At 68.2% G+C, this 44,813-nt stretch carries 41 protein-coding genes and 1 pseudogene; 27 read left to right on the top strand and 15 right to left on the bottom strand.

The window, feature by feature from the left end; all coding sequences use genetic code 11:
* Nucleotides 1-254 precede the first annotated feature (254 nt).
* Genes H5395_RS13315 through H5395_RS13305 form a run of 3 tightly spaced genes read right to left on the bottom strand, consistent with a single transcriptional unit; the run spans nt 255 to nt 6,139 of the window.
* Nucleotides 255-1,793 carry a phosphatidylserine/phosphatidylglycerophosphate/cardiolipin synthase family protein gene (locus tag H5395_RS13315; RefSeq protein WP_182793065.1) on the bottom strand — a complete coding sequence of 513 codons (1,539 nt, stop codon included), beginning with the start codon at nt 1,791-1,793 and terminating at the stop codon, nt 255-257.
* A gap of 48 nt (nt 1,794-1,841) precedes the next feature.
* On the bottom strand, nt 1,842-4,982 hold the full coding sequence (locus tag H5395_RS13310; RefSeq protein WP_220495034.1) for an efflux RND transporter permease subunit: 3,141 nt from the start codon (nt 4,980-4,982) through the stop codon (nt 1,842-1,844).
* A complete protein-coding gene (locus tag H5395_RS13305) occupies nt 4,982-6,139 on the bottom strand; it encodes an efflux RND transporter periplasmic adaptor subunit (RefSeq protein ID WP_182793064.1) in 1,158 nt (385 codons plus the stop codon). The genes H5395_RS13310 and H5395_RS13305 overlap by 1 nt, the downstream gene beginning before the upstream one ends.
* A gap of 244 nt (nt 6,140-6,383) precedes the next feature.
* Between H5395_RS13305 and H5395_RS13300 the strand changes: the two genes are divergently transcribed.
* Nucleotides 6,384-7,697 carry an AarF/ABC1/UbiB kinase family protein gene (locus H5395_RS13300; RefSeq protein ID WP_182793063.1) on the top strand — a complete coding sequence of 438 codons (1,314 nt, stop codon included), beginning with the start codon at nt 6,384-6,386 and terminating at the stop codon, nt 7,695-7,697.
* A 12-nt stretch (nt 7,698-7,709) separates the two neighbouring features.
* Here H5395_RS13300 and panC read toward each other — a convergent pair whose 3' ends face one another.
* Both panC and panB read right to left on the bottom strand, forming a co-directional pair.
* A complete protein-coding gene (gene panC, locus H5395_RS13295; RefSeq protein WP_182793062.1) occupies nt 7,710-8,564 on the bottom strand; it encodes a pantoate--beta-alanine ligase in 855 nt (284 codons plus the stop codon).
* A complete protein-coding gene (panB, locus tag H5395_RS13290; protein ID WP_182793061.1) occupies nt 8,561-9,385 on the bottom strand; it encodes a 3-methyl-2-oxobutanoate hydroxymethyltransferase in 825 nt (274 codons plus the stop codon). The genes panC and panB overlap by 4 nt, the downstream gene beginning before the upstream one ends.
* 326 nt (nt 9,386-9,711) lie before the next feature.
* On the opposite strand from panB, the gene H5395_RS13285 reads away from it, so the two are divergent.
* The 5 genes from H5395_RS13285 to H5395_RS13265 all read left to right on the top strand — a co-directional run bounded on the left by H5395_RS13285 (nt 9,712) and on the right by H5395_RS13265 (nt 16,247).
* Nucleotides 9,712-10,947 (top strand): glycine betaine/L-proline ABC transporter ATP-binding protein, encoded by a 1,236-nt coding sequence (locus H5395_RS13285; protein WP_182793060.1) that lies wholly within the window; start codon nt 9,712-9,714, stop codon nt 10,945-10,947.
* On the top strand, nt 10,931-11,866 hold the full coding sequence (locus H5395_RS13280) for a proline/glycine betaine ABC transporter permease (RefSeq protein ID WP_182793059.1): 936 nt from the start codon (nt 10,931-10,933) through the stop codon (nt 11,864-11,866). Before H5395_RS13285 ends, H5395_RS13280 begins: the two co-directional genes overlap by 17 nt.
* A 76-nt stretch (nt 11,867-11,942) precedes the next feature.
* Complete coding sequence (gene proX, locus H5395_RS13275; RefSeq protein ID WP_220495032.1) at nt 11,943-12,971, top strand: glycine betaine/L-proline ABC transporter substrate-binding protein ProX; 1,029 nt, start codon at nt 11,943-11,945, stop codon at nt 12,969-12,971.
* A gap of 173 nt (nt 12,972-13,144) precedes the next feature.
* Entirely contained in the window at nt 13,145-14,497 is a 1,353-nt protein-coding gene (locus tag H5395_RS13270) for a GntP family permease (RefSeq protein ID WP_182793058.1), read from the top strand.
* A 331-nt stretch (nt 14,498-14,828) separates the two neighbouring features.
* Nucleotides 14,829-16,247, top strand: a complete 1,419-nt coding sequence (locus tag H5395_RS13265; RefSeq protein WP_182793057.1) for a glycosyl hydrolase — start codon at nt 14,829-14,831, stop codon at nt 16,245-16,247.
* Between the two features lie 9 nt (nt 16,248-16,256).
* On the opposite strand, the gene H5395_RS13260 is transcribed toward H5395_RS13265, so the two are convergent.
* Together H5395_RS13260 and H5395_RS13255 are read right to left on the bottom strand one after the other, a co-directional pair.
* Nucleotides 16,257-17,414 carry a glycosyltransferase family 4 protein gene (locus tag H5395_RS13260; protein ID WP_182793056.1) on the bottom strand — a complete coding sequence of 386 codons (1,158 nt, stop codon included), beginning with the start codon at nt 17,412-17,414 and terminating at the stop codon, nt 16,257-16,259.
* Entirely contained in the window at nt 17,407-18,366 is a 960-nt protein-coding gene (locus tag H5395_RS13255; RefSeq protein ID WP_182793055.1) for a glycosyltransferase family 2 protein, read from the bottom strand. The genes H5395_RS13260 and H5395_RS13255 overlap by 8 nt, the downstream gene beginning before the upstream one ends.
* 221 nt (nt 18,367-18,587) lie before the next feature.
* On the opposite strand from H5395_RS13255, the gene H5395_RS13250 reads away from it, so the two are divergent.
* From H5395_RS13250 to H5395_RS19505, 5 genes are read left to right on the top strand one after another with little or no spacing between them, the layout of a single operon-like run.
* The gene (locus H5395_RS13250; protein ID WP_182793054.1) at nt 18,588-19,619 is read left to right on the top strand and encodes a glycosyltransferase family 2 protein; all 1,032 of its coding nucleotides are present in this window, start codon (nt 18,588-18,590) and stop codon (nt 19,617-19,619) included.
* Entirely contained in the window at nt 19,616-20,860 is a 1,245-nt protein-coding gene (locus tag H5395_RS13245) for a polysaccharide biosynthesis/export family protein (RefSeq protein WP_182793053.1), read from the top strand. Before H5395_RS13250 ends, H5395_RS13245 begins: the two co-directional genes overlap by 4 nt.
* Nucleotides 20,857-21,918, top strand: coding sequence for a hypothetical protein (locus tag H5395_RS13240; RefSeq protein WP_182793052.1), 1,062 nt, complete (start codon nt 20,857-20,859; stop codon nt 21,916-21,918). Before H5395_RS13245 ends, H5395_RS13240 begins: the two co-directional genes overlap by 4 nt.
* Nucleotides 21,915-22,715, top strand: a complete 801-nt coding sequence (locus tag H5395_RS13235) for a glycosyltransferase (RefSeq protein WP_182793051.1) — start codon at nt 21,915-21,917, stop codon at nt 22,713-22,715. The genes H5395_RS13240 and H5395_RS13235 overlap by 4 nt, the downstream gene beginning before the upstream one ends.
* Entirely contained in the window at nt 22,706-24,100 is a 1,395-nt protein-coding gene (locus tag H5395_RS19505; RefSeq protein WP_182793050.1) for an O-antigen ligase family protein, read from the top strand. Before H5395_RS13235 ends, H5395_RS19505 begins: the two co-directional genes overlap by 10 nt.
* Before the next feature lie 11 nt (nt 24,101-24,111).
* On the opposite strand, the gene H5395_RS13225 is transcribed toward H5395_RS19505, so the two are convergent.
* Nucleotides 24,112-25,161 (bottom strand): hypothetical protein, encoded by a 1,050-nt coding sequence (locus H5395_RS13225; RefSeq protein ID WP_182793049.1) that lies wholly within the window; start codon nt 25,159-25,161, stop codon nt 24,112-24,114.
* Nucleotides 25,162-25,167: 6 nt separating this feature from the next.
* Nucleotides 25,168-26,553: an oligosaccharide flippase family protein gene (locus H5395_RS13220; RefSeq protein ID WP_182793048.1), complete on the bottom strand. Its 1,386-nt coding sequence runs from the start codon at nt 26,551-26,553 to the stop codon at nt 25,168-25,170.
* Between the two features lie 310 nt (nt 26,554-26,863).
* Between H5395_RS13220 and H5395_RS13215 the strand changes: the two genes are divergently transcribed.
* Nucleotides 26,864-27,907 carry a cellulase family glycosylhydrolase gene (locus tag H5395_RS13215; RefSeq protein ID WP_182793047.1) on the top strand — a complete coding sequence of 348 codons (1,044 nt, stop codon included), beginning with the start codon at nt 26,864-26,866 and terminating at the stop codon, nt 27,905-27,907.
* A 137-nt stretch (nt 27,908-28,044) separates the two neighbouring features.
* On the opposite strand, the gene H5395_RS13210 is transcribed toward H5395_RS13215, so the two are convergent.
* Complete coding sequence (locus H5395_RS13210) at nt 28,045-29,094, bottom strand: replication initiation protein (RefSeq protein WP_182793046.1); 1,050 nt, start codon at nt 29,092-29,094, stop codon at nt 28,045-28,047.
* A gap of 592 nt (nt 29,095-29,686) precedes the next feature.
* Between H5395_RS13210 and H5395_RS13205 the strand changes: the two genes are divergently transcribed.
* The 4 genes from H5395_RS13205 (at nt 29,687) to H5395_RS13190 (ending at nt 32,625) form a co-directional block, all read left to right on the top strand.
* Nucleotides 29,687-30,886: an AAA family ATPase gene (locus tag H5395_RS13205; RefSeq protein ID WP_182793045.1), complete on the top strand. Its 1,200-nt coding sequence runs from the start codon at nt 29,687-29,689 to the stop codon at nt 30,884-30,886.
* Complete coding sequence (locus H5395_RS13200) at nt 30,883-31,827, top strand: ParB/RepB/Spo0J family partition protein (protein ID WP_370576455.1); 945 nt, start codon at nt 30,883-30,885, stop codon at nt 31,825-31,827. The genes H5395_RS13205 and H5395_RS13200 overlap by 4 nt, the downstream gene beginning before the upstream one ends.
* Before the next feature lie 148 nt (nt 31,828-31,975).
* On the top strand, nt 31,976-32,215 hold the full coding sequence (locus H5395_RS13195; RefSeq protein ID WP_182793044.1) for an AbrB/MazE/SpoVT family DNA-binding domain-containing protein: 240 nt from the start codon (nt 31,976-31,978) through the stop codon (nt 32,213-32,215).
* Nucleotides 32,212-32,625: a type II toxin-antitoxin system VapC family toxin gene (locus H5395_RS13190; RefSeq protein WP_182793043.1), complete on the top strand. Its 414-nt coding sequence runs from the start codon at nt 32,212-32,214 to the stop codon at nt 32,623-32,625. Before H5395_RS13195 ends, H5395_RS13190 begins: the two co-directional genes overlap by 4 nt.
* Nucleotides 32,626-32,703: 78 nt before the next feature.
* Here the strand turns inward: H5395_RS13190 and H5395_RS13185 are convergent, their stop codons facing one another.
* From H5395_RS13185 to H5395_RS13170, 4 genes are all read right to left on the bottom strand, one after another.
* Nucleotides 32,704-33,357, bottom strand: a complete 654-nt coding sequence (locus H5395_RS13185) for a sulfotransferase family 2 domain-containing protein (RefSeq protein ID WP_182793042.1) — start codon at nt 33,355-33,357, stop codon at nt 32,704-32,706.
* A gap of 76 nt (nt 33,358-33,433) precedes the next feature.
* Nucleotides 33,434-34,534: an FUSC family protein gene (locus H5395_RS13180; RefSeq protein WP_182793041.1), complete on the bottom strand. Its 1,101-nt coding sequence runs from the start codon at nt 34,532-34,534 to the stop codon at nt 33,434-33,436.
* Complete coding sequence (locus tag H5395_RS13175) at nt 34,531-35,001, bottom strand: MarR family winged helix-turn-helix transcriptional regulator (RefSeq protein ID WP_182793040.1); 471 nt, start codon at nt 34,999-35,001, stop codon at nt 34,531-34,533. The genes H5395_RS13180 and H5395_RS13175 overlap by 4 nt, the downstream gene beginning before the upstream one ends.
* Before the next feature lie 373 nt (nt 35,002-35,374).
* Entirely contained in the window at nt 35,375-35,827 is a 453-nt protein-coding gene (locus H5395_RS13170; RefSeq protein WP_255440658.1) for a MarR family winged helix-turn-helix transcriptional regulator, read from the bottom strand.
* A gap of 222 nt (nt 35,828-36,049) precedes the next feature.
* On the opposite strand from H5395_RS13170, the gene badI reads away from it, so the two are divergent.
* The 11 genes and pseudogenes from badI to H5395_RS13125 all read left to right on the top strand — a co-directional run bounded on the left by badI (nt 36,050) and on the right by H5395_RS13125 (nt 43,493).
* Nucleotides 36,050-36,841, top strand: coding sequence for a 2-ketocyclohexanecarboxyl-CoA hydrolase (gene badI, locus H5395_RS13165; protein ID WP_182793039.1), 792 nt, complete (start codon nt 36,050-36,052; stop codon nt 36,839-36,841).
* A 61-nt stretch (nt 36,842-36,902) separates the two neighbouring features.
* The gene (locus H5395_RS13160) at nt 36,903-37,184 is read left to right on the top strand and encodes an AMP-binding protein (protein ID WP_182793038.1); all 282 of its coding nucleotides are present in this window, start codon (nt 36,903-36,905) and stop codon (nt 37,182-37,184) included.
* Nucleotides 37,185-37,376: 192 nt separating this feature from the next.
* Complete coding sequence (locus H5395_RS18975; protein ID WP_255440657.1) at nt 37,377-37,895, top strand: hypothetical protein; 519 nt, start codon at nt 37,377-37,379, stop codon at nt 37,893-37,895.
* Nucleotides 37,847-37,957: pseudogene (locus H5395_RS19500) on the top strand (hypothetical protein); the annotation flags it as partial. The gene H5395_RS18975 and the pseudogene H5395_RS19500, both read left to right, overlap by 49 nt.
* Before the next feature lie 97 nt (nt 37,958-38,054).
* Nucleotides 38,055-38,465 (top strand): hypothetical protein, encoded by a 411-nt coding sequence (locus H5395_RS18970; protein WP_255440656.1) that lies wholly within the window; start codon nt 38,055-38,057, stop codon nt 38,463-38,465.
* Between the two features lie 37 nt (nt 38,466-38,502).
* Nucleotides 38,503-40,140, top strand: a complete 1,638-nt coding sequence (locus H5395_RS13150; protein ID WP_182793037.1) for a sulfatase-like hydrolase/transferase — start codon at nt 38,503-38,505, stop codon at nt 40,138-40,140.
* Nucleotides 40,141-40,250: 110 nt separating this feature from the next.
* Nucleotides 40,251-40,511, top strand: coding sequence for a hypothetical protein (locus H5395_RS13145; RefSeq protein WP_182793036.1), 261 nt, complete (start codon nt 40,251-40,253; stop codon nt 40,509-40,511).
* A 56-nt stretch (nt 40,512-40,567) separates the two neighbouring features.
* Nucleotides 40,568-41,104 (top strand): MgtC/SapB family protein, encoded by a 537-nt coding sequence (locus H5395_RS13140; RefSeq protein WP_182793035.1) that lies wholly within the window; start codon nt 40,568-40,570, stop codon nt 41,102-41,104.
* 19 nt (nt 41,105-41,123) lie between these two features.
* A complete protein-coding gene (locus tag H5395_RS13135; protein ID WP_182793034.1) occupies nt 41,124-42,056 on the top strand; it encodes a formylglycine-generating enzyme family protein in 933 nt (310 codons plus the stop codon).
* Between the two features lie 375 nt (nt 42,057-42,431).
* Entirely contained in the window at nt 42,432-42,953 is a 522-nt protein-coding gene (locus tag H5395_RS13130) for a hypothetical protein (RefSeq protein ID WP_182793033.1), read from the top strand.
* Nucleotides 42,954-43,106: 153 nt separating this feature from the next.
* Nucleotides 43,107-43,493, top strand: coding sequence for a hypothetical protein (locus H5395_RS13125; protein WP_182793032.1), 387 nt, complete (start codon nt 43,107-43,109; stop codon nt 43,491-43,493).
* A 93-nt stretch (nt 43,494-43,586) separates the two neighbouring features.
* Here the strand turns inward: H5395_RS13125 and H5395_RS13120 are convergent, their stop codons facing one another.
* Nucleotides 43,587-43,973: a hypothetical protein gene (locus tag H5395_RS13120; protein WP_182793031.1), complete on the bottom strand. Its 387-nt coding sequence runs from the start codon at nt 43,971-43,973 to the stop codon at nt 43,587-43,589.
* Nucleotides 43,974-44,813 lie beyond the last annotated feature (840 nt).

Here is a 44,813-nt window from a genome sequence, read left to right as displayed (position 1 = left end):
GCCGCTCAAGGCAGCCGGTCAGGGCTGCGATGGCGGAGGTCTCCGCCCTGCCCGGCTGCCGGCATCGTGGCGCCCGGTGACATTCCTGAATTGCCAGCAAGGGTGACATTTCTGGATGGTTGCAACATTTGTCGCCTTTGGGGGACGCGCTATCTTGGAGTGCGACTTTGATCCTCCCCACTCGGCTGGGCACCAACAGAACAGCGGCCGGAAGAACCGGCACCCCTCCCCCTCGGCTGCCTCGATCGGGAACCTCAAAGCAGCCACTCGATCGGCAGCAGCCCCACCAGCGCCAGCAGAAGCCGCGAGAACGGGGTCGCGCCGGGCTCTTTCTCATGGCGCATGGCATCTCCCCGGACCGTTTCTTCCCAGACCAGCGCGCCGTCCTGCAGGGACAGGCGGTAGCTGGCATCGAGGAAGGTGGTGGCGAAAGCCCCCGAAAGGCCGGCGGCCAGACGCGGGCTGTCGATCAGCACGCCCATTTCGGTGTTCAGCCCGAAGGACCGGGGGTCGAAGTTGAACGAGCCGATGAAGACCTCGCGCCCGTCCACGGCCATGATCTTGGAATGCAGGCTGGCGCGGGACGAGCCGCCGATGGGCGCGCGCTCTTCCTCCTCGGGGTCGGCGGCGAAGCCGGGCTTCAGCTCGTAAAGTTCGACGCCCGCCGCCAGCAGGTCGGGACGGTATTTCACATAGGCGCCATGGACCAGGATCACGTCGGTTGCATTCTGCGAATTGGTCAGGATGCGGACGCGGGTGCCGGACTGCGCCAGCCCGACCAGCGCCTCGGTGAAGCGGCGGCCCGGCACGAAATAGGCCGAGACCAGATCGACCGAGCGTCCCGGTCCCGCCAGCAGCGCCATCAGTTGCGGGAACAGCAGGTCGTCCACCCTCGCCTGCCCCAGCCCCTTGGCCGGGTCGTCGCTGACCAGCGCCACCCTTGTCCATTCAAGGACCTGCCCGCCCGTCCCGATCGCCGTCACCACATTGGACTGCGCCAGCCGCCCGGCGTAAAGCCGCCCCTCGGCCGAAAGCGCGGCGGCATCGGCATCCGCGACCAGCCGCGCCAGCGCCTCCTCCTGCGGCGCGGGCAGGATCAGCCCCGCCGGATAGGCCGAGCCGCTGGCCCAGTAGCGGTCGAAATCCGCGCCCACGGCATGGGCGGCAGGCCCCGCCACCAGCACGTCGGTGTCGATGTAATGCACCCCCTCGCCGAAGGCGAAGTAGATGTCGCCGATGTTGCGGCCGCCGAGGATGCTCATGGCGCCATCGGCGGTCAGCGACTTGTTGTGCATCCGCCGGTTCAGCCGCACGAAGTCGAAGGCATAGCCTAGGACCTTAGGGCGGCGCAGGATGAAGGGGTTGAACAGCCGCACCTCGACGCCGGCCAACGCATCCAGCGCCGCGAGGTCGGGGTCCAGCCCGGCGATGCCGTTGTCGTCCAGCAGCAGCCGCACGCGGACCCCGCGCTCCGCCGCGCGCCGCAACTCGTCCAGCAGGATCAGGCCCGTCGCGTCGCGCTGCCAGATGTAATACTGCACGTCCAGCGCCTGCGTCGCCGCCCGGATCAGGGCCACGCGGGCGGCAAAGGCGTCCAGCCCCTCGATCAGCGGCACCACGCCGCTTTGTCCCTCCGGTCCTGCCAGCGCCAGCCGGCCAAGCGGCGTCCCGACTGACGCCTGCACCGCCGCGCTGGCGATCCGCCCCTCCAGCGGGGGCGGGCGAAAGACCAGATGCAGGCCGGCCAGCAGCGCCAGCACAAGGGCCAGAAGGACGGCGGCTTTCTTCAGCATGGGCCCATGAAAGGTGATGCTCGGGCGGCGTCAACAGCGCAGGCGCTGCTATTCCGCCTGCACGTCCCTTTGCTTGCGGCCGCGGCTGTGGAACCATTCGCGCATCGACTGGATCACGAAGAACAGCGCCGGGATCACGAACATCCCGATCAGCGTCATCCCGATCATCCCCCCGATGATCGTGACGCCGACCGAGTTCTGCGACCCTGCCCCCGCCCCTGCCGAGCGCGCCAAGGGCAGCACGCCGAAGATGAACGCCAGCGAGGTCATCAGCACCGCCCGGAACCGCGCGACCGAGCCGCTGACCGCCGCCTGCCGCGGAGTCATGCCGTCGTCCGAGCGGTCCTTGGCGAACTCGACCACGAGGATCGCGTTCTTGGCCGCAAGCCCGATCAGCAGGACCAGCGCAATCTGGACGTAAAGGCTGGTCGGCAGCCCCACCAGCCGCAGGGCCAGCATCGCGCCAAAGGCCGCTGCCCCCAGCGACAGGATGATGGACACCGGCAGCATCCAGCTTTCGTAAAGCGCGACAAGGAACAGATAGGCGAAAAGCAGCGCGATCCCGAAGACCACGATCTCGCTGCCGCTGCTTTCCGCCTGCTGCAGCGACAGCCCCGACCAGGCGAGCGAGAAGCCCGCGGGCAGGGTCTCGGCGGCGATGCGCTCGACCGCGCCCATGGCGGCGCCGGTGCTGAAGCCGGGCGCGGGCTGGCCGTTGATCGTCGCCGATTGATACAGATTGTAGCGCTGCACGGTGTAGGGCCCGAGGTCGTCATGCACCGTGACGACATTCTGCAGCGGCACCATCCGGCCGTCCTCGTTCAGCACCCGCAGGTCGAGGATGTCGTCTGCGGTATCGCGGTAAGGCGCGTCCGCCGACAGGTTCACGTCGAAGACCCGGCCCCCAAGGGTGAAGTCGTTGACATAGGCCGATCCGAAATGCGTGCCGATCACGTTGTAGATGTCGCTGACACTGAGACCCAGCCGTTCCGCCCGGGTGCGGTCGATTTCCACGAAGACCTGCGGGACCGCGGCGCTGTAGGTCGAGGTCACCCCCCCGATCTCGGGCGCCTGGTTGGCCTGGCTGACGAAGGACCGCAGCACCTCGCCCAGTTCCTGCGGCGACTGGCCCTGCAATGCCTGCAGCCGCAGGTCGAGGCCGCCGACCGCGCCCACGCCGGGGATCGGCGGCGGGGCGAAGACCCCGATCACCGCGCCGGGGATCGCCGCGAACCGGGCGTTGAGCTGCCCCACCAGCGCGGAAAGCTGCAACTCGTCGCTTGTCCGTTCCTCCCAGGGGATCAGCGAGGCGACGACCATGGCGCCGTTCGGCACCACCGTCCCCTGCAGGATGCTGAAGCCCGCGACCGAGATGGTGTTGGCGATGCCGGGCGTTTCGGCCAGCGTGGCGTTGACCTCGTCCAGCACCTCCTGCGTGCGCGACAGGGATGCCGCATCGGGCAACTGGATGTTGACGAAGAAGGCCCCCTGGTCCTCGTCGGGCAGGAAGGTCGCGGGCAGGTTGATGAAGAGCCACACCGCGCCTGCGAAGCAGGCGGCGAGGATGCCCAAGGGCACGATCCAGATCCGCAGAAGAAAGGCGACGATGCGGCCATAGCCGTCCCGCACCCAGTCGATGAAGCGGCCGACATAACGCAAGGGGCTGCGGTTGCCCCCCGGCCGCGGCGGGCGCATCAGCACCGCCGCCAAGGCCGGGCTGAGCGTGATCGCCACCAGCGCCGAGATGGCTAGGCCGAAGCCCACCGTGACCGCGAACTGCCGGTAAAGCTGGCCGCTGATGCCGGGCAGGAAGGCCGTGGGCGTCACCACCGCCAGCAGCACGAAGGTGGTCGAGATGATCGGCGCGGTGATCTGGTCCATCGCCCGGCGCGCGGCCTCGCGCATGGACAGGCTGGGGTCTTCCTCCAGCACGTGCTGGACGTTTTCCACGACAAGGATCGCGTCATCGACCACAAGCCCGATCGCCAGCACCAGCGCCAGAAGCGAGATGGTGTTCAGCGAATAGCCCATCACCAGCAGCGCCGCCATCGCCCCCAGCAGCGAGACGGGGATCGCCACGCCCGCCACCACCGTCGCGCGCCAGTCCTGCAGGAACAGGAAGACGATCACCATGACGGTGATGAAGGCTTCCACGAGGATTGTCAGGATTAGGTTGACGCTGGAACTGACGAACAGCGTCGCGTCATAGATCACCTGGTATTCCAGCCCCGGCGGGAACTGGGCCGACAGCCGCTCGATCTCGGCCAGCACGGCGTCGCGGGTGTCCAGCGCGTTGGCGTCGGGCGACTGGTTCACCTGGATCATCGCGGCTTCCAGCCCGCTGACGCGGGCCTGCGCGGCATAGCTTTGCGCGCCCAGTTCCACCCGCGCGATGTCGCCCAGGCGGATCATGGCGCCGTTCGCGCCCTCGCGGATGATGATGTTCTCGAACTCGCGGACTTCGGACAACTGGCCCTCGCCCACGATGGTGTATTGCAGGTCGACGCCGCCCAGCGAGGGCGGCGCGCCGATGGTTCCCAGCGAGGCCTGGATGTTCTGCTCGCGGATCGCGGCCATCACCTCGGCGGGCGGGATCGACAGCGCGTCCATGCGCGGGCGGTCCATCCAGACCCGCATCGAATATTCCGCCGCCCCCACGACCGAGGTGTCCCCGACCCCGTTCACCCGCGCGATGGGGTCCAGCAGCGTGGTCGAGGCGTAGTTGGCGATTTCCAGCTCGTCCACGCTGCCGTCCGGGGACAGAAGCGCGATGGCCAGGATGAAGTCGGGGGAACTGGCGTTCACCGTCACGCCCTGCTGCGTCACCGGCGTCGGCAGTTGCGGCATCGCGCTTTGCACCGCGTTCTGCACGTCCACCTGCGCCAGATCGACATCGGTGCCGACCTCGAAGGTGATCGACAGGATGTAGAGCCCGGCGTTGGAACTGGTCGAACTCATGTAGATCATGCCGTCGACGCCGTTCACGGCGGTCTCGATGGGGCTGGCCACGACCTCGGAAATGGTGACGGCGTCAGCACCGGGATAGGCGGCGATGACATTGACTGTGGGGGGCGTGATCTGGGGATATTGCTGGACCGGCAGGATCGCCAGCGCGATGGCCCCCACGATCGAGATCAGCAGCGACAGGACGACGGCGAAGCGGACCCGGTCGATGAAGAAGCGCGACATCAGTTCGCACCATCGGTGCTGGTTACGGCGGCGCCGGCCGTGCCGGTCACGACCGCCTGCTGCGGGGCGACCTGCACCGCCATCCCGTCGGCCAGCCGCTGCAGGCCCTGCAGGACAATGGTCTCGCCCCCCGACAGCCCCTCGGTCACGGCAAGCTCGGTGCCGACCTGCGCCGCGGTGCGGATGCGGCGCTGCGACACGGTGCCGTCGTCGTTCACGACATAGACATAGCGCCCCTCGCGGTCCTGCAGGGTGGCAAGCTGGGGCACCACCGGCAGTTCGGGCGGGGTCCGCGGCCCGACCGAGACGCTGACGAACTGGCCGGGGATCAGGATGCGGTCGGGGTTTTCAAGAACAAGCCGCACCGGCACCGTGCCGGTCGCCGGGTCGGTCTGGCTGGACACGTATTCGGGCCTTCCTTCCAAGGGATAGGCCGCGCCATTGGCAAGGATCACCCGGAAGGCGAGATCGCCCGCCGACAGGTGCCGCCCCTCGGCCTCCTGGCTGCGAAGCTCGATCAGCAGCCGGTCCGAGATGGAAAAGACCACGCGGATCGGGTCGGTCTGGACCAGCGAGGCCAGCGGCCCGCTGGTCGGCCCGACCAGCGCGCCCTGCGAATAAAAGGCGCGGCTGATCTCGCCCGCGAAGGGGGCGGCGATGGTGGTGTAGCCCTGCTGGATGCGGGCGCTCTGCAGGTCGGCCTCTGCCACGGCGACGGCGGCGCGGGCGGCGGCCTCGGTCGCCTGCGCGTCCTCCAGCAGCGACTGGGCGGTGACGTTGCGCTGGACCAGCACCTCCTGCCGGGCAAGCTGCTGCTCGGTGTTCAGCAGTTGCGCCCGGGCCTGGGCCACCCGCGCCTCGGCCGCGCCAACGGCGGCGTCATAGGGGGCGGATTCGATGCGGAACAGGGTCTGGCCCTCATCCACGAAATCGCCCGCGTCGAATTCGACGGCATCAAGAAAGCCCTGCACGCGGGCGATCAGGTCCACGGCGTCGATCGCCTCGACCGTGCCGCTGAAGACCTCGGCATCCGCGATCGGCTTGACGGCGACGGGGGCCGCCACCACGGCGGGGGGCGGCATCGCGGGCTGCTGGGACAAGGCCGGCTGCGAGGCCAGTGCCAGAAGCGCAAGGGTCGCCAGAAGCCGTCGCACCATCGTCCCGCCCCTTGTGTTGCCCTCAGGTCCAAGCCGAAAACCGCGGTTCGGTTGCATCGGCGGGGCCAAGAATATCCCGCCGTGGCCCGCGGGGTCACGCAAAAGCGAGGCTATGTCCCTTTCCTGCCCCCGGGCAAGGCCCATGCGGGACGGGTCCGCGCCTTAAAACCGCGTGGGTGTTCTTTCACCGGCCCCCGCCCGTGCCTATCTGCTGCCCGCACCCCTCGGGCAAAGGGCTTCATCCATGACCGACCGTTCCCGCAGGGTTCCCTCGGCCCGGCTTGCCCGCCTTGCGGGTTTCGGCCGGATCGCCGGCGGCGTCGCGGCCGGCGCCCTGGGCGAAGGCGCCCGCCGGCTGGCGAGGGGAGAGCGCCCGCAGTTGCCCGACCTGCTGCTGACGCCCGCCAATGCCCGCAAGGTGACCGCGCAGCTTTCGCGGATGCGGGGCGCGGCGATGAAGCTGGGGCAGATGCTGTCCCTTGATGCGGGCGACATGCTGCCGCCGGAACTGACCGCGATCCTCGCCCGGCTGCGCGACGAGGCCCATGTCATGCCGCCCCGCCAGCTTGACGGGGTGCTGGCCGGGGCATGGGGGCCGGACTGGCGCCGCCGCTTCGCCCGGTTCGAGGGACGCCCGCTTGCCGCAGCCTCGATCGGGCAGGTCCACCGCGCCGTCCTGCCCTCGGGGCAGGTGCTGGCGGTCAAGGTCCAGTATCCGGGCGTTGCGGCCAGCATCGACGCCGACATCGACAATGTGGCCACGCTGCTGCGGCTGTCGGGGCTGCTGCCCCCCGGCCTCGACACCGGCCCGCTGCTGGCCGAGGCGCGGCGGCAGTTGCACGAGGAAGCCGACTATGCCCGCGAGGCCGCGCAGATGCGCCGCTATGCCGCGCTGCTGGAAGGTGATCCCCGCTTTGCCGTGCCGCGCCCGGTGGACGATCTGCTGCGCCCCGGCGTCCTGCCGATGGACTTCCAGCCCGGCGCCCCGATCGAGACCCTTGCCGACGCCCCCGAGGACCAGCGCAATGCGGCGCTTTCGGCCCTTCTGGACCTCGTGCTGCGCGAACTGTTCGACTTCGGGCTGATGCAGACCGATCCCAATTTCGCCAACTACCGCTGGCAGGCGGACAGCGGGCGGATCGTCCTGCTGGATTTCGGGGCCACGCGCCCGGTTGCGCCCGAAACCGCCGGCGCCTACCGCAACCTGCTGCGCGCCGGGCTGTCGGGCGACGGCGGGCGTCTGCGCGGGGCGCTGGTGGCGGCGGGCTTCGTTTCGCCCGCGCAGGACCAGCGGCACGGCGCGGTGATCGGGACCATGATCGCCGTCCTGCTGGCCCATGTCGAGGCGAGCCGCGGCGGATTGTTCGACTTTGCCGACCGCGGCTTCGTGGCCGAGTTGCGCGAACTCGCCGCGCCGATCCTTGCCGACCGGGAAAGCTGGGGCCTGCCCCCGGCGGAAACGATCTTCATCCAGCGCAAGATCAGCGGCACCGCGCTGCTCTGCGTACGGTTGGGGGCACGGGTGCCGCTGCTGGACCTCGTGGCCCGGCACGGCTGAACGCGGGCCGCCCTACGCGGCCCCCGCCACGGGGACGTTGTCGATCAGCCGGGTCTCGCCCAGCCATGCCGCCACCAGCAGGCGGGCCGGGCGGTCAGCGCACTCAAGAGGGGACAAGTCGTCCTCGGCGCGCAGGTCAAGGTATTCGACCTCGCGGAAGCCGGTCGAAAGGATCGCCTTCCGCGCCGCCGCCAGCACCGGCGCGGCGGCCTCACCCGCCGACAGCGCCCCGGCCGCGCGGAACAGCGCGGCGGCCAACTTCGGCGCAATCGCCCGTTCGGCTGCCGACAGGCGCAGGTTGCGCGACGACAGCGCCAGCCCGTCCGCCTCGCGCACCGTCTCGCAGCCGATCACCTCGATGGGGATGTCGAGGTCGCGGGCCATGCGGCGGACCACCTGCAACTGCTGGAAGTCCTTTTCCCCGAAGAAGGCGAGGTCCGCCCCGGTCTGCAGGAACAGCTTGGACACCACCGTCGTTACCCCGTCGAAATGGCCGGGGCGATGGGCGCCGCAAAGCCCCTCGGTCACGCCGTGGACCGAGACGGTGGTGGCGAAGCCCGGCGGATAGATTTCCCCGGCCGCCGGGGCATAAAGCAGATGCGCCCCGGTCGGCCCCAGCTTGGCAGCATCCTCTCCTTCCGTGCGGGGATAGGCGGCGAGGTCGGCGGCGCTGTTGAACTGGCGCGGGTTGACGAAAAGCGTGACCACCACCCGGTCGGCGCGGGAAAGCGCCGCGCGGACAAGGCTCAGGTGGCCTTCGTGCAGCGCGCCCATGGTGGGGACCACGGCGATGGTTGCGCCCTCGGATCTCCAGCGGGCGGTGGTGGCGCGCAACTCGGCAAGGGTGGAGACGATCGGGACGCTCATTGCGCGGGTTCGTCGGCGAAGGCGTGTTCCGGCGCGGGAAAGCGGCGCGCACGGACGTCATCGGCATAGGCGGCGATGGCGCTGCCGGCGTCGCGGCCAAGCTCGGCATAGCGGCGCACGAACTTCGGGCGGAAGTCCTCGAACAATCCCAGCATGTCGTCGATGACGAGGATCTGGCCGTCGCAGGCGGCGGACGCCCCGATGCCGATGGTGGGGATCGGGATGGCTTCGGTGATGCGGCGGGCCAGCCCCTCGGGCACCTTTTCCATCACCAGCGAAAAGGCCCCTGCCCCGGCCAGCGCCGCCGCCTCGGCCGCGATCCGGTCGCCGTCCTCGCCCCGGCCCTGCACCTTGTAGCCGCCGAGCGTGTGGACCGCCTGCGGCGTCAGCCCGACATGGGCCATGACGGGGATGCCCCGCGCGGTCAGGAAGCCCACGGTTCCGGCCATCCCGGCCCCGCCTTCCAGCTTGACCGCCCCCGCCCCGGTTTCCGCCATCAGCCGGGCGGCGTTGCGGAAGGCCTGCTGCGGGTCTTCCTCGTAGGAACCGAAGGGCATGTCGATCACCATCAGCGCCCGGTCCAGCCCCCGCCGGACGGCCTGCCCGTGCAGGATCATCATCTCGATCGTGACGCCAAGGGTGGATGGCAGCCCGTGCAGCACCATGCCGAGGCTGTCGCCGACCAGCACCAGCTCGCAATGCCGGTCCACCAGCCGCGCCATGGGGGTCGTGTAGGCGGTCAGGCAGGCAATGGGATCGCCCCCCTTGCGCGCCAGGATGTCGGGCGGCGTGATCGCCCGGATGGCTGCCGCTACGCTCATGCCTGCCTGTCCTTTCCCGCCGGATTTCCCGCCCCGCGCAGGGCTGGAATGCGTCCTTCGACCCATGCCGAGAATATACGACAAGGCGCGGAATGGAACCCGCAACCTGCCGCGCCTGACGGCCCTGTGCCGCAAGAAGGTTGTTTTCCAAGGCTTCCCGGTATAGGAACCGCCGGGTTCGCAGGTCCCGGACGCTTTTCCTGATGCGTCCTGCCCGCTCGTGATCCGATGCGATTGCAGGGTAGCGCCGCACTTCGGTGTGGGGCCTTCATTCATGTGCCGCCGGTCATCCGGCCGGCGCCGATCAGGGTTGAAGACGGAGCCACATGCAGGATTCAAAGCTGGCGGTAAGCCAGGTCTACAAGGTGTTCGGCAATGACGCCGACGGCGCCTTGCGCCTGCTGCAGCAGGGGAAAAGCAAGCAGGAGATCCTCGCCCAGACCGGCGCGACCGTGGGCGTCCAGGACGCCTCGTTCAGCGTGAAGGAAGGCGAGATCTTCGTGGTCATGGGCCTGTCCGGCTCGGGCAAGTCCACGCTGGTGCGGATGCTGAACGGGCTGATTGCGCCCACCGCCGGGCAGATCCTCATCGACGGAGAGGATGTCGCAAGCGCCAGTCCCGCCGCGCTGCGCCGCATCCGGCGCGAGAAGATCTCGATGATCTTCCAGCATTTCGCCCTGTTCCCGCATTGGACGCTGGCCGACAACGTGGCCTACGGGCTGAAGATCACCGGGGTTCCGAAGGACCGGCGCCGCGCCCGCGCGCTTGAGGTTCTGGAGCAGGTCGGGCTCGCGCCCTGGGCCGACAGCCTGCCGTCCGACCTGTCGGGCGGGATGCAGCAGCGTGTCGGCCTTGCGCGCGGGCTCGCCGCCGGATCGGACATCCTGCTGATGGACGAACCTTTTGGCGCGCTGGACCCGCTGATCCGGCGCGAGATGCAGACCGAACTGCTGAACCTGCAGCAGAAGCTGAAGAAGACCATCGTCTTCATCACCCATGACCTGAACGAGGCGCTGCTGCTGGGCAACCGCATCGCCATCATGAAGGACGGCCGCATCGTCCAGATCGGCACCGCGCAGGAAATCGTGACCGCCCCCGCCGATGATTACGTCGCGGCCTTCGTGGCAGACATCGACCGCGGCCGCGTCTTCACCGCCGACGACGTGTCAAGCCCGGCCACGACCCTGCAGCTTCGCCAGACCAGCGTCCGCGACGCCCTGCGGATGATGGAACAGGGGGGCAGCAACGCCCTTTACGTCATGGACGGACTGCGGGTCGCGGGCGTCGTGACCTATCAGCAGCTCGCCGCCTCGGAAATGGACCCCAGCCCTACGACGACGCTGCAGGATGCGCTGATCACCGACTTCCCCACCGCCGACGCCACGACCAGTCTCAGCGACCTTTACGGCGCGGCCGGTTCCGGCCTGCCGATCGCCGTCACCGACGACCGCGAGCGGCTGGTGGGCGTGGTCGAACCGTCGGACGTGCTGGCGCATCTGTCGGGCGATGCCGGCGCCGAAATCCCCCAGGACAAGGAGCAAGCCCATGCTCAGCCCCGCTGACATCGTGACCCTGCCCTTCGATGACTGGGTGAACGCCTTTGTCCGGGGCTGGCTGGTCCCGAACTTCCGGCCCTTCTTCCGCGCGGCGCAGGTGCCGATCACCTCGGTCCTCGGCTGGCTGGAGGCCCTGTTCCTTGCGGTGCCGATGCTGGTGACGACGGCGCTGTTCGCGGGGGCGGCATGGAAGACTGCCGGGCGCGGGATGGCGATCTTCACCATCCTCGGCTTCGCCTTCGTGGACATGATCGGCCTCTGGGGCGAAACGATGACCACGCTGGCGATGATCGTGACCTCGGTCTTCTTCTGCGCCGTCATCGGCATCCCGGCGGGCATCCTCGCCGCGCGTTCGGACCTCGCGTGGAAGATCATGCGGCCCGTTCTGGACGTGATGCAGACGATCCCGTCCTTCGTCTATCTGGTGCCGATCGTGATGCTGTTCGGCGTCGGCATGGCGCCGGGCATCATCGCCACCATCGTCTTCGCCCTGCCCCCCATCGTGCGGCTGACCAACCTCGGCATCCGCAACGTCCGCGCCGACCTGATCGAGGCGGCCGAGGCCTTCGGCTCCACCCGCTGGCAGATGCTGTGGGACCTGCAGCTTCCGCTGGCGATGCGGACGATCATGGCGGGGCTGAACCAGACGCTGATGATGGCGCTGTCGATGGTCGTCATCGCGGCGCTGATCGGCGGCGGCGGCCTCGGCCTTGTCGTCAACACCGGCCTTGGCCGCATGGACGTGGGCGGCGCGACCGCGGGCGGCGTCGGCATCGTGGTCCTTGCCATCGTGCTGGACCGCATCACCCAGGGGCTGGCCGAGCGGTCAGGCGTCCGCCGCGCCTCGTTGCGCCAGCGGATTTCGGGCCTTTTCCGCCCGCAGGCCGTGCCGGCGCCCGTGCCTGAAACCCGGAAGGCAGGCTGAACCTGCCTCTTTCGCATGGCGGGCCGACCGTTGGCCCGTCCATCCGCAAATCGAAACAAGAGAAAAGGAGACCCGGATGATGTCCCGTCTCAAGCTTCCCCTGATCGCGACTGCCGCAGTGGCGCTGTTGTCCGCCATGCCGGCGCAGGCCCAGAACCAGGACCGCCCCGGCGAGGGCCAGTCGATCACCATGGCCCGCCCAAGCTGGGACACCGGCTGGTTCCAGACCGAGATCTTCAGCCAGGTGCTGCGCGAACTCGGCTACGAGGTGTCCCAGCCGATGACGCTGGACAACCCCGCCTTCTACCAGTCGGTCGCCTATGGCGACGTGACCATGTGGGTGGACGGCTATTTCCCCGGCCACACCACCTACAGCCCGTTTTATGAAAGCGGGGCCGAGGTCGTCGGCGTGGTCGCGCCCCGCGGATCGATCGAGGGCTATCTGGTGGACAAGGCCGCGGCCGAGCGGCTGGGGATCACCTCGGTCGAGGATTTCAAGCGCGACGAGGTCAAGGAAGCCTTCGACCGCGACGGCGATGGCCGCGCGGACCTGGTGGCCTGCCCGCCCGGCTGGGCCTGCGAGATGGTGCTGGAACATCACATCGAGGCCTATGACCTGCGCGACCACGTGAACCCGATCAAGGCGGGCTATGCCGCCGCCATGGCCGACGCGGTCGCGGCCCATGGCGCGGGTGAGCCGGTGTTCTTCTACACCTGGACGCCCAACTGGACGGTGAACGAACTGGTGCCCGGCGAGGACGTGGTCTGGATTGAGGTTCCCGAAGTGGACCTGCCTGCCGACCTGATGCACCTGGCGGATTCCGCCACCAGTCCGGGGATCGAGGGCTGCGTCAGCGATCCCTGCCGGCTGGGCTTTCCGGCCAACGACATCTCCTCGGTCGTGAACACGGCCTTCCTGGACGAGAACCCGGCCGTGCGGGCGCTGCTGGAAGCCGCCGAGATCCCGGCGGCCGAAATGTCGGCGCAGAGCGCGAAGATGAACGCGGGCGACACCGACATCGTGGCCCATGCCACCGCATGGATCGCGGAAAACCGCGCCACCGTGGACGGCTGGCTGGAACAGGCCCGCGCCGCCGCGCGCTGACCCGACAGACAGGATGCACGGAACAGCGGGCGCCGGGAAACCTGCGCCCGTTTTCGTCACGGGCCGGAATGGAACCGCCGGGCAGGTTCGGGCGCTGGGGTTCATCCAATGCCCGCTCGCCATTTCGTGAGGAGCGGTGAACGGGCATCCACCTGCGGAAAGGAACAGGCCCCATGGTCGTGTTGCACTGCGCCGTTGCGATCCTGCTGGTCATCCTTCTCATCATCCGCATGCGGGTGGACCCGGTCATCGCGCTGGTGCTGGGTTCGCTTTACCTCGGGCTCGCCTCGGGGGTGGGTTTCACCGGGACGCTGGCCGCGATCACCTCGGGCTTCGGCGAGATCATGGCCAAGGTCGGGCTGCTGATCGGCTTCGGGGTGCTGATCGGCTCGCTTCTGCACGCGACAGGGGCCTTCAAGCGCATCGTCACGGTGCTGGTCGCAGGCGTCGGGCCACGGCGGCTGCCCTATGCCATGGCGGCGGTCATGTCGACGATCTTCCCCTCGATCTATGTCGATGTGCAGGTGGTGCTGGCCTCGCCGGTCGCCCGCGCGGTTGCGCCCCATGTCGGGCGGACCGGCCTGCCGCTGCTGGCGGGGGCCATCGGCACGGGCATCTTCTCGGGCTATGTCTTCGTGGTGCCGGGGCTGGCCGTGCTGCTGATCGCAGGCCAAGTGGATGTGAGCCTCGGGGCCTGGCTGTTCTGGGGCCTGATCCTCGGGCTTTCCACCGCGCTGCTGACGACCTTCCTGTTCCAGATGCTGCTGCGGACGCGCTACTGGAAACCCGTCTCGGACGAGGACCCCGACGACGCGATGGAGGAGGTCGAGGCGCATGACCGCGCGGTCGAGGAGGTGCGGGACGTGAATATCCCCAGCCTGCCCATGTCGGTCGCGCCCATCCTTGTGCCGCTGCTGATGATCGCCTTCGGGGCCTTCGCCGACCTTGCGGGCATCACCAACGACTTCATCGATTTCATCGGCAACGCGAATCTGGCGCTGTTCGTCGGGCTGCTCTGGGCCTATCTGCAGGCCCGCCGGTCCATCGGGATCGAGCGCAGCAACGCGGCGGTGTCCGAGGGCTTCCATACCAGTGGCGAAATCCTGCTGATCACCGGGGTCGGCGGCTCGCTTGGCGAGGTCATCGGCGCCTCGGGCATGGGCGAGGCATTGGCGGGTCTGTTCTCGGCTGACGCCAGCGGGTCGGTCCTGCTCAGCATCCTGCTGGCGTGGTTCATCGCGGCGGTGCTGCACCTGGCCATCGGCTCGGTCTCGGTGGCGGCGCTGACGGCCGCGGGCATCATCGGGCCGATCATCCCGCAGCTTTCCGTCTCGCCGGTGGTGATCGGCCTCGCCATCGCTTCGGGGTCGCTGTTCGCGGTCCATGTGAACAGCAACTTCTTCTGGATGTTCAAGGCGTTGCTGGGTCTCTCCACCTCGGGCGCGCTGAAGACGCTGACGGTCGTCACCTCGCTGGCGTCGCTGGTATCCCTGCCCATGGTGTTCCTTGTGAGCATGGTTCTCTAGAACCGCGCCCGGCGGCTTTTTCCGCCGCCGCGAGCGTCTGGCAACCTGCCCCTTCCACGGGCTGCGGGACGTCGGCGGCTGCCCGGTTCAGAGAGAAATCTCATGCAACGATCCACCACGGGCTGGCCTCTGGGGAAGCAAATAACAAATCATTGAGAATCACAACCACAGGTTGTAAGCGTTCTCTCGCCGACGGTTCGGCGAAGCTATGCCGAGCGGATTTCCCCCATGCTGACAAGGTGATGGGGTGTGCCGTAACCCCTCCGCCGGCACTATCACAAAGGGAATCTGCTGAATCATGGCAGCAAGAGCAAAACCGGGACAGTTGGGCATGGCGACTCCGTTCGGAGAGTTGCTGGGACGTTCCACGGCAGAGATGAATGCCGAAATCGACGACTATGTGGCGCTCGGCGTCGACTGGGTGCGCCTGGACATCCACTGGAGCCTTGTCCAGCCCCGCGCCAACGGCAGCTTTGAATGGTCGCAGGTGGACAAGGTCTTCAACGCCCTTGACGCCAAGGGGATCAAGGTCACGGCGGTGCTGAACAACACCCCGAACTGGGTGGGCGACAACCTGTCCAGCCGCGCCGACCAGGAAGCCTTCGGCCGCTTCGCGGGCGCTGCGGCGCAGCGCTATGACCACATCGTGGACCACTGGGAAGTCCTGAACGAGCAGAACAAGAGCGGGATCACGCCCCAGAACTATACAAGGGTGCTGCAGCAGGCGCATGACGCGATCAAGGCGGTGAACGGCGACGACGCTGTCATCACCGGCGGCACCGCGGCCGTCCCCTCGACCGGCAACGGGATGTGGGGCGCGGTCGACTACCTCAAGCAGATGTATGACGCGGGGGCCAAGGACTATTTCGACGCCGTGGGCTACCACCCCTACAGCTTCCCGCTGATGCCCAGCAGCGACAAGTCCTACAACGGCTGGCAGATGATGGAAGACGGCATCCGCAAGACGATGGTGGACAACGGCGACTCGCACAAGCAGATCTGGATGACCGAGTTCGGCGCCAAGCAGGCGGGCAATGGCCTGACCGTCAGCCAGGGCGAGGCGGCGCGGATGCTGCGCGATGCCGTCGACATCGCCGAGGACCTGCCCTGGGCCGGGCCGATCATGTGGTTCTCGTACCAGGATTCCAGCTTCGAGCCGGGCTTCGGCCTGCTGGACGGCAACGGCAACCGCCGCGAGGCCTACTGGGCGTTCAAGGAACTGGGCACCCAGGACGGCGGCTCGGGGCCTGTTTCCTCGCCGCCGCGGGGCGAGGCCGAACAGCCCCCGGTTTACGCGGCACCGCCGCCGCAGCAGCCGGCCCCCGACTCGGGTTCCGGGTCCGACAACGGCCGGACCATCGAGGGCGGCAGCGGCAACGACGTGCTGCGCGGCACCAGCGGCGACGACATCCTGATCGGCAAGGGCGGACGCGACATCTTCACGGGCGGTTCGGGCCGGGACACCTTCGTGTTCAGCGAAGCCGGGTCCTATGACCGCATCACCGACTGGGAAAAGGGCGACAGGATCGACCTGCGCGGCCTTGATGCCGATTCCGGGCGCTGGGGCCACCAGGGCTTCGATTTCGTCGGCTCGAACTGGCTGCGGGACGCGGGCGACCTGGGGGCCTACACCAGCCGGGCGCATAACAAGACCTATATCCAGGCCAACACCGACAACGACCGCGAGTTCGAGGTCAACATCGTCCTGGACGGTATCCACCAGCTCAGCGCGTCGGACTTCCTGATCTGATCCGCAGCTTTACAGGATATGGCGGGCGCTGACGACCCCGGCGCCTGCCTTCCCTGCCAGCAGCTCGTTGTAAAGCGCCGTGACCTTGGCCGTCATCTGCGCGGTCGTGTAGCGGGCCAGATAGCGGCGGCGGCCGTTCTCGCCGAAGCGGGCCAGCTCGGCATCCGGCGTGGCGCGGATCATCGCCACGATCCCCTGCACGTCGTCGGGCTGGAACAGCCGGCCCGTCTCGTTATCGACGACGATGTCCTGCAGCCCGCCCACCTGGCTGGCAAAGACCGCAAGCCCCTGCTGCATCGCCTCGGCGGCGACAAGGCCGAAGCCTTCCCAGCGGGACGGGACCAGCAGCAGGTCGGCCCGGCGATACAGGTCGAAGACCGTCGCGCGGTCCTGCCAGCCGATGATGCGGACGTTGTCGGGGCAATCGGGCAGCGCCTCGTCCGAGGTGATGCTGCTGCCGATTGCGACAGCCTCGGCCTCGTCCCCCAGCTCGCGCATGACCTCGAGGAAGGTGTCGAAGCCCTTCTGCCGGTCGAAGCGTCCGGCGAAGGCGATCAGCCGGCGGGCGGGCGCGGGCGTCAGGTAGTCGCCCGCGATCCCGGTCCCCGGAGGCGGGCTGATGCCGTTCTCGATCACCACCAGCCGGTCGGGGGAAATGCCCGCGGCCAGCGCCTCGCGCCGTTCGTGGTCCGAGATGCAGACGATCCGCTCGGTCACGCGGGCCAGCAGCCGTTCCACGAGGGCCGTCGCCCGCCGCATCCGGCTTGAGCCTTCGCGCGAGAAGGCCCAGCCATGCGGGCAATAGACCACATGCGTCCCCTTGGGGATCAGCGGGAAGAAGGCGCGGATCGCGGCGCCGGCGAAGGTCGAATGGATGTGCAGGATGTCCGGCCGGGTCCGGCGGACATGGCGCAGCGTCAGCAGCGCCATCCGCAGAAGCGCCCGGACCGAGCCGCGGCGGTGGCGGAAGGTGATCAGGCTGAACCGCGGGCCGGACAGCTTCGACAGCGCCTCGCGGTTGATTTCCGGGGTGATGACGTCGATCTGCACATCCGCGAGGCTGTGCAACTGCTCGCCCACCAGTTCCTCGAGATAGGTCACGACACCGCCCAGGGGGGCTTCGGTCACATGAAGGATGCGGTGCAGGGGGGGGTTGGCGTCACGCATGGCGCACCTTTGTCACGGCGTCGCGCAGGCGGCCGTAGATCCCCGGCGCCGCGCCCCGCGCCAGCAGCATGGCGGCGCGGCTGGGGCCGAGGCCGCCATGGCGGATCGCCGAGGCCAGCAGCGACAGGGCGCGCAAGGGCCGGGTGCGGACGATCTGGGGGACAAGGAAGCGGGCGAGATAGCCGTGCATGGCGCGGGGCGACAGCCGCCCGGCCTGCCGCGCCGCCCATTCCAGCACCTCGGCCTGCGAGGTGGTATAGCTCAGCCGCCCGGCGGCGCGGTCGTCGTGCCAGATCACCTCTGGCTCGGGCAGCATGCGGAAGCGGGCGCCCGCCTCCTCCAGCCGCAGGCAGAGGTCGAGGTCCTCGAGGCAGCGCAGGCCGCGGTCGAAGCTGACCCGCGCGAACAGCGCCCGCGGGATCACGAGGGTCGAGGTCTGCATCAACCCCTCGTCCGCGAACAGGTAGTCGCCGACGCTTTCATCCGGGCCGATGGCGCGCGGCGGCTTGACCATGCGGTTGCCATCGCCGCGATCGAACAGCAGCGGCGAATACCAGACGGTCAGCTCCGGCGCGTCATCCTCACGGATCGCCGCGTCCAGCCGCTGCAGCTTGCGGGGCAGGAACTCGTCGTCCGAATCAAGAAACGCAAGGAATTCGCCATGGGCCGCGCCCGCGCCCGTGTTCCGGGCGGCCGAGGCGCCCGCATTGGGCTGGCGGATGCAGCGGATGCGGGGGTCGCCCATGGCCTCGACCGCCGCGGCGGTGTTGTCGCGCGAGCCGTCGTCCACGACGATCACCTCGAAGTCGGGGAAGGTCTGGGCCAGGCAGGATTCGATCGCGCGGCCGATGGTGTCGGCGCGGTTGTAGGCCGGGATGACGATCGAGAATCGCGGCGGGCCGCCTGCGCGATCGCCGCCGGGCGCTGCTGCATTCCTGAATGTCCGGTTCATCAAGGCCGCCGATGCGAAACGTGGAGATCGTTATATAGTTAATAGGACGCCTCAGATCACTCGAAGGCAAACCGAAATGTGTTTGACAGGCGGGGAATTGCCGAAATACGGAGGTTGCGCCCGTCCCGTTGTTCCTGTCAGAAGACCTCGCATCCGCCCGGGCTGGACGGGCAAGCTGATCTATTGTGCATGGATCAACTGCTGATTGAGGTTTTGTTTCGATGTCGGGCGAGTTTCACCTTTCGGTTGTAATTCCCAACCGCAACCGGGCGCATTCCCTTGCCCGCGCGGTCCTGTCGGTGCGCGATGACGACGCCGGGGCTGAAATCATTGTCGTCGACGACTGCTCGGACGAGGACCTGTCCGCCGAATACAGCCAACTGCAGGCCATGGGCGTGCGGGTGCTGCAGCAGGACAGCCGCCGGCGCGGCGGGGCGGCGCGGAACCGCGGCGTGCGCGAGGCCGGGGGCACCCATGTCAGCTTTCTCGACTCGGACGATGTCTGGCTGCCGGGCCGCCACGACCGCATCCGCCGCTTCTATGCCGCGCCCGGCCGGGACCGGACCGTTCTGGTCAGCGGCGCCCTGCTGCATATCGACGGCGACATCCGCAGGCCGCACCAGCCGGACTGGCGGCCGGGCCGCTCGCTGGTCGAATACTGCTACCGCGACGGCGGCCGGGTGCAGACCTCGATGCTGAGCCTGCCCGCCGGCATCGCCCGCGCCCATCCCTTTGACGAGGATCTGCGGGTGAACCAGGACACCGACCTTGCCATGCGGATGGACCGGGCCGGGATCGCCTTTCACATCGATCCCGAGCCGGGCGTCACAAAGGAGGAATCCCCCCGCCCCGACCGGCTGACCACCGGGGCCGAGACGGCGGACCTGTCCTTTGCCTGGTACCGGCGCGAGTCGGGCGACTGGTCGCCCGCCGCCCGCAGCGGCTATTTCCTGCAGGACCGCGTCTGGCGGCTGGCCGATTCCGGCCGCCGCCCCGCCGCCTTCGCGGCGCTGGCCCGCAGCCTCGTGCCCCCCGTCTCGCCGCGCGAAACCGCCCGCCGGGCACTGAGCATGATCGCGGGCGAAGGGCTTTACAGCCGGCTGCGCGCGGGCTGGCGGCAGCGGGCGCCGGCACCGGCCGACCCCGGCCTGATTGCGGCGGGGGAAAGGTGGCGCGACCTTGACGCCCGCGCCCGCGCCTTCTGCGCCACCGCCCGGGACGCTGCCGCAGGGCAGCCGGGGACCATCCAATGACGCGCCTCATCTGGCCGCTTCTTCTTCTGCTGGCGACGGTCGCGCCCGCGCAGGCGCAGCAGCATGTGATCGCCTCGGGCGAGACGCTGGAAATCTCGGTCTTCCGGGTGCCCGAACTGACGCGCGAGGCGGTTGTGGACATTGACGGCCAGATCGCCTTTCCGCCGCTGGGGCGGATCGCGGTCGCCGGGAAGACCACCGAGGATGTCACAGCGCTTCTTCAGGAACGCTTGTCAGGGTTGGAGATCATGCTGGACGCGCAGGTGACGGTGGGGCTTGCCGCCGTGCGCCCTGTGGTGATCGGCGGCGATGTCGCCCAGCCTGGCGCGATCCCCTTTGAACGGGGGATGACTGTGCGCCGCGCCATCGCCATGGCGGGGGGGCTGGGGGCGCTGCGTCCCTCGCTGGGGGCGGCGGCCGAGCTGCGCGCCGAAGGCGATGCCATCGCCGCCGAGCTTCTGGCCCAGCACGCGACGCTGGCCCGCGCCCGCGCCGAACTGGACGGCGCCGGGCAGATCGCGGCCGCCGACCTGCCCCGGCTTGCCGGCAACGAGGATGAGGCCGTCCTTGCGCTTGCCAACCGCCTGCTGGCGGCGGCCAATGCCGAAAGCGAGGCGGAAAAGGCCTTCTACACCCGCGATATTTCCATGATCGACACCCGCGTCGCCCGGCTGAAGGAACAGATCGAGTATCAGCGCGCCCTGGTCGAGCAGCAGATCGAGGAAGTCACCCGCTACACCGACATGCAAAGCCGCGGGCTGACCCCGCAGACCCGCGTGTCCGAGGAATACCGCACCCTGAACGAACTGCGCGGCAATCTTTCCGAAGTCGAGGCCTCGATCGCCGATGTCGAGCGCCAGCGCGAAAGCGTCGCCCATGAGCTTGACCGCCACGACGCCCGCCGCACCGCCGCGCTGGAAGCCGAGGCGCAGGAGGCCCTGACCGCCATCGCCGCGCTGAACGCCCGCATGAACGGCGTCGCGGGCCAGCTTTCCCAGCTTGGCGCCGGCGGCTTCGACGCCGTCGAGGTGACGCTGTATCGCGCGGCCGACGGGCAGGAAGCGCCGGCAAAGGCCAGCGAGGACACCGTCCTGCAGCCGGGCGACCTGATCGAGGTCGACCTGCCCGACAGCTTCTTCGGGCTGCCGCCTTCCGCCGGTGCCTTGTCGGCCGAACCCGCCTCGGTCCCGCGCCGTTCCGGCCAGCTCTCGACCCTGGCCCAGCAAAGGCCCACGCCATGAACCACGCCAGCCTTCCCCCCGACCCCCAAACCGGGCAGCAGGCCAGGCATCACGGGGCCGAGGCGGTGCCGCAGCCCGCCGCCTCGTTCACCCTGGGCGAGGTCTTCGCCGCGATCCGGCGCAGCCCGCTGCTGGTGCTGCTGTTCACCGCGCTTGGCGGCGGCGGCGCCTTCATGGCCGCAAAGGCGATGCCCGACAGCTATTCGGCCACGGCCAAGCTGATCTCGGACGCCGACCGCGCCGGCATCATCCAGCGGACCGAGCCGGGCACCCAGGTCACCGCCGAGGATGCCGCTACCGCGACCATCGTGGAAACCATCGACACCCCCGTGTCGCTGGCCTATGCGCTGGACGCGCTGACGCCCCAGCAGCAGTCGGAACTGATCGTCACCGCCGAGTTCCCGCCCGACGAGCCGATGACCGAAGCGCAGCAACGGGCGCAACTGCTGCGGCACATGTCGCGCAGCCTCGACGTGACCCACAGCGGCCGGTCCTATGTGGTCAACATCACCTACAACTCGGAAAGTCCCGAGCTTTCGGCCACCATCGCCAATGCGGTGGCGCAGGGCTACCTGAAATCCCGGTCGGACCTGCGGCTGGACGTCTACCAGCAGATGCTGGTGAACCTCGACCGCGAGCTGGACACCCTGACCCGCGACCTCGCGGAAGCCGAGCGACGCGCCCAGACCACCCGCGAACGCGGCCGCCTGATGCAGTTGCGCTTCGAGACCCTGACCGGCCAGCGCCAGACCGAGGCCATCGAGGCCAGCGCCGAGGTCTATGCCCAGCAGCGCGAGGCCGAGCGCGAGGTCCAGGCGACCGCCGCCGTCTATGAACAGCTTCTGCTGGAATACCGCCGGATTCAAAGCCGGATCGGCGCGCCGGAACTGACCGTGCAGCTTTTCGCCCCCGCCGTGGTCCCGCTGACCCCGGCCGGGTTCAACGCCAAGCCGATCATCCTGGCGCTTGGGCTGGTGGCGGGGTTCCTTGCCGGATCGTCGCTGGCCATCCTGCGAAGCGCCTGGCAGCGCCGGCGCCTTGCGCGGAGGGACCAATGACCGAAGCAAGACCCGATCTCTGCGTGCTGATCCCGGTCTTCAAGGACCAGTCCGGGCTGATCGAGACGCTGGAGGTGCTGGGCCGCGAGTCCCATCCCTTCGACATCGTGGTGGTGGACGACGGCTCGCCCCAGCCCGTCACCTGCGCCGAGAGCTACGGCCCCCATGCCGTGACCCTGATGCGGCTGGACCGCAACCGGGGGATCGAGCACGCCCTGAACGCCGGGCTGGAGGCGATCCTTGCGCGCGGCTATCCGCATATTGCCCGGCTGGATTGCGGCGACCTGCCCCTGCCCGGCCGGTTCGAGCGGCAGGAGGACTTCCTGCAGGCCAACCCCCGCGTCGGCATGGTCGGCACATGGGCGCGCTGCGTCGATGACGACGGCAACTACATGTTCACGCTGCGCTTCCCGGTGGACCATGACGAGATGCTGCGCAAGCAGCGCTATGTCCCTGCCCTTCTGCATCCCACGATCATGATCCGGGCCGAGGCGCTGCGCGACATCGGGCTTTATTCCGACCGCTACAAGACCGCCGAGGATTACGACCTGTTCGTCCGCATGGGCCGCAACTGGCGTCTGGCCAACATCCCCGAGGTGCTGACGCAATACACCATCAGCGCCACGGGCACGACCGCGGCCAAGCGCAAGCGCAACCTCGTGGCGCGCTTCCGGGTGCAGCGGGACAATTTCTCGGCCCGCGATCCCCATGCCTGGGCCGGGATGGCGCGGACGCTGCTGTTCATGGCCATCCCCTTCGGCTGGCTGAACGCGGTCAAGAAGAAGGCGTGGAAGTGACGGCCAGCGCCTCGGCTGCCACGCGCGAGGGGCTGCGGGCCGCGCCGCTGATCGTGCTTCTGGTGGTGGCGACGGTCTTCAACGACCTGATGCCGCTTTTGCCGGCGGGCGAGCTGTCCAAGGACGGCTTCATCTATGTCCTGCCGCTGGCGCTGCTTTACTTCGTGATGCAGCCGGGGCGGATCGCCATCCCCTCGGCCTTCTTCCTTGTGACCGTGGCCTTCCTGGTGGTCGTGGTGGCGGGGGTCGCCATCAATTTCCCGGAAATCTCGACCGTCTGGTACAAGGGACGCTCGGGGATGAGCCGGGTCATCACCCAGGGCATGGCCGTCGCGCTGGGGCCGCTGGTCACGCTGATGTTCTTCAACTTCGCGGCCCGCGGCCCCGAGGGGCTGGCCGCAATCTCGCGCGGGGCCTGGGTCGCGCTGATGGTGATGGCGGGCATCGCGGTGATCGAGGTCGCCTCGTGGTACGGCATCCCCGGCCCGACCCAGATCTATGGGGCGCTGTCGCTGGTCATCCATGCCGAGACGCATGAATACTATCCCGACCGGCTGCGGATGACCGCCTTTGAATCGTCATGGGCGGCGGTGATGCTGACCTTCATCTTCCCCTTCGCCATCACCCGCGGCAGCAGGCGGCGGGTGGCGCTGGTGCTGGCCATCGTGGCGGTGATGATGGTGCTGCTGCAGTCCCGCACCGCGATGCTGGTGATCGGCGTCCAGTTCATGCTGTTCCTGCTGGGCTTCCTGCGCCACCGCAAGGACTGGCTGCTGCATGGCGCCTCGGCCGCGGCGGTGGTGCTGCTGGTGATGATGCTGATTCCGGGCGTGCAGAACGCGGTCATGGAACGGGGCAGCAACCTCATCCGCTATGGCAGCATGGACGGGCTGATCGACCCGACGCCGGGCGCGACCGAAAACGTGTCCAACGTCACCCGCCTGGCCGCCATCCGCGCCGGCCTGTCGATGTTCGAGGAACGCCCGGTCCTGGGGGTTGGCCTCGGGCAATACGGCTTCAACTATCCCTATCACATCCGCGCCGAGGACCTGCGAAGCTGGGAGGTCCGCAGCTATGCCACCGCCGCCGACGTGGGGCTGACCTGGCCGCCCGCCTATTCGCTGCACGTCCGCCTGCTGGCTGAAACCGGGCTGCTGGGCTACCTGCTGTGGCTTGCGATGATCCTGCCGCTGCTGCTGCGCTCGCTCTTGCGGGCCTCGGGGGCGAGCTACACGGGCCGGCTGCATCTGGCAGTGGCGATGACGCTCAGCGGCTGGCTGATGCTGGGGGCCAGCATCGACAGCTTCCGCTTTTTCGGGGGCTGGATCGCCCTGGGGGTCGGGCTGGCGCTGTGGCGCTCGCCCGCGCGCTCTTCGGCGGCGTAAGGACCGCCCGGTCAGGGGATCAGCCGGAACCGCCGCAGCCAGCGCATGGCCTTTGTCTCATTGTGAAGCTGGCGCAGCCCGCGCATGGCCATGTGAACCGTCCGCCGCCGCGTGGGCGCCCACAGAATCCGGCCGGTTCCATGCGGAACCTCGCGCCAGACTCCCGCCGAAGGGGGCATGGCATCCGAAAGCCGCACAAGGGCGTCGAGCCATGCGCTGGAAATATGCGCAGCCGCGACGTGCCCGCGTTCCGGCACGGTTTCGGGATTGTCGACATAGGGGTTTGTGTTGATCTCGAAGATCTGCGGACGGCCGTTGACCAGCGCGTAATCGGCGCGGCCATACTGGATGCCCGTCGCCTCGAAGGCCGCGCGCAGGACGGGTTCGTCCTCGTTGCCCTGCAGGAACGCCATCTCGCGCTCGGCCGCGGGCACGATGCTGAGATCGGTGAATTCGCCCTTGCAGATCCAGTCCCGGCTCTGGTCCAGCGCCGAGGGGAACAGCCGGTCGCCGACACGAGTGTAGGACCGTTTTTCATGCAGTCCCAGTTCGTTGCGGGCATCGATATATTCGGTGACGACGAAACGGTCTCCCTGGCGGTCGTCGAGGTCGAGAGCGGCCACGGCGGCGCGCAGGGCCTCGGGCGTGCGCAGAAGCCCGGACCTCGGTCCTTCGTGATCGTCCAAGCGGCGCAGGAAGACGGGGTAGCGGAAGGATTCCGGCGGGGTCCGCAGCGGCATCATGCGGAAGTCGTTTATCCCGGCCTCGTGCAGGCGGCGCATGATGTCCAGCCTGTTGCCGATGCGGTCGGGCAGGTTCAGCATCGCGCAGTCGGGGCAGGCGCGGCGCAGCGCGTCGATCCGGTTCAGGACGGCCGGAAGTTCGTCTTCGTCCAAGCGTTCGTGGTCGGCGAAGATATAGGCCGAAACCGGCAGGCGCGGCAGTCCGGTGAATTCCTCGTAGCTCAGGATGACAATACGGCCGTGCAGGGGGTGGTCGCGGGTTTCGAGCACGTCACGGACGGTGTACTGGTGCTCGGCTGTAGCTACAAAGGTGATCATGTCAACTCACGATTTCCGGTTGCGAAGCAGAGAGATGAAGTCCTGGGCACATGGGCGGCATGTCACCAGAAGAGCGATCGGATAGGCCGCCGCTCCGGCCAGGATGATGACGGCCAGGGTCGGCACCGAAGGCTCCGGGACGCCGTTTCGAAAGCACAATGCGGCAATCGCGGCCCCCATGGCAAGCGCCGCCAGCCACACCCGCCCGATACGGCCTGACGCCGGGGCCACGTTTCCCCGTCCAAGGCGGAGGGCGAAGAACAGGACGGCGGCGATGGTTGCCAGCTCATAGACCAGGAAGGCGATCGCGGGGGCATTGCGACCCCCGGCACCGACCGTGATCGCAAATCCCGCGACCATGCAGGCCAGCGCGAAGATGCCGCCGATCAACCCGTATTCCGGGCGGCCCAAGGCCGAATAGGCGGAATCGTAGAACTGGAAGGGCAGCGACAGCGCCACCGCGAGGCACAGGATCTGCGACAGCGGCACCGCCTGGTCCCAGCCCGGTCCCACCAGCAGCGGCAGCAGCACCGGGGCGACCATCGCCAGCCCGACAAAGGCCGGGACCGCGACCATGGCAACGCCCGCGACGATCTCTCCGGCCGTGCGGACCAGACGGGGCGGGTCAAGCTGCAGCCGGACCAGCACCGAGAACGCAAGATTGTGCCCCACCCCCATCAATGCCATCCGCAACGGATCAACGATCCTCAGCGCGATGTTGAGCTGGCCCAGGGTGGCGCTGCCGAAGACTGCGTTGACCATGAAGGCCAGCACCGCCGGCACCGCGGAACCGACGCCGACATCGGCGAGGCTCAGCCAGGAAAAGCGGAAGAGTTCCCGGAACCGCTGCGGATGCCAGCGCACGAGCGTCCGCATTGCCTGCCCGCGATGCCACAGGAAACCCGCCGCAAGCAGCGGATACAGCACGTTCGGCAGCAGCCGCTGCAGCAGGAGCGACCAGACCCCCCAGCCCGCCAGCGCCGCCAGCACCGCGACCAGCGAGGCGATCACCGTGCCGGCGGCCTGGCAGAACGAGATCTCGACAAAGCGGCGGCTGCGCCGGGCCACCGCCCGCGCCACCGCCCCCGGCCCCTGCCCCGCCAGCAGCAGGGCCGAAACGACCAGATACAGGGCAAATCCGGGTGCGGCCGCCCAATGCTCGATGAGCGGGCCCAGCAGCAGCGACAGCAGCACCGCGGCCCCCGTCAGCACCATCGAGACGAAAAGCGCGGTTTCCAGATGCGCGGACCGCACCTGGCGCCGCTGGCTGAGGGACTCCTCGAAGGGCAGGCCGATAAAGGCGCCCATGATCGTGGCCACGGCCAGGACCAGCGTTGCCACGCCGAATTCCGCGGGCGACAGGATGCGGGCCACCACAACCGTGCTGGCCATCTGGGCAGACAGCCTCAGAACAGCATCTGCTGCGGAACTTCCGATCCAGATCCTGAACATTCATGTCCTGCACTCGGCCCGTTTCCGCTGCCTAATCCGCAGGTGCCCAATAAACAAGCACGGTTAACGCCAACATCGCCGATCACGAATGATCCGGCCGCGTTGTGTCGGAATTGCAATATGCCGTAGGGTCCTGTCCGTGAGAAAAATGGAATTCCCCATGCCCGGAACGATCCCTGCCCCCTGCCGCCCGTCATTTGCCCTTTCCGAACCCACCTGCGGCGGAATGCCACGAGCATTGCGGCGCGGAATGATCGGGGGAATTGCCGCGATCCTGCTGCAATTCGGATTCGCAGGCGGGGCGGCGGTGCAGGCGTCCTCGATCCCCGATGATGCCGTGGGCCTTGCCGTGGGCCTTGACGCCCTGCGCTGGCAGGACAGCCTCGACCTGCGGGCCGAATTCGCGGATTACGCCGCCATGGGCGTGCGCTGGCTGCGGACCGACCTGAACTGGGCCAGCATCCAGCGCGACGGCCCCGACAGCTTCGACTGGAGCGAGATGGACCGCATCGTCGATCTTGCCGCATCCTTCGGCATCGGGGTGCTGCCCGTTGCCGGCTCGACCCCCGAATGGGCCTGGGCGAACCCCGAGGACCATTCGCCCCCCGGCGACCCGCAGGCCTTCGGCCGCTTTCTCGAGGCGGCGGTCCGCCGCTATGAACCGCGCGGCATCGACACCTGGGAAATCTGGAACGAGCCGAACCTGGACGGGCCCTTCCCCCCCCGCCCCGACCCGGTGGCCTTTGCCGCGATCCTCAAGGCGGCGCATGCGGCCATCCGCGCCGCCGACCCGGATGCGACGGTCATCCTCGGCGGCCTTGCCGCCGCGACCTCGACCGACCGTTCGGGGCGGGCCATCGCCGCCGTGGAGTTCCTGCAGCGCGTCTACGACGAGGGCGCGGGGGGCAGCTTCGACGCCCTGGGCTTTCACCCCTATACCGGCGCCAGCCTGCCCGATCTTCGGGGCTGGCGGAATTCCTGGGCACTGATGGCCGGGCCGATCCGTGATCTGATGGCGGCGCATGGCGACGCAGAGAAGAAGATCTGGATCACCGAATACGGGGCACCCACGAACGAGGCCGAGGGCGGCGCGCCGGAATCCCGGCAAGCCGAGCAGTTGGCTGCCAGCGTGGACCTGGCCCGCGTCACGCCATGGCTCGGCCCGGTGTTCTGGTACAGCTACCGCGACCTCGGGACCGATCCGAAGGACCGCGAGGACTGGTTCGGACTGATGGCTGCTGATGGGCGCGTCAAGCCGGCGCGAGAGGTTCTGGAAGGCATAGACAACAAGTGAAAACAACGGCTTGTCAGTATTTCTCCGATTGAGGACATGGACCTTTTTACCGACGCGTCCGGCAGGGCATCATCCGTGATATGCAGGCGCTGCTGGCACCAGCGCCCTGCCCGACGCAGAAATTGCCAGTTGGCAATTCAGATCGGATTGCCCTCGGCATAGCGGCGGAAGAAGGCCAGGAAGGCGCGGTCAGGGTCCTGCGGAGGCTCTTTTCCCTGGGCCCAGGCCCGCCATTCGCCTTCGACGAAATAGATGTCATATCCCGGATGACGCAGGCGTGCCGTCTCGTAGGTTTCCGTCAGCAGCGGGGCGCCGCGGCTCTCGAGCCAGGCGGGGCGCGGGCGCAGGCTCGTGATCCCCTGCCCCGCCGGCAATGGCGGAACGGGGGCAACGGCCTTCCTGGAGGTTTCCTCGGCCTTGGCGCGGCGGCCCACCTTTGAAAACTGCAGCGCCCGGTCGGCGGCGCCCGAGGCATCGCCGTCCTTGCGCCACCAGCGCAGTTCCACATGCGTGACCGCCCTGCCCGTCTTGACCGGCAGGATCTCGACCATGAAATCCGACAGCGCGTTCACCTCGCCCACCGCCGGGTCGATGGCGCGCAGCTTGAGGTTCGACCAGGATGACAGCTTTCCCTTCGGCACGCCGATGATGCCGCGGAAGTTGTCCAGCGCGAAGCGTTCCGATGCCTTCCAGCGCAGGTTGCCGCGCTTCTGCACCATCTCGTAAAGGGTCAGGGCGTATTTCGAGGACAGCGCGAACATCACCTCGCGCTGCAGCCGGGCAAAGACCTGACTGTTGCGGATGATCTTCCGCAGCCGCGCGGGGATCTCGTATTCCAGCAGCCCGTCAGGGCGCCGGCTTTCAAGGTTGCCGCCCAGCAACTGCACCCGCTCGATCGCGGGTTCACCATCCCAGACCACCGCGACCCTGACGATCGCCGACATCAGCCGTTCAAGGCTTTCGCCCACGCGGTCGTTCGAGTTGTGGCTGCCCCGCAGCGCTGCCTTAGCAATGACATGGGTCACTGGCTTGTCGATGGCGTCCCAGGCGTTTTCCAGAAGCTGGTTGTAGATGCGCCGGTCGTTCAGCGTCAGCGGCGTCACCTCGACCAGATCAACCAGCTCACCGGGCTTGATGAGGCTGTCGGCATTGGGCCGCGCCTCTACCGTGCGAATCGCTGTTGCCATGGCCCCGCCTTGTCCAAGTCTTACCTCGTTACCGCCGCTCTGGTAAGTCTTCAACCGGGCAGCGTGCGTTGCACCCGAAAAGTAAGCAACAGCTTGACAAGGGGAACAAAGGTGATTCGCAGAAGGCTGTATTTCTTGGGAAAAAGCGGGCGGTTGCCGCAGGTTGCCGGGGACACCCGAAAAGTAAGCAATGCCGTCGTCCCGGAAGGTAAGACATCCCATCCCGATCGGTAAGGAGAAGGCACCCGAAAGGTAGCGCAAGTCATCCCAGGATGTAGGAATATGTAATTTTTATCTTCTTATTTCAAGTATTTATATGATATGAACAGAGAACAAGAAGAATCCAGAACAGGGAAGGGTTTTCTTATCCACAGGATTTAAGAGCAGTTGGGCCGCTGGCTCTTGAAGACCTTACAGATTGGGATGCCTGACCCCCTCTCACGTGCTGACAACACGGCTGAAAGGCGGGAAGGTTCAGTCTTGAACCCATGAGGCAAATGTTACGGTTCCTGAAGCCTCCACAGTTGAAAGACCGAACTTTACCCCGATACCGTGCCGGTGCATGGTCGCCTGCATAGCAAGGAACAGGATCATGGACAGCGTTCTGCCTCCCGTAACACTGGACGAACTTTCCGTCCTCAGCCGCCGCGCCGCCACCGTGATCGAGCGGCTGCGCGAGCGGGTCTTCGCCCCCGGCACGCAGAAGCAGCTGGACCTGCGCTTCAATGTCCGCACCGCAGCCGAGATGGTCGGGCGGTCCGAAAAGGCGATCCGCGATGCCGAGGGCGACGGGCGCCTGCCGTCTCCCGACAAGGACGAGGACACCGGCCGCCGTCGTGGCTATTCGCTGGCCGACATCGCCCGGATGCGCGAGGTCTTCGGCACCCTGCCGCATCGCGCGCCCGACGACCCGCCGCTGGTTCTGGCCGTGCAGAACTTCAAGGGCGGCGTGGGGAAATCCACGGTCGTCACCCATCTGGCGCAATATTTCGCGCTCAAGGGCTATCGCGTCTGCATCATCGACTGCGACAGCCAGGCCTCCAGCACCGCCGTCTTCGGGCTGAACCCCGACGTGGACGTGGATGAGGAGGAAGACACGCTTTATCCCTTCCTGCGCCATGGCGGCCCCAAGACGCTGCATTACGCGCTGCGCGCGACCTACTGGCCGGGGATCGCGATCATCCCGGCGAACCTCGGCCTTTACGATGCGGAATATGAATTCGCGGCCCGGATGGCGCGTGACCCGGCCTTCATCCTCGACCGGTTGCGCGAAGGGGTCGACAGCATCGCGGACCAGTTCGATATCATCCTGCTGGATCCGCCGCCTGCCCTTGGGATGCTGTCCTTGTCGGTGCTGCGCGCGGCGAACGCGCTCTTGGTGCCTGCGCCGCCGAATAACATCGACTTCGCCTCGACCGCGCATTTCCTCAAGATGCTGGAGGCGACGCTGGCGGAACTCTCGCGCCACGGGGGCGAGCGGCAGTACAGCTTCGTCAAGATCCTGACCTCGAAGATGAACGAGCAGAAATCGGCGCATCAGGCGATCAAGCGGATGATGGACGCGGTCTTTGCGCAGGACATGCTGATGGCGGTGCTGAAGGACAGCGCCGAGATCGACAACGCCAGCGCCAACCTGATGACAGTCTATGAAATGACCGGCGCGGCCACGCGGACCGAAACGCACAAGCGCTGCCGTGCTTATCTGGACGCCGTGGGGCGTGAGGTCGAGTTGCTGGCCCGCAAGACCTGGCCCAGCCACCACCGCGATCTGCGCAAGGAGGGACTGCTGTGAGCAAGCGCCACAACGCGATCTTCGACGACCTGCTGCGTGACATGGATGACCCGGCACCCGCCGCTGAAAAGGGCGGGACCCGTTTCCTCAAGCGATCGAACGCGCTGGCCGACAGCGGCACGCGCGAGGAAAAGGTGCTGCGCTGGGTCGATCCTGCCAGCTGCGTCATGTGGGAACGCCACAACCGCGCCTATGACCTGCTGAACGAAACCAACTGCCGCGAGCTGATCGACAGCATCCGCGCGCAGGGGCAGCAGGAGTTCCCGGCCATCGTTCGCCGCCGTTCGGGCGAAGGGGCGGAATACGAGGTGATCTGTGGCGCCCGGCGACATTTCGCGATCTCGTGGCTCAGGGCCAACAACTATCCGCAGTTCCGCTATCTGGTCGAGGTCCGCGATCTGACGGATGAGGAAGCCTTTCGCCTCGCCGACATCGAGAACCGGGACCGGGCGGACCTGTCGGATTACGAACGCGCCCGTGACTATGCCCGCGCACTGGATCTTTACTACGGCGGCAAGCAGAAGGCGATGGCGGCGCGGCTGGAGGTCTCGGAGGCGTGGTTGTCGCGCTATCTGTATCTCGCCCGGCTGCCCGAGGTCGTTGTCCGCGCCTGGCCGCAGATCACCGATCTGAAAGAACTGCACGCCCGCACGCTGCGGCCTCTGCTTTCGGATGCCGGAGACCGCGTGCTGGCCGAGGCCACGGCAATTGCCGCCGAACAGGATCGGGGGCGGGCAGGGCAGGGGGCCTCTGTCCCCGTTCCCCGCGTCCTCGCACGGCTGAAGGCGGCAACGGCGCCTGCCGCCAAGGTCGCGGCCCCATCGGCCAAGCTGCGGGTCCGTGAGCGGGGGCGTGAGGTGACACTGCAGTTCGATCGCGACATCGACGAGCCGACCTTGCGGGCGGAACTCGACCGCTTCCTTGCCGAAAGGTTCGGCTGACGGGAAATTGCCAACTGGCAACGCCGCTTCCCGACTGGAAATTGCCAATTGGCAATTTGTTAAACCGCTGTGAATGAAGGCATTTCCATTAGCTTGCACAAGCCCTGACAAGGCATTACCCTTGGTAATACTGGCAGGGGGAACCATCATGCGCATCACCATCAAGGGTCAGGTCACGATCCCGCAGCCGATCAGGGAGGCCGCAGGCTTCCATCCGGGAACCGAGGTCGATTTTCTGCTGGGCGATGACGGGCTGGTGCGGGTGATCCCTTCCGACCGGCTGCGCGAGGACCGGGGGCAGGCGGTGCGCCAAGCCATCGCCCGGCTCAGGGGCAGCGCCGATGCCGGGATGACAACGGACGAGATCATGGCCCTGACCCGCGGATGACGCCGGTCCTGGTCGATTCCAACATCCTGATCGACATCGCCACCGACGATCCCCAATGGGCCGCATGGTCGGCCGGGGCGCTGGCGCGGGAAGGGCAGGGGGCGCGGCTGGTCATCAACCCGCTGATCTATGCCGAGGTTTCGGTGGCCCATAGCCGCATCGAGACGCTGGACGCGGCCTTGCCCGAAGAGGTCTTCGCCCGCGAACCCCTGCCTTGGGCGGCGGGCTTCCTTGCCGGCAAGGTCTTTGTCGCCTACCGCCGCCGGGGCGGTGCCCGGCGCTCTCCGCTGCCGGATTTCTACATCGGCGCCCATGCCGCCATCCGGGGCTACCGCCTGCTGACCCGCGACCGCAGTCGCTATGCGGGCTATTTCCCCAAGGTCGAACTGATCGCGCCCGAAGACCCGTGACCTGCCGGAAAGGCGGAAAGCCGTCGCGCATCCCGGGAAGGAGGCCTTCCTGCGGCTGCAGGGGCAGGGCGCCTTGCCTCAGCCGTCGAAGCTCCAGCCGAAGCGGGCGATGTCCTCGGCCGCCGCCGCCGCAATGAGCGCGCGGGTTTCGGCGTCATGGCTGCCGCGCCAGTCCACGCCGGGCGGACCCGAGGCATTGCTGCGCGGCAGGGGGCCGGGCGGAAAGCCCAGGTGCGCTTCCAGTTCGGCCAGGCCGGGGCCGGGGTCGTCCAGCCGCAGGATCAGGGCGGGATGTTCCTGCCCCCGTGCGTCGGTCAGGTAATGCCGGACCGGCACCGCCATGTGCGACAGGATCAGCGGCTGGCGCAGGAAATCGGGAAAATCGAGCGCCTTGGCCAGCGTCACGGCCGGGTTCTCGAAGCTCTGCAGCCGCAGCCAGCGGTGGTAGCTGACCGCCCGCGCCCAGGGGTTGCGCGCCAGCGTGACCAGCAGGTAGCCGGAAAAGATCGCCGGATCGACCAGCCCCTCGATGTCGGCGAGGGTCGAATGCTTCCACAACCGCCCGCGGGCGGCCACGCCCCTGACCCGCCGCCGCCGCTTCAGGCCCTTCGGAGTGTCCGACAGCACGATGTCCTGCGGCCCGAGCCGGCGTTCCAGCGCAAGCGTCAGCGAGGTGCCCCCGGTCTTGGGGATATGGACGAACACATAGCGGTGCCGGTGAGAGATGATCATGCGCTGCCCTCGGGCCGGGGCCGGATCGCCCCGCCGCCGGTCTGCCGGACGCGGGCGGCGCAAGGCAAGCCCCGGCTCAGGGCTGGGCGTCGCGCTGACCGGCCAGGTGCCGGCGGTCGTCGAGGCTTGACAGCACCACTGCCAGGCAGATGCCGATCGTCGCGCCCAGCAGGGTGTCCAGCACCCGCTCGGGTGCCATGGCAGGCCCGGCAGCATGGGGGGCGGCCAGATGGGTCATCAGCAGCGCCATGGGCGTGACCAGCACCTGCCCCAGCCCGTAATTCGCGCCGATGACCACCTCGGTCACGAACTGCAGCAGGACCAGTGCCGCGATGACCGCCCCGGCCGTGGGGTTCTGGATCAGGAAGGCCCAGGCCAGCAGCGCCCCCGCCACCGTGCCCGCCATCCGCTGCAGCGCCCGGTTCATGCTGATATGCAGATGGGTGCCCTGCATGACCGCCAGCGTCCCCATCGCGGCCCAGGCTGGATGGTTCGCGCCAAGGGCATGGCTGGCGTAAGCCGCCAGTGCCGTGCCCGCGGTGATGCGCGCCGCAGCCATCAGCCGGTGCGGCAAAGGCCGCGCCGGCTCGGCCGGAAAGGGCCGGCCGGGGCGGGGCGGGTGGCGCAGCGCCTCACTGGCCGCGCAGACCGCCCATGAGAAGGCGGCGGCGGCCGTGGTCGCGGCGGTGCGTTCCAGCACCTGCGCCAGCGTCAGGCTGTCGGCCATCGAGGCGCCCACGGCAAAGACGAAGATCAGCGGCCCCGGCGCCCCGAAGCGGCCGGTCACGCAGACAAGGAAGAAGAACCCGCAGGCGAAGGCCAGAAGCGCAAGCTGGCCCGCGGCGGAGGCCCCAAGCCAGACCGCCATCGACATCCCGAAGACCGCGAGGCTCTGCCACAGGGCGCATTGCAGCAGGATCGGGTTGCGGCTGCGCGGCGGGGCGAAGCGGCCGAACAGGGCGACCAGCACCCCCAGGGCGACAAAGCCGATCAGGTGCGGCCAGGGCGAGACAAGGGTGAGGGGCAGGGCGATCGCCGCCGCCACCGCCGCCTGCAGCCCGGCCAGCGCCGCGTTGCGCAACGACGGCTGCGGCGACAGCGTCAGGCTGCCGCGAAGATTGCGGGGATGCAGCAGGTGCCGCACGACCTGCCTGCGGCTTGGAGGGCGGCGGCTCATTCGGCGGCGTCCTTGGTCCCGGCGCGTTCAAGGGTCGAGATGCGCCGTTCGATGGTTTCCAGATGGGCCAGCATGGCGGCGATCTCGGGGTCCGACAGGTCCGCCAGCATGGCTTCCTCGGCTTCGGCCAGTTCGCGCCGGATACCGGCCAGCCGCCGCTCGCCCTGCTCAGTCAGGTGGACCAGCCGGGCGCGGCCATCGGTCTCGTCCCGACGCCTTTCGACCAGACCCTCGCGCGACAGGATGTCGATCACCCGCACGAGGCTGGACCCGTCGACGCCGACCCGCGCCGCAAGGTCTTTCTGGGTGATGCCGCCGCCGGTTTCCTTCAGATGCACCAGCGGCACCCAGGTGGCGTCGGTCAGCCCCACCTGCGTGAGCCGGGCATCCAGCACCCGGCGCCACCGCCGGGCGAGCAGCGAGAAACGAAGCCCGAAGCGGGCGCGAAGGGCGAGAGGGTCGGGCATGGCCCGAAATATAGTTTGAAGGTCAAATCAAATCAAGACCGACGAATCGCCGCACCAGTCCGCAGGAGCTTGCGCGCGGCCGGGCCAATGGTCTTCACACCTGATGAATGGCAAGATGTTTTTACATATCCTGTCCCTGCCTTGCCGTCTGCCTCGTCCCGGCCCGTCCGGCCGGGGGGAGGAAAAGGCAATCACATCGGGGAGGATGTAATTTGCTGGCTGGACTCGGAAAGCTCGTGATCGCGGCCGCTATCCTGCTGGGGCGGGGCCGGCGATGGTGCAGGGGATGACGGTCAGGATCGGCGTCCTGAACGACCTGTCGAGCATCTTCCGGTTGCAACACCTGCTTGTCTTGATCGCAGCCGGTCAGTCCTCATCCGCCCCCGCCCCGTGCGCGCTCCAGCGCGACGAAATTCTGCCGCAGGTTTTCAAGATGATGCATCGCGGCGTTGGTATCGGGATTCGAGAAGCCCGCCAGCGCGGCCGCGTGGAAGGCGTTGATCCGCGGCTGCATGGCGGCCCATCTCTGCCGCCCTTCCCGGGTCATGCGAATGAAGCGGGACCGCTTGCCGCGCTTGTCCACCGTGCGGGTGATGAGGCCCCGGGCTTGCAGCCGCGACAGCATGCCCGTCAGGTTCTGGCGGCTGACCATCAGCAGCCCGGCAAGATCGCCCACCGGGATGCCGCCCTCGCTGCGCGGATCGGCGAGGGCGCCGAGGATCGCCCATTGCCGAGTGGTGACGCCATGATCCTCGCGCGCGCGGTTGCCGGTTTTGTTCAGCAGGTTCGCGGTCTGGCAGAGCCAGCAGAACGGCCGGTTCCGCAACCCTGCGGTCAGCGCGTCGACGGCGGTATTCTCCGGGGTGGTCGGGGCGGGGCGGATGGTCGGCGTGGTGTCCGACGCCGCTCGCTTGGGCCTTTGGCCGTCCCGAGGACCTGCCGGGCGCGATCCTGTTCTTCGCCTCCGGCGACGCCTTTCACCGGACAGGTGATCTCGGTGTCCGGCGGCCTGACGATGCACGGCTGAAGAGGAACCATCATAACCGACATGACCTATGAAGACATCCTGTTCGACAAGACGCACGGGGTCGCCACCATCACCATCAACCGCCCCCACAAGATGAACGCCTTTCGCGGCCGGACGGTCGAGGAAATCATCCACGCCTTCAACCGCGCCGGATGGGACCGCGAGGTGGGCGTGATCGTGCTGACCGGCGCGGGTGAACGCGCCTTCTGCAGCGGCGGCGACCAGTCCGCGCACGAAGGGCAATATGACGGGCGCGGCACCATCGGCCTGCCCATGGAGGACCTGCATTCCATCATCCGCGACGTGCCTAAGCCCGTGATCGCCAAGGTGCGCGGCTATGCCATCGGCGGCGGCAACGTGCTATGCACCATCTGCGACTTCACCATCGCGGGTGAAAGCGCGCAGTTCGGGCAGGTCGGCCCCAGGGTCGGGTCCGTCGATCCGGGCTATGGCACCGCCTTTCTCGCCCGCGTCGTGGGCGAGAAGAAGGCGCGCGAGATGTGGTATCTGTGCCGCCGCTACAAGGCGCATCAGGCGCTGGAGATGGGCCTTGTCAACGCCGTCGTTCCCGACGACCAGCTTGACGCCGAGGTCGATCGCTGGTGCGCCGAGATCCTAGAAAAATCGCCCACCGCCATCGCCATCGCCAAGCGGTCCTTCAACATGGACACCGAACACCAGCGCGGCATCGCGGGCATGGGGATGTATGCGCTGAGCCTGTATTACGACACCGACGAGGCGAAGGAGGGCGGCCTCGCCTTCAAGGAAAAGCGCAAGCCGGACTTCCGCAAGCACTACATGCGCAGGGGCTGAATCCTGCGGGGGCCGTCCCGCCGGGCGGCCCCCCTTTCCGATCTGCCAAGGAAAAGGCATCATGTCCGGGACCGTTTTCGACGCCGCGGAACTGGACCGGATCCGTGGACTGACGCGGCTCGGCGGCGGGCGCAAAGACGTGGTGACCTGCCAGTTGCCCGACAGCTGGCAGTTCGTCGTGACCTATCCCGGCTGCGCGCGGATCGGCGCGGTGTTCAACCCGGTGATGCCGATCTTCCGCGAGCATGAACTGTCCTTGATGCTGGGCCACGGCGAGTCCCAAGTCTTCATCGTTCCCAAGGACTTCGCAACTTCGACCACGAGACGATGGCCGAGGGGATGAAGCCCCAGCTTCCCGACCTGCGCCATGTCGTCGTCAACAAGGCCGATGGCGAGAACACCTTCGACAAGCTGCTCGCCAACCCCGGTTCCGACGACCCCGACCTGCAGCGGATCGTGAGTGCCAGCCATCCCGGCCCCGATGACGCGAACCAGGTGATTTACATCAGCCGCACGACCGGGGAATCCAAGGGGGGTGACGCACACCTCGAACACCATGTATCCGAACCTCATCCCCTGTCCGGAACGGTCGGGGCTGACAGGCCGGGAGGCGATCGCCATGGCCGCGCCCATGGACCACCAGACCGGCTTCCGGCATGGCCTTCTGATGCCGATCTGCCTCGGGGCGCGGTTCATCCTGTTCGATATGTGGGACAAGCGGCTGAAGCGGCGGATGGTGCAGGACGAGGGCATCGCCTTCACCATGGCCTCGACCCACCGCCTCGGGCAAGATCCAGAAATTCGCGCTGTGCAGGATGCTGCGCGAGGAGATGGACTGGCCTGCCCGCCGCATTGCCGTCGTGACCGGCCTTTGGGCCGAACCGTCATCGGCCGGCTGGTCGCGGACGGGACCGCGGGACGGCGCTGGCCGACCTCCCGGGGCGGCGGCTGGACGAGACCCTGGCCGCGCGGGCGCTGGGTCCGGTGGACATCCTTGTCAACCTCGTGGGCGGGCTGCGCTTGCCACGGCTCTACACGCCCTTTCTGGACATGACCGGGAAGCAGTGGCGCGCCACCATGGACCTGATGGGGGGCTTTCACCTGTTCCGCGCCTTTGCGCCAGGGATGCTGAAACGCGGCTGGGGCCGGATCGTCAACGTGGCCCGCATCGGTCATGGCGGCGGGGCAGGGCGGACCTTTGCCGCAGGCCCCGATGCGGCGCCGGGTTCCCCGCATCCAGCCCTGGGTTGCCAGGATCGGCAACATCGCGCCTTATCTGACGATCGGCACGACCATCCTCGGCAACCTGCCCGAGGTCATGGGCATGGTCGGCGAGGGTGCGATGCTGATGGGGCTGGTCTTCATCGCGGCCATGTTCGGCATCGGCTATCTCGCCGGCGGCCGCAGCGACCGCGACGACCTGGAAGACGTGGGCGCGCTTGGGTCGGGGCAGCGGAACACGGCGGCGACCATGATCATCGCGGTCCAGAACTTCGGCGGCACCCCCGAGGTGCTGGCCATCATCACCTTGGGCATCATCCTGCTGCCGGCGCTCGCCCGCGTGCTGAGCCGCGACGCCCCCGGCTTCACCACGACCCCCGGTCGCCCCAAGCCGGGCCGATAAGCCTTCGCCCGCCCATCCCGCCTGAAAGGTCCGCCCCATGTCCGACACCCGCAAGCCGAACCTGCTGATCCTGGTCGAGGACCAGTGGCAGGCCCACATGCCGGTCCCCGACGACCTGCCGCTGCCCGCCTGGCGGCGGCTGCACAGGGAAGGGGTGGCCTTCAACCGGGCCTATTGCACGGTGCCGATCTGCACGCCCTCGCGCGCGACCATGTGGACGGGGCAGCACGCCAAGAAGATCGACATGTGGGACAACACCAACTACGCTTGGCTGACGAAGGGGATGGACCCAGACATCCCGACCCTCGGCGACATGCTGCGCGGCCAAGGCTACTATACCGCCTTCAAGGGCAAGTGGCACCTGTCCAGGCTGGACCGCAAGCCGCATCCGCTGGAGGATTTCGGCTGGTCCGACACCCAGGAATGGGGCGACATGTTCGGCGGCCCCCTGCAGGGCGCGCAGCTCGACACCAGCGTCGCCGAAGAAGCGGTGGACTGGCTGGAACACCGCGCCCCGACGCTCGACCAGCCTTGGGCGCTGGTGGTCAGCCTGATCAACCCGCATGACGTCATGTTCGTGGTTCCCGACAAGGGCATCGGCGGGCTGGATGCGGGCTTCGCCTCGGCCAGCCAGCATCCGATCCAGCAAAGTCCCTTCTTCCAGAAGGAATGGGACGTCGCCATGCCCAACAATCACGCCTATGAACCGGACAAGCATCCTCCGGGGGTCGCGGCCTATTACGAATACCTGCGCATCCATTTCGGCCATATCCCCGAGGATCGCACCGACCTGTGGCTGAAGCAGCGCAACTACCTGCTGAACTGCATGCGGCTGGTGGACATGCAGTTCGACAAGGTGCTGCAGGCGATGGACCGGGTCAGCGGCTGGGACGACACCGTGGTCATCTATACCGGCGATCACGGCGAGATGAACGGCGCCCACAACATGACCCAGAAGGGCGGCATCACCTTTGACGAGGCCCAGGTCGTGCCCCTGATCATCCGCGATCCGCAGGGCCGGCGGGGGGCGCGGACCGAGGCCATCGGCTCGCTTCTGGACCTGGTGCCGACCTGCCTCGATTACGCCGGCGTCCCCGAGGAGCGGCTGCGCGCCGACTATCCCGACCTTCCCGGCCGCTCGCTGCGTCCCTTGACGACGGCGCCCGAAAGCGCGGGTCCCCGCGGCAGCGCCGAGCAGCCGGTCAGCGGCGCGCTGACGACATGGGACACGCTGCACGCGCTGGACAACGACTGGGCGCTGACCGGGGCGCTGGCGCAACTGACCGACCTGCAGGGCGGCGTGATGACGCCCGACGAATGGCTGGCCCGCATTCCCGAGGTCGGCGCCGAATACGGCGCGCCCGATTTCGGCAAGCGCAACTTCCACCGCAGCCTGACTGACGGGTGCTGGAAGATCGTGCGCTGGTTCAGCCCCGACGAGTACGGCAACCCCGCTTCGGTCGAGGAACTGCGGGCGTGCAGCGATGTGGGCCTTTACGATCTCATCAACGACCCGGGCGAGACGGAGAGCGTGGCCGACCCCGCCCACCCGCGCCACGACGCGCAGGCGCTGGCCGAGATGACCCGCAAGCTGCACGAGCTGGTCGCGCGCGAGCTGGGCGAGGACCTGCGGCCCTTCGACCCGGCGATGTTCGCCCCGGCCGACGCCGGCTGACCCCGTGGCCCGCAATCTTCGCAAGGATGCGGTCGCCGGAGTCTCGGTTTCGCTGAGCCAGATCCCCACCATCGTCGGCTTCGACCCTGGCACGGACAACAAGCTGGCCAATGCGCCGCCACGAACCGGGCGCCACGCTGATCGAGGTAATCGACGGCTATGCCCGGCGGGTCGAGGCGGCGGGCAGCCTGCTGCTCCTGTCCGAGCTGGGCGGGAACGCGGTGGCCCAGCTTCGCCGCACCCGCAAGATCGGGGTCCGCGACAAGGTCGGGATCTTCCCCGCCACCGAGAACCTGGACGACCCGACCCGGCAGGCCGTGACCGAGGCCATCGCCCGGCCGGGAAGGGCAGAGACCGGCGACGACCGCTGAACCCGCAGCAGGCGGGCCAGCCGGAACAAGGCGCGCGCGCCCTGCGTTCGACCGCCATGCAGCCTGACACCTTCAGCCCCGATCACCTCGCATGGGCGGACGCGGTCCTGCGGATGGGGGCGGCGCTGGTCCTGTCACTGGCGCTGGGGCTGGAACGGTTCCTGCGGAAAAAGCCCATCGACTTCCGCCCCTTTGTCATCATCGCGCTGGCATCCTGCGCGCTGACGGTGGGAACCATCGAATTCGCCTATCGCGCCGTCGATGACACGATCTCGGTGGACCCGACACGGGTGCTGCAGGCGGTCATGACCGGCATCGGCTTCATCGCCGCAGGCACCCTGTTCCGCGAGGATTACACCGTCTATGGCGCAGGCTCGGCCACCTCGATCTGGGCCTCGGGCGCTATCGGGATCATCTGCGGGCTGGGGATGATCTGGCTTTCGCTGCTGCTGACCGGAACGATGCTGGTCGTGCTTCTGCTCAGCCGACCCTTTACCCAGGATTACACCATCCAGATGGACGATGACGCCGGCGGTCAGGGGAACGCGGACGGGCAGGGTGGACAGGGTGGAACCGGCAGTTCGGGACCGTGACGCCCCGGTGAGGCGGCGCATGGCCGATCCGGCCGGGGCTGCGCTGGAGGCGGGGGATCGCTTGGGCTGCGCCTTCATCCCCGGCGGCAGCTTCCTGATGGGGTCGGATGATTTCTACCCCGAGGAGCGGCCGGTCCGCCGCGTCACCGTTGCCGGCTTCCGGATCGACCGCACCCCCGTCACCAACGCCGCTTTCGCCCGCTTCGTGGCCGCCACCGGCCATGTCACCCTGGCCGAGCGGGCGCCGGACCCCGCGGACTATCCCGGCGCCGATCCGGCGCTGCTGGTTCCCGGCTCGCTGGTCTTCCGCCCGCCACCCGGTCCGGTGCCTCTGGACGACCCGCGCCTGTGGTGGGCCTATGTGCCGGGGGCCTGCTGGCACCGGCCCGAGGGACCGGGCAGCGGCCTGGCGGGGCGCGAGGATCATCCGGTCGTCCATGTCGCCCATGCGGATGCCGCAGCCTACGCTGCCTGGGCGGGCAAGGCCCTGCCGACCGAGACGGAATGGGAATATGCCGCCCGCGGCGGGTTTGACGGCGCGGCCTATGCCTGGGGCGACGATCCCGCGCCGGGCGGGCGCTGGCAGGCCAACATCTGGCAGGGCGCCTTTCCCTGGCAGGACCTTGCGCTTGACGGCTTTCCCCGGACCTCGCCCGTGGGGGCCTTTCCCCCGAACGGTTACGGCCTTTTCGACATGATCGGCAATGTCTGGGAATGGACGGCCGACGCGTTCCGCCTGCCCGGCGCACGGTCCTGCTGCACGCCGGACGGGGGCGCCACGGGTCCCGGGGTGGTCAAGGGCGGCTCGCATCTCTGCGCCCCGAACCATTGCCGCCGCTATCGCCCGGCCGCGCGCCAGCCGCAGGCCGCGGACAGTTCCACCAGCCATATCGGCTTCCGCTGCCTCCGGCGCGGGCCGGGTCAATCCATGGACGAAGAACCGGGCGGCTGAGTTCCTCGCCCGCCCCGGCCCTGCCCGTCGGGGGGCGTCCATGGTCCCCGCGCCCTCGGACGGCAGGGGCCTGCAGTCCGAGGGATGTCATGAAAGAAGGCTGGGGGCAGGCTGCGCGGGGAAGGTCCTGAAAGAGAACCCGACAACAGGGTGCCGGGACGATGACGGTGTTCCTGTGCGACCTCGGCCTTCCGGCGCCCGGCGGTGACACCGGCTGCGAGCGGATCGGGTGGCGCCCCGTCAACCGCCGGAGCCGGGGCGCTCTCAGCCTCGACCGCGTGCCTTGTTGCCTGCGCTGAACCCCTCTGCGGTAAAGACAAGGCCGGGCTTATGCGCTTTCATGGGGTCACATGCGCGAAGCACAAGAATCGCCCGATGAGACGCCTGTTCGCCGCCCTGCTGCTGGTCTGCAGCCTGCTGTTGCCCTTCCATGCGCAGGCCGATGAGACGCTGGACCGCATGACCTCAGCGCAGATCGTCGAACAGGCGGGGTCGCTGCACCCTTCGGCGCTTTATGTTCTTGCCGCCCGGCTGCTGGCCGAAGGCAGGGGGCAGGAGGCGGCGAACTGGATGTATGCGGGGCAGGTCCGTTACCGCTTCCTGCTAGGGGCGCCCGGCGCGGGGGCGAAGAACCGCACCCTGTTCTCGGCGCTGACCGAGCAGGTCGGTCGCCCTGTCAACGAATACATCGCCGGCGACCCCGACGACTGGATCGCGGCAATGGAATGGGCGCTGGACTGGGACGCTGCGAATGCGAACCCCGTGACCTCCAAGGAGGCCCATGCCGCAGAACTGGCCGAGGTCCGCGCGGGCCTTGCCCGCCTGATCGACAAGGTCGATTCCAGCCGCGCCGAGATCCGCCGGCATCGCCGCGACAACGGGCTGGAAAACCGCTGAGCGGGGGGGAAAGGAGCCGCCTATGCCTTCCCCTGCCGCGGTGTGGGACAGACCCCCGTCCGCGACGCGCGGCCCGCCTGGAACTTGTCGGAGCCGCCCCAGATGCGGTCGCATGCCAAAGCCTTCTGCCATCACAATCCCCGAGGAAGACCGATGAAGCACCTGCCCGGCCCCGCGGCCCTGCTGGCCGCCATGACCCTCGCCGCGCCTGCCACGGCGCAGGATTACCTCGGCATCCATCTCGACACGATGCTGGAACACAACCTGCGCACGCATCAGCAGCAGGCCAGCCCGGGCGAGGCTCCTGCGCCGCGTCAGGGAAAGTCCCGGCCCGGCACCATGTCGCCTGCCGCCGAAGCGCGCGCCCGGGCCGAGGGCGCCCGGATTATGCAGGAACACCGGCGCCAGCTTGAGCCCCGCTACCGGATGCGCGTCCAGCGCGACGGCAAGGCCGGGGCGGACGCCTGGCTCGCCTCGGAAGCGCGGCGGTTCGGGATCGAGACCGGCCGGGCGATGCGCAAGAAATACTCGGGGCAATAGGCCGGGCGCCGGGCCGGGGGACGGCATGACGAACTGCCGCTGGATCGGTCGCAGGGACCGGAAAGCGCAAGCGCCACCCGTGACCCCGGCGCCCTATTCCGAGGGCGGGCGGGGAAGCCAGTCGCGGCATTCGCCGGCGATGCGGGCGACCACCAGCGTGTCGCCCCGGAAATGCCCCTCGGCCACCACGCAGCCGCTGTCCGCGAAGGCGGCCTCGATCCTTGCGCGGTCGCCCGCGCCGGCCTCAAGCGGCGGCGGCTCGGGCAGGTCGTTGCCCGACAGCGGGCGGGTGCCGGTGCCGTCGGGGTCGATGCGGAACACCCCGCGCCACGGGCAGGGCGGGCGGTAGCAGAGGATGCCGGTCGAGCCGAGGCCCCAGAACTGTTCCCCTTCGGCCGGAACCGGCAGCGGCTCGGGTTCCAGCGCCTGCGGGGCGGTGCCCGACAGGAGCAGCGCGGCGGCAAGGATGCTGCGGAACATGGCGGTTTCCCTTGCGTGACGATCGTTTTCCCAGCGACGGTGGACAAGCGGCGGCCCGGGAACACCCGACCTGCGGGCGCAGCATGGACCCGCAGCAAAGGCAGGTCGAGGGGGCTTCGGCTTCTGCAGCCTGACGTTCCTTCAGGGCGGGGCCGCCGCCTCGGCCCTGGTCTTCGGCGACGTGAACCGGCCCGAAGTGGCAGATTGCGAGCTGACCTGCCTCGCCCCTGAAGCCGGCTGAAGGAGAAGACCATGACCCCATCTGCGCATGGACATGGACTGATGGCCCCGATGCGGGGGGGCGATCCGGCGCCCTGCAGGGACGACGAATTCAAACGCCGCCTGCCACGGACGCGCCGGCGGGATCTTCACCGCCCGGCCGAACCGCGTGAGAAGCCATGACCCAGCCCTCCCGGAACATCCCCCGGCGACGGCCTGCCGCTACAGCCACCACATGGGTTTCGGGGACTGCGCCCCGGCCGGGTTCGCCTATGCCGGCGACCCCTGACCGGCCATCCCTTGCACCGAAGGCGGATCGCGGATGATGCTGGGGGCTTGATGGAAAGCCGGATCGGACCTGCCGCGGTCCCATCGGGACGCCGCCAAGGTTGCAATTGCCGGTCGGGACAGGCGCGGCGGGGTTCCACCCACAAGATCGCGGTGCAGCGGCGCAGACCGCGGGGTTACATAAATCAAATTATAAATACATTTGTTATACGCGCAAAGCTAAAATGTCACCGCTGAGCAAAGCAGGAATGTCACTCTCCCCCGGTTGAAGCATGATCCTCGGGGGACGAACATGGGATGGCTGGTGATGAGCGAACGCGAGCTGAACCGGAT

It is taken from the genome of Paracoccus sp. MC1854 (assembly GCF_014164635.1).
In the GTDB taxonomy this organism is placed as follows: domain Bacteria; phylum Pseudomonadota; class Alphaproteobacteria; order Rhodobacterales; family Rhodobacteraceae; genus Paracoccus.
This window is presented reverse-complemented; position numbering and strand designations above follow the sequence as displayed.

Excerpts from the sequence above, each read along its gene's own strand:
- H5395_RS13315 (WP_182793065.1), bottom strand. The coding sequence starts at position 1,793 with ATGCTGAAGAAAGCCGCCGTCCTTCTGGCCCTTGTGCTGGCGCTGCTG.
- H5395_RS13310 (WP_220495034.1), bottom strand. The coding sequence starts at position 4,982 with ATGTCGCGCTTCTTCATCGACCGGGTCCGCTTCGCCGTCGTCCTGTCG.
- H5395_RS13305 (WP_182793064.1), bottom strand. The coding sequence starts at position 6,139 with ATGGTGCGACGGCTTCTGGCGACCCTTGCGCTTCTGGCACTGGCCTCG.
- H5395_RS13300 (WP_182793063.1), top strand. The coding sequence starts at position 6,384 with ATGACCGACCGTTCCCGCAGGGTTCCCTCGGCCCGGCTTGCCCGCCTT.
- panC (WP_182793062.1), bottom strand. The coding sequence starts at position 8,564 with ATGAGCGTCCCGATCGTCTCCACCCTTGCCGAGTTGCGCGCCACCACC.
- panB (WP_182793061.1), bottom strand. The coding sequence starts at position 9,385 with ATGAGCGTAGCGGCAGCCATCCGGGCGATCACGCCGCCCGACATCCTG.
- H5395_RS13285 (WP_182793060.1), top strand. The coding sequence starts at position 9,712 with ATGCAGGATTCAAAGCTGGCGGTAAGCCAGGTCTACAAGGTGTTCGGC.
- H5395_RS13280 (WP_182793059.1), top strand. The coding sequence starts at position 10,931 with ATGCTCAGCCCCGCTGACATCGTGACCCTGCCCTTCGATGACTGGGTG.
- proX (WP_220495032.1), top strand. The coding sequence starts at position 11,943 with ATGATGTCCCGTCTCAAGCTTCCCCTGATCGCGACTGCCGCAGTGGCG.
- H5395_RS13270 (WP_182793058.1), top strand. The coding sequence starts at position 13,145 with ATGGTCGTGTTGCACTGCGCCGTTGCGATCCTGCTGGTCATCCTTCTC.
- H5395_RS13265 (WP_182793057.1), top strand. The coding sequence starts at position 14,829 with ATGGCGACTCCGTTCGGAGAGTTGCTGGGACGTTCCACGGCAGAGATG.
- H5395_RS13260 (WP_182793056.1), bottom strand. The coding sequence starts at position 17,414 with ATGCGTGACGCCAACCCCCCCCTGCACCGCATCCTTCATGTGACCGAA.
- H5395_RS13255 (WP_182793055.1), bottom strand. The coding sequence starts at position 18,366 with ATGAACCGGACATTCAGGAATGCAGCAGCGCCCGGCGGCGATCGCGCA.
- H5395_RS13250 (WP_182793054.1), top strand. The coding sequence starts at position 18,588 with ATGTCGGGCGAGTTTCACCTTTCGGTTGTAATTCCCAACCGCAACCGG.
- H5395_RS13245 (WP_182793053.1), top strand. The coding sequence starts at position 19,616 with ATGACGCGCCTCATCTGGCCGCTTCTTCTTCTGCTGGCGACGGTCGCG.
- H5395_RS13240 (WP_182793052.1), top strand. The coding sequence starts at position 20,857 with ATGAACCACGCCAGCCTTCCCCCCGACCCCCAAACCGGGCAGCAGGCC.
- H5395_RS13235 (WP_182793051.1), top strand. The coding sequence starts at position 21,915 with ATGACCGAAGCAAGACCCGATCTCTGCGTGCTGATCCCGGTCTTCAAG.
- H5395_RS13225 (WP_182793049.1), bottom strand. The coding sequence starts at position 25,161 with ATGATCACCTTTGTAGCTACAGCCGAGCACCAGTACACCGTCCGTGAC.
- H5395_RS13220 (WP_182793048.1), bottom strand. The coding sequence starts at position 26,553 with ATGGCCAGCACGGTTGTGGTGGCCCGCATCCTGTCGCCCGCGGAATTC.
- H5395_RS13215 (WP_182793047.1), top strand. The coding sequence starts at position 26,864 with ATGATCGGGGGAATTGCCGCGATCCTGCTGCAATTCGGATTCGCAGGC.
- H5395_RS13210 (WP_182793046.1), bottom strand. The coding sequence starts at position 29,094 with ATGGCAACAGCGATTCGCACGGTAGAGGCGCGGCCCAATGCCGACAGC.
- H5395_RS13205 (WP_182793045.1), top strand. The coding sequence starts at position 29,687 with ATGGACAGCGTTCTGCCTCCCGTAACACTGGACGAACTTTCCGTCCTC.
- H5395_RS13195 (WP_182793044.1), top strand. The coding sequence starts at position 31,976 with ATGCGCATCACCATCAAGGGTCAGGTCACGATCCCGCAGCCGATCAGG.
- H5395_RS13190 (WP_182793043.1), top strand. The coding sequence starts at position 32,212 with ATGACGCCGGTCCTGGTCGATTCCAACATCCTGATCGACATCGCCACC.
- H5395_RS13185 (WP_182793042.1), bottom strand. The coding sequence starts at position 33,357 with ATGATCATCTCTCACCGGCACCGCTATGTGTTCGTCCATATCCCCAAG.
- H5395_RS13180 (WP_182793041.1), bottom strand. The coding sequence starts at position 34,534 with ATGAGCCGCCGCCCTCCAAGCCGCAGGCAGGTCGTGCGGCACCTGCTG.
- H5395_RS13175 (WP_182793040.1), bottom strand. The coding sequence starts at position 35,001 with ATGCCCGACCCTCTCGCCCTTCGCGCCCGCTTCGGGCTTCGTTTCTCG.
- badI (WP_182793039.1), top strand. The coding sequence starts at position 36,050 with ATGACCTATGAAGACATCCTGTTCGACAAGACGCACGGGGTCGCCACC.
- H5395_RS13160 (WP_182793038.1), top strand. The coding sequence starts at position 36,903 with ATGTCCGGGACCGTTTTCGACGCCGCGGAACTGGACCGGATCCGTGGA.
- H5395_RS18970 (WP_255440656.1), top strand. The coding sequence starts at position 38,055 with ATGCGGCGCCGGGTTCCCCGCATCCAGCCCTGGGTTGCCAGGATCGGC.
- H5395_RS13150 (WP_182793037.1), top strand. The coding sequence starts at position 38,503 with ATGTCCGACACCCGCAAGCCGAACCTGCTGATCCTGGTCGAGGACCAG.
- H5395_RS13145 (WP_182793036.1), top strand. The coding sequence starts at position 40,251 with ATGCGCCGCCACGAACCGGGCGCCACGCTGATCGAGGTAATCGACGGC.
- H5395_RS13140 (WP_182793035.1), top strand. The coding sequence starts at position 40,568 with ATGCAGCCTGACACCTTCAGCCCCGATCACCTCGCATGGGCGGACGCG.
- H5395_RS13135 (WP_182793034.1), top strand. The coding sequence starts at position 41,124 with ATGGCCGATCCGGCCGGGGCTGCGCTGGAGGCGGGGGATCGCTTGGGC.
- H5395_RS13130 (WP_182793033.1), top strand. The coding sequence starts at position 42,432 with ATGAGACGCCTGTTCGCCGCCCTGCTGCTGGTCTGCAGCCTGCTGTTG.
- H5395_RS13125 (WP_182793032.1), top strand. The coding sequence starts at position 43,107 with ATGAAGCACCTGCCCGGCCCCGCGGCCCTGCTGGCCGCCATGACCCTC.
- H5395_RS13120 (WP_182793031.1), bottom strand. The coding sequence starts at position 43,973 with ATGTTCCGCAGCATCCTTGCCGCCGCGCTGCTCCTGTCGGGCACCGCC.